This window comes from Variovorax sp. Root473, assembly GCF_001426505.1.
Lineage (GTDB): Bacteria > Pseudomonadota > Gammaproteobacteria > Burkholderiales > Burkholderiaceae_C > Variovorax.
On record NZ_LMEV01000017.1, the window covers coordinates 1,897,703 to 1,955,373 of the forward strand.

42 protein-coding genes and 1 tRNA gene (2 of these 43 running past the window's edge) are annotated in these 57,671 nt (G+C 68.8%); 6 read left to right on the forward strand and 37 right to left on the reverse strand.

Annotated elements, in window-relative coordinates:
• Window positions 1-151, forward strand: partial view of a transporter substrate-binding domain-containing protein gene (locus ASD34_RS22270; protein ID WP_056582171.1) — the final stretch only. The gene continues 584 nt to the left of window position 1, outside the view; only the last 151 of its 735 coding nucleotides appear in the window; its start codon lies off the left edge, out of view; it ends in the stop codon at window positions 149-151.
• A 63-nt stretch (window positions 152-214) separates the two neighbouring features.
• On the opposite strand, the gene ASD34_RS22275 is transcribed toward ASD34_RS22270, so the two are convergent.
• From ASD34_RS22275 to alaS, 21 genes are all read right to left on the reverse strand, one after another.
• The gene (locus ASD34_RS22275; RefSeq protein ID WP_056582172.1) at window positions 215-622 is read right to left on the reverse strand and encodes a hypothetical protein; all 408 of its coding nucleotides are present in this window, start codon (window positions 620-622) and stop codon (window positions 215-217) included.
• An 81-nt stretch (window positions 623-703) separates the two neighbouring features.
• A complete protein-coding gene (locus ASD34_RS22280) occupies window positions 704-2,935 on the reverse strand; it encodes a M1 family metallopeptidase (RefSeq protein WP_056582174.1) in 2,232 nt (743 codons plus the stop codon).
• Between the two features lie 653 nt (window positions 2,936-3,588).
• Complete coding sequence (locus tag ASD34_RS22285) at window positions 3,589-4,905, reverse strand: MFS transporter (RefSeq protein ID WP_056582176.1); 1,317 nt, start codon at window positions 4,903-4,905, stop codon at window positions 3,589-3,591.
• A 46-nt stretch (window positions 4,906-4,951) separates the two neighbouring features.
• Complete coding sequence (locus ASD34_RS22290; RefSeq protein WP_056582177.1) at window positions 4,952-6,058, reverse strand: porin; 1,107 nt, start codon at window positions 6,056-6,058, stop codon at window positions 4,952-4,954.
• 56 nt (window positions 6,059-6,114) lie between these two features.
• The gene (locus ASD34_RS22295; RefSeq protein ID WP_056582179.1) at window positions 6,115-7,083 is read right to left on the reverse strand and encodes a PDR/VanB family oxidoreductase; all 969 of its coding nucleotides are present in this window, start codon (window positions 7,081-7,083) and stop codon (window positions 6,115-6,117) included.
• Between the two features lie 23 nt (window positions 7,084-7,106).
• Complete coding sequence (locus tag ASD34_RS22300) at window positions 7,107-8,150, reverse strand: aromatic ring-hydroxylating oxygenase subunit alpha (RefSeq protein WP_056582181.1); 1,044 nt, start codon at window positions 8,148-8,150, stop codon at window positions 7,107-7,109.
• A gap of 11 nt (window positions 8,151-8,161) precedes the next feature.
• A complete protein-coding gene (locus tag ASD34_RS22305; protein ID WP_056582183.1) occupies window positions 8,162-8,383 on the reverse strand; it encodes a recombinase-like helix-turn-helix domain-containing protein in 222 nt (73 codons plus the stop codon).
• Window positions 8,384-8,413: 30 nt separating this feature from the next.
• Window positions 8,414-9,601: an FAD-dependent monooxygenase gene (locus ASD34_RS22310; protein ID WP_056582184.1), complete on the reverse strand. Its 1,188-nt coding sequence runs from the start codon at window positions 9,599-9,601 to the stop codon at window positions 8,414-8,416.
• A 32-nt stretch (window positions 9,602-9,633) separates the two neighbouring features.
• Window positions 9,634-10,620 (reverse strand): Bug family tripartite tricarboxylate transporter substrate binding protein, encoded by a 987-nt coding sequence (locus tag ASD34_RS22315; protein WP_056582639.1) that lies wholly within the window; start codon window positions 10,618-10,620, stop codon window positions 9,634-9,636.
• Window positions 10,621-10,634: 14 nt separating this feature from the next.
• Entirely contained in the window at window positions 10,635-11,606 is a 972-nt protein-coding gene (locus ASD34_RS22320; RefSeq protein ID WP_056582186.1) for a VOC family protein, read from the reverse strand.
• Between the two features lie 13 nt (window positions 11,607-11,619).
• On the reverse strand, window positions 11,620-13,095 hold the full coding sequence (locus ASD34_RS22325) for an aldehyde dehydrogenase (protein ID WP_056582188.1): 1,476 nt from the start codon (window positions 13,093-13,095) through the stop codon (window positions 11,620-11,622).
• Between the two features lie 8 nt (window positions 13,096-13,103).
• On the reverse strand, window positions 13,104-13,904 hold the full coding sequence (locus ASD34_RS22330) for an aspartate dehydrogenase (RefSeq protein ID WP_056582191.1): 801 nt from the start codon (window positions 13,902-13,904) through the stop codon (window positions 13,104-13,106).
• A gap of 20 nt (window positions 13,905-13,924) precedes the next feature.
• Window positions 13,925-15,622 carry a thiamine pyrophosphate-binding protein gene (locus tag ASD34_RS22335; protein ID WP_056582192.1) on the reverse strand — a complete coding sequence of 566 codons (1,698 nt, stop codon included), beginning with the start codon at window positions 15,620-15,622 and terminating at the stop codon, window positions 13,925-13,927.
• A complete protein-coding gene (locus ASD34_RS22340) occupies window positions 15,615-16,454 on the reverse strand; it encodes an SDR family oxidoreductase (RefSeq protein WP_056582194.1) in 840 nt (279 codons plus the stop codon). The genes ASD34_RS22335 and ASD34_RS22340 overlap by 8 nt, the downstream gene beginning before the upstream one ends.
• A 16-nt stretch (window positions 16,455-16,470) precedes the next feature.
• Window positions 16,471-17,310 carry an IclR family transcriptional regulator gene (locus ASD34_RS22345; RefSeq protein ID WP_056582196.1) on the reverse strand — a complete coding sequence of 280 codons (840 nt, stop codon included), beginning with the start codon at window positions 17,308-17,310 and terminating at the stop codon, window positions 16,471-16,473.
• 35 nt (window positions 17,311-17,345) lie between these two features.
• Window positions 17,346-18,215 carry an alpha/beta fold hydrolase gene (locus tag ASD34_RS22350; protein WP_056582198.1) on the reverse strand — a complete coding sequence of 290 codons (870 nt, stop codon included), beginning with the start codon at window positions 18,213-18,215 and terminating at the stop codon, window positions 17,346-17,348.
• A 15-nt stretch (window positions 18,216-18,230) separates the two neighbouring features.
• On the reverse strand, window positions 18,231-18,788 hold the full coding sequence (locus tag ASD34_RS22355; protein WP_056582199.1) for a cupin domain-containing protein: 558 nt from the start codon (window positions 18,786-18,788) through the stop codon (window positions 18,231-18,233).
• Between the two features lie 43 nt (window positions 18,789-18,831).
• Window positions 18,832-19,647: an SDR family oxidoreductase gene (locus ASD34_RS22360; protein WP_056582200.1), complete on the reverse strand. Its 816-nt coding sequence runs from the start codon at window positions 19,645-19,647 to the stop codon at window positions 18,832-18,834.
• 20 nt (window positions 19,648-19,667) lie between these two features.
• Window positions 19,668-20,651 carry a Bug family tripartite tricarboxylate transporter substrate binding protein gene (locus ASD34_RS22365; protein ID WP_056582201.1) on the reverse strand — a complete coding sequence of 328 codons (984 nt, stop codon included), beginning with the start codon at window positions 20,649-20,651 and terminating at the stop codon, window positions 19,668-19,670.
• 221 nt (window positions 20,652-20,872) lie between these two features.
• A complete protein-coding gene (locus ASD34_RS22370) occupies window positions 20,873-21,889 on the reverse strand; it encodes a 2-dehydropantoate 2-reductase (protein WP_056582202.1) in 1,017 nt (338 codons plus the stop codon).
• A 32-nt stretch (window positions 21,890-21,921) separates the two neighbouring features.
• Window positions 21,922-24,546 (reverse strand): alanine--tRNA ligase, encoded by a 2,625-nt coding sequence (alaS, locus tag ASD34_RS22375; RefSeq protein WP_056582204.1) that lies wholly within the window; start codon window positions 24,544-24,546, stop codon window positions 21,922-21,924.
• A 261-nt stretch (window positions 24,547-24,807) separates the two neighbouring features.
• Here alaS and ASD34_RS22380 point away from each other — a divergent pair, with 261 nt between their 5' ends.
• A complete protein-coding gene (locus tag ASD34_RS22380; RefSeq protein WP_056582207.1) occupies window positions 24,808-25,629 on the forward strand; it encodes a ferritin-like domain-containing protein in 822 nt (273 codons plus the stop codon).
• 719 nt (window positions 25,630-26,348) lie between these two features.
• On the opposite strand, the gene ASD34_RS22385 is transcribed toward ASD34_RS22380, so the two are convergent.
• The 12 genes from ASD34_RS22385 to ASD34_RS22440 form a co-directional block, all read right to left on the reverse strand.
• On the reverse strand, window positions 26,349-29,750 hold the full coding sequence (locus ASD34_RS22385) for an efflux transporter outer membrane subunit (RefSeq protein ID WP_056582209.1): 3,402 nt from the start codon (window positions 29,748-29,750) through the stop codon (window positions 26,349-26,351).
• Entirely contained in the window at window positions 29,738-31,063 is a 1,326-nt protein-coding gene (locus ASD34_RS22390) for a hypothetical protein (RefSeq protein ID WP_056582211.1), read from the reverse strand. Before ASD34_RS22390 ends, ASD34_RS22385 begins: the two co-directional genes overlap by 13 nt.
• Window positions 31,064-31,085: 22 nt before the next feature.
• The gene (locus ASD34_RS22395; protein ID WP_056582213.1) at window positions 31,086-32,375 is read right to left on the reverse strand and encodes an HlyD family efflux transporter periplasmic adaptor subunit; all 1,290 of its coding nucleotides are present in this window, start codon (window positions 32,373-32,375) and stop codon (window positions 31,086-31,088) included.
• 486 nt (window positions 32,376-32,861) lie between these two features.
• Entirely contained in the window at window positions 32,862-37,997 is a 5,136-nt protein-coding gene (locus ASD34_RS22400) for a malto-oligosyltrehalose synthase (protein ID WP_056582216.1), read from the reverse strand.
• Window positions 37,987-39,807: a malto-oligosyltrehalose trehalohydrolase gene (gene treZ / locus ASD34_RS22405; RefSeq protein ID WP_056582218.1), complete on the reverse strand. Its 1,821-nt coding sequence runs from the start codon at window positions 39,805-39,807 to the stop codon at window positions 37,987-37,989. The genes ASD34_RS22400 and treZ overlap by 11 nt, the downstream gene beginning before the upstream one ends.
• The gene (gene glgX / locus ASD34_RS22410; RefSeq protein ID WP_056582220.1) at window positions 39,804-41,966 is read right to left on the reverse strand and encodes a glycogen debranching protein GlgX; all 2,163 of its coding nucleotides are present in this window, start codon (window positions 41,964-41,966) and stop codon (window positions 39,804-39,806) included. Before glgX ends, treZ begins: the two co-directional genes overlap by 4 nt.
• A gap of 32 nt (window positions 41,967-41,998) precedes the next feature.
• Entirely contained in the window at window positions 41,999-42,748 is a 750-nt protein-coding gene (locus tag ASD34_RS22415; protein ID WP_056582222.1) for a mechanosensitive ion channel family protein, read from the reverse strand.
• A gap of 37 nt (window positions 42,749-42,785) precedes the next feature.
• A complete protein-coding gene (treS, locus tag ASD34_RS22420; protein WP_056582224.1) occupies window positions 42,786-46,121 on the reverse strand; it encodes a maltose alpha-D-glucosyltransferase in 3,336 nt (1,111 codons plus the stop codon).
• Between the two features lie 21 nt (window positions 46,122-46,142).
• On the reverse strand, window positions 46,143-48,200 hold the full coding sequence (locus ASD34_RS22425; RefSeq protein ID WP_056582227.1) for an alpha-1,4-glucan--maltose-1-phosphate maltosyltransferase: 2,058 nt from the start codon (window positions 48,198-48,200) through the stop codon (window positions 46,143-46,145).
• The gene (gene glgB, locus ASD34_RS22430) at window positions 48,197-50,104 is read right to left on the reverse strand and encodes a 1,4-alpha-glucan branching protein GlgB (protein WP_056582229.1); all 1,908 of its coding nucleotides are present in this window, start codon (window positions 50,102-50,104) and stop codon (window positions 48,197-48,199) included. The genes ASD34_RS22425 and glgB overlap by 4 nt, the downstream gene beginning before the upstream one ends.
• Before the next feature lie 72 nt (window positions 50,105-50,176).
• Window positions 50,177-50,584 carry a hypothetical protein gene (locus tag ASD34_RS27925; protein WP_200937610.1) on the reverse strand — a complete coding sequence of 136 codons (408 nt, stop codon included), beginning with the start codon at window positions 50,582-50,584 and terminating at the stop codon, window positions 50,177-50,179.
• A 108-nt stretch (window positions 50,585-50,692) separates the two neighbouring features.
• The gene (locus ASD34_RS22440; RefSeq protein WP_235510160.1) at window positions 50,693-51,205 is read right to left on the reverse strand and encodes a PA2169 family four-helix-bundle protein; all 513 of its coding nucleotides are present in this window, start codon (window positions 51,203-51,205) and stop codon (window positions 50,693-50,695) included.
• 169 nt (window positions 51,206-51,374) lie between these two features.
• On the opposite strand from ASD34_RS22440, the gene ASD34_RS22445 reads away from it, so the two are divergent.
• Complete coding sequence (locus ASD34_RS22445) at window positions 51,375-52,550, forward strand: amylo-alpha-1,6-glucosidase (protein WP_056582232.1); 1,176 nt, start codon at window positions 51,375-51,377, stop codon at window positions 52,548-52,550.
• Between the two features lie 3 nt (window positions 52,551-52,553).
• On the opposite strand, the gene ASD34_RS22450 is transcribed toward ASD34_RS22445, so the two are convergent.
• Window positions 52,554-52,856, reverse strand: a complete 303-nt coding sequence (locus ASD34_RS22450) for a hypothetical protein (protein WP_235510162.1) — start codon at window positions 52,854-52,856, stop codon at window positions 52,554-52,556.
• A gap of 157 nt (window positions 52,857-53,013) precedes the next feature.
• Here ASD34_RS22450 and paoA point away from each other — a divergent pair, with 157 nt between their 5' ends.
• The 3 genes from paoA to paoC are packed head-to-tail and all read left to right on the forward strand — an operon-like array spanning window position 53,014 to window position 56,818.
• Window positions 53,014-53,658, forward strand: a complete 645-nt coding sequence (gene paoA / locus ASD34_RS22455) for an aldehyde dehydrogenase iron-sulfur subunit PaoA (protein ID WP_056582237.1) — start codon at window positions 53,014-53,016, stop codon at window positions 53,656-53,658.
• Window positions 53,655-54,605, forward strand: a complete 951-nt coding sequence (locus ASD34_RS22460) for an FAD binding domain-containing protein (protein ID WP_056582239.1) — start codon at window positions 53,655-53,657, stop codon at window positions 54,603-54,605. The genes paoA and ASD34_RS22460 overlap by 4 nt, the downstream gene beginning before the upstream one ends.
• A 2-nt stretch (window positions 54,606-54,607) precedes the next feature.
• A complete protein-coding gene (gene paoC / locus ASD34_RS22465) occupies window positions 54,608-56,818 on the forward strand; it encodes an aldehyde oxidoreductase molybdenum-binding subunit PaoC (RefSeq protein WP_056582242.1) in 2,211 nt (736 codons plus the stop codon).
• 32 nt (window positions 56,819-56,850) lie between these two features.
• Here the strand turns inward: paoC and ASD34_RS22470 are convergent, their stop codons facing one another.
• The 3 genes from ASD34_RS22470 to ASD34_RS22480 all read right to left on the reverse strand — a co-directional run.
• Entirely contained in the window at window positions 56,851-57,132 is a 282-nt protein-coding gene (locus ASD34_RS22470; RefSeq protein WP_056582244.1) for a hypothetical protein, read from the reverse strand.
• A 246-nt stretch (window positions 57,133-57,378) separates the two neighbouring features.
• A tRNA-Gly gene (locus ASD34_RS22475) sits at window positions 57,379-57,452 on the reverse strand.
• Window positions 57,453-57,503: 51 nt separating this feature from the next.
• Window positions 57,504-57,671 carry the 3' portion of a hypothetical protein gene (locus tag ASD34_RS22480; protein WP_235510163.1) on the reverse strand. It continues 51 nt past the right edge of the window, so the window shows 168 of its 219 coding nt (coding positions 52-219); the start codon falls outside the window, past its right edge — the gene reads right to left on this strand; it ends in the stop codon at window positions 57,504-57,506.

Here is a 57,671-nt window from a genome sequence, read left to right on the forward strand (position 1 = left end):
GGTGATCCAGCAGGCGATGGGGACGCCGGCCAGCCGGGGGGCCGAGGCGCAGGCGCTGCTCTCTTCCTTTGTCGAAGAGATGAAGGCTTCGGGCTTTGTGGCCGATGCGTTGAAGCGCCATCGCATCGAAGGCGCGATCGTCGCGCCGTAACTGGGCGCTCCTGTTCAGGGCACGTGCACAGGCCACTGGGCGCCGTCGTGGGCTGGTGGCCGATCAGAGCTTGTGCGCTTCCACCGGTCCCTGCGAATAGAACAGGAAGTAGCCCGTCTGCGTCTTGAAGCCGTTCTTCTGCCACCCGGGCGGCACCTTGAAGATGCCGAGCTGGTCGCTCGAGATGCCGACGAAGGACGTGCTCTCCGTGTCCGTGGTGATGCGGCTCCAGCGTTCGCGAGTGACTGGCTTCATCTGCATCTTGGGTTCGCTCCATTCGGGCGTGCGCACCTTGTCGCGCATGACGTAGCGGTCGCCGTCGCGCTCGATCTTGACGACCTCCTTGAGCACGCCGTTGCGTTCGACGGCGTAGACGCCGACCAGTTCGGTCTCGGGCCCGCCGCGTGCACCGCAGGCCGAGAGCAGTGACGCGCAGGCCACTGCCAGCAACGAATTCAGAAGAATTTTCATGAGGTTCGGATGAAGTGGTGACGCATGCGCCGCCCGGCGGCGCATGCGGGGTTCACGAAAGAAGGCTCAGGTCCGTCCGACTCAGCGCTTCTGGTTCTCGCGCAGCGTCAGGTTGCCCTGGAAGCGCAGTGCGTGCGGATACTCTTCCTTGCCGCCCGCCTCCACCGCCGCCATCTTCTGCTGGCTCTGCTGCGTCTTGGCAAGCAGCGGTGCCGGCAGGTTGATCACGCCCTTGATCTGGTCGTACTGCGCCTGCGTGATGCGGCCCACTTCCTTCAGGCGGAAGGCATCGCGCTCGATGTTCAGCAGCAGCGGCTTGTTGCCTGCGAAGTTCTGCACCTTGGCCAGCAGGTTGCTCCACGACGGCGCGCTGTAGTTGCTCACGTAGTAGTCCTGCCCCGTCGGCCCGGCCAGCACCGCGGTGCAGCCCGGCAGTTCGACCTGCGTGGCGTTGTTCGACATCACGAAGGTCTCGCGCTTCTCCATCGCATCGCCGTACGCCAGCGTGACGGGAAGGGTCCACGTCGAGGCCGGGAACTGGTTCTGGTTGGGAAACGACTCCTGCGTGATGTTGACGTAGGTGCGGTCGCCGGCGCACTGCGCATCGACCGTGAGCAGCGGCACGCCCGTCTGCCGGATGAGGCTGTCGCCGATGTCGCTGACCTTCTTGTTGGTGGCCTTTTCCAGCGAGGTCCACAAGCGCGTGGGCGTGACGTTGCCGTACGCATAGTCCTTCAGGTAGATCTGCAGGCCCTTCTGCATCGCCTCTTCGCCGATGTAGTTCTGGATCGTCTCCAGCACGTGGCTGCCCTTGTTGTAGACGAAGATCGACGGGCTGATGAAGCCGAACGAGCCCGCGTCGTTCAGGTTGCGCTGCACCGGCACGGCCGAAGGCTTCAGGTCGGCCACGATCACGTTGTGCTTGTCGAGCACGTAGTCGGAGAAGCTGTAGTACTCGGGGTGGAACTTGATCGTGGTGCGCCGTTCGAACCAGCGCGCAAACGACTCGTTGAGCCACACGTTGTCCCACCAGTCGAGCGTGACCAGGTCGCCGAACCACTGGTGCGCCACCTCGTGCGTGACCACGGTCACCGAGTACAGCGTGGGCTTGTCACCGGGCTTGGTGAGCACTGCATCGGCGAACTCGAAGATCGAACCCCAGTTCTCCATGCCGCCGAAGCCGGTGTTGGGCTTGTTGTCATAGCTGTCGTTGGCGGCCACGGTGTCGAACTTCTTGAAGGGCAGCGGAATGCCGGTGTACTTGTAGTAGTAGTCCATCGACACCTTGGTCCACTCCATGGCGAACTTGGCCCAGTCGGAGCGGCCCGGCGGCGTGAACCAGCGCAGCGCCATGTCGCTGCCGTCGAGCGGGTTCTTGAAGGTGTCGGCCAGGATGTCGAACTTGCCGCCGCCGAAGAAGGCCAGGTACATCGGCATCGAGGGCGTCTTCTCGAAGGCTACGCGCTGGTAGCCGTCGGGCAGCTTCACGGCCTCGGTCTGCGCGCCGTTCGACACGGTCTTCCAGTCACCCGGCACTTCGGCCGAGATCTCGAAGGTGTGGCGGAAGGCCGGCTCGTCCCAGCCCGGGAACCACTGGCGTGCGAAGTTGGTTTCGCCCTGCGTCACGATCGCGTCGCTGCTCACGCCCTCGGGCGTGGAAAGGCCTACCTTGAAGATGCCCGACGCGGCCGAGCACAGCGGGTTCTTCGCCAGCACTTCCGGCGTGCAGTACTCGGCATCGGAGAACTGGATCTTGCCGTCCCACTCCATGTGCAGCAGGTATTTGCCCTTGGCGATCTGGCCGTCGTTCAGGCGCAGCTGCACGAAGTCTCCGCGCGTCTGCAGCGTGGGAATCAGCGGGATCGCCTCGCCCGGCTTCGACACCTTGCGCAGCGTGGTGCGCCCGCGCGCAAAGTTGAGGTCGTGCGCGGCGACGACGATGGCATCGACCGGCTGGAGCACGTCGATCTCCACGTCGGCGCGGCCCACGAACGTCTTGAGCGCCGCATCGGGACGAAACCACAGCTTGTAGTTGACGGGCCAGACCGTGTCGGGCAGCTCCATCGGCCGCGCCGAACGATCGACCGCGGCCACCGCCGAATCGGACGCAGCGGGCACGCCGTCGTCGGGTGTTTTCTTGGTGGCATCGCCGCCGTCGGCTGCGGGCGCCGTGGCCGACGGCGCGTTCAGCCCGGTGCCGCCGAACGACGCGCCACCGCCGCTGTCTCCGCCGCCGCCGCAGGCCGTCAGCGCGGCAAGGGTCACGGCCGTGAGGGCCAGGCAATGAACGACAGGTGTATTCAGTGTTTTCATGATCGCCTCTGGGTACGCTTGGTAAGGAACATGCGCCGCACCGCAGGCGCCGGCGGATAGCCGGTGATGCACGTGACGCGCGCGGAATGAGTGGAACGACAGATCAACAAAAAGCGGGCGACACAACGCCCTCCCGGCGAACCACCAGTTCGTCAGGAACGCACGCTCAGGCCGGACCGCACCACATGTGCAGCGGTGGTCCCAGAATGCGCGGGGCGAGCGGCGCCATTCCCGTCAGGACGCGGGGTGTGGGGGGAGCGTGTGAACGCGGTGGGGTGTCGCGGGCCGGGCTCAGTGCCCGTGCATCGACACGATGCGTTCACCCGTCGGGTGAACGGCCGGGGCCATGGCAAAAGCGATGCCGACGGCAAGACTGGCTGCGGCTCTTGTGGTTGATTTCACGCGCATTCCCTCGTCCGTTGAAGTGCTCGCAGTTGTAGCTGATCGATGCAATGAGCTCAACGAGCCGCGGAACTTTTCTCTCTCAAATTGTTCGCGCGCGATAGGTCGAACGGCATCATGGCCGGCTGTGCATGCCGTGCAATACGAAGATGGTTCTGTGCCCGAAACACCTGCTCACGCAGATGACAAAAACACGGTCCATGCACTGTGACGAAGCGGCCACAGTACGAAGGTTCAAGCCACGTCGAACACTACGAAAGCTGTGAACCAGAGACTGCAGGGGTGCGCTGCGCACGCTCGCGCCACCACAGCAGAAAGCCGCATGCGAACACGATCACTTGCGTGCCGATGAGCAGTGCAAAACCCGCGAAAAAACCCGCCGCCGACGAGGCCGCGGTGACCGTGGTGTGCGCTGCACCGCCGCTGTGCGACACCGCGCTGATCACGCCGCCCATCAGCGCCGGCATGAAGCCCGCCACGAGGCTGCCCACGCCGTTGGTCACGCCGAAGGCACTGGCCGTGTGCTCGGGCCGCGAGCAGTGCTGCACGGTGCTCGGAATGGCGGGGCTTTGCAGGCCCCAGAAGAAGTTGGCGGCCACGAGGCAGGTCGCCGCCATGTACGGGTCGCGCGCATTGATGGCGAGCAGCACCGACAGCGCCACGCCGGCGCTGGCGCCCATGAAGATGAAGGGCACGCGCTCGCGCTCCAGCTTGTCGATGAGCACGCCGCCCGTGAACACGGCAAGCACCGTCGCGTACTGCGGCAGCGAGGCGATCCAGCCCATCTCGCGCAGCGAGAAGCCGCGCGCTTCACGCAGGTAGGTCGGCAGCCAGTTGCTGCTGCCCCAGAGGTAGGCCAGCGCCGCCGAGGTCAGCAGCGTGATGAGGAACAAGTGCCGCGTGTGCAGCGCGCCCTTCACGATGCCGGCCACGCGCGACAGCGCATCGCCAAGCGACGAAGGCTTGATGCCGTCTCCATGTCCCGGCGGCATGCGCACGAAGGCCAGCACCAACGGAATGCCCAGCACCATGTTGAGCACGCCGAGCAGATGGAACGAGCTGTCCCAATCGAACTGCGTGAGCAGATAGCCCACCAGCGGATAACCCACCGCCAGCCCCAGGCCCGTGCCCATGTTCACCAGCGCATTGGGCTTGCCGTTCTCGTCGCTCTTGAAGTGCGCCTTGATGTACGACGAGGCCAGCGAGAACAGCGGCCCTTCCGACACGCCCAGCAGCACGCGCGAGGCCAGCAGCAGGCCGTAGCTGTGGAACATCGGCGAGGCCCAGGTCACCACGCCCCACAGGATGAGGCCGTAGACCAGGCTGCGCCGCACACCGAACAGCGCCGAGCAGAACGGCGTGAGCACGAAGGCCGAAATGCCGTAGCCCAGCATGAAGGCCGTGGCCAGCAGGCCCTGGCTCACGCGGTCGGAGGGGTCGAGCCCGACGTGCTTCAGAAAGTCCGCATCGGTGATCAGCACCGCGATGTTGATGCGGTCGACGTAGGAGATCGCCACGATCACGAACAGCGTGATGACGCCGTACCAACGGAAGTTCTTGCTCTGCATGACCGGGGCTCTCTCTGCGTGGATGGGGCGCGCTGTCTTGCCGCGCCTAGAACATGTGGCGCATGCCGAACTCGACGCCGCTGGAGGCGCGGTTGGGCCGCGTGATGGCGCCGGCCAAAGCCTGCGCCGCGCCGTTCTTGTTGCTGATGCGGGCAATGGTTCCGTACACCGCCGTGCGCCTGGACAGGTTGTGCACGTAGCCGATGGCCAGCTTCGACGTCGTGGGCTCGCGCACCGCGTTGAGCGGCTCCAGCTTGTAGCGCGCGTACGAGGCCTTGATCTCGCCCGGCCCGATGGGCAGCTGGAAGCCGACCAGCACGCCCTTGGCGTCGGTGCTGCCCTTCGACTCCTTGTACAGCTCGCTCGTGAGCTTGAGGTTCATGAGCGCCGCATCGAAGGTGTAGGACGCGCCCAGGTTGGTCACGCGCAGGTCGCCGGCGACGTAGCGCGTGCGGCCGGTGGCAATGGCCACGTTGAGGCCGCCACTCTGGTAGCCGAAGCGCGCGCCCGTGTGCTGGCCGTCGCGCTTGTTCGACACCTGCGTGCCGGGCAGCACCGAGGTCGAGTCGTTCTCGCCCATCGCGTACATCACCTGGCCGTAGAAGCCGCCCAGGCTGGCCGGCAGGAAGTAGCCGACGCTGTTCGAGGCGCGCGTTCCCGTGGGTGCCACGAGGCCGCCCAGGCCCGAGAAGTAGATCTGGTTGGCGCCGATGCCGCCGCCTGTGCCGAAGGGATCGAAGATCGCGGTGTTCCAGAAGGCGGGCACATAGTCGCGGCCCAGGCGCACCTCACCGAAGGGGCCGGCCAGGCTCACGGTCGAGCGGCGATTGAAGCTCATCACGCCAGGCGTGCCGTTGCCGGAGGCCTGGTTGTTCGAGTTCGACGGAAAGCCCGTGCCGCTGTCGTTCTGCAGCCCCATCTCGAGCCAAAAGCTGGCCGAGAGCCCACCACCGAGGTCTTCGGTGCCGCGGAAGCCGAGGCGGCTGAACATGTTGCCGCTGTTGCCCAGCTGCGTCTTGTGGGCCGATCCGTCACCGCTGCCGCGCGTGTAGACCACGGAGGCATCGACCACGCCGAAGAGCGTGACGGAAGATTGGGCCAGTGCTCCGCCAGCCGCGGTGGCCGCAGCCATCGCGATCAAGTACTTTTTCATTGAATGTCTCGGTTGGTTTTTCTCTCGGCCGTCTTGTGGGGTGTGGCCTCAGCGTCTCAAATGTCCAGCACCAGCCGCTCGCCCTTGCAGCGAGAGACACAGATCATCATGGTCTTGTTGGACGCACGTTCGATCTTGGTGAGGATGCCGTCGTGGTGATCGACTTCGCCCTCGATCACCGCCGTTTCGCAGGCGCCGCAGACGCCTTCCTTGCAGCTGTGGTCGGGGTTGAGGCCAGCGTCGATCAGGCTGTCGAGAATCGACTTGCCCGGAGGCACCTCGACGCTCTTGCCGCTCCTGGCGCACTGCACCACGCAGGTCTGTGTGGCGCTCGGCGCCTCCACGTGCACGGCGGCGAAGCGCTCGATGTGTGCGTTGGCGTAGCCCAGTTGCTCGCAGCTCTTTTCGAAGGCGTCGAGCATCGGCGTGGGGCCGCAGCAGTAGTAGTGGCTGGCGGCGCCCTTGCCGGCCAGCAGCGATGCGAGGTCGGGCGGCGCGCCCTTCTCGTCGTCGAAGTGCCAGGTGAGCTGCACCGACTTCTCGGCGGCCAGCGCCTCGATGGCGTCGCAGAAGGCGGCCTCTTTGCGGGTGCGCGCGCAGTAGACGATTTCGACCGGCTTGCCGATCGCAACGAGCCGCTGCAGCATGCACCAGATGGGCGTCACGCCAATGCCACCGGCCACGAGCACGGAGCGTTCGGCGCCCTCTTCCAGCCTGAAGTTGTTGCGCGGTGCCGAGATCGGCAGTGTCATGCCCACGCGCAGCTGCTGGTGCACGTAGCGCGAGCCGCCGCGGCTCTTGCGGTCGTTGAGCACGCCCACCACGTAGCGCTGGCGGTCGCTGGAAGGGTTGCACAGCGAGTAGCTGCGCACCAACCCATTGGGCAGGTGCAGGTCGATGTGGGAGCCGGCCTCGAAGGCGGGAAAGTCCACCGCCGGCGTGGCGGGCCGGAACTCGACGCTGACGATGCCGTCGGCCTCGTAGCGCATGGTGTGCACGAGGGCGTTCAGCGTGGGAGAAGACATGGTGATGCTCGCTTGCTTGCAGTTCAGGCCGTGGCGGCCTCGGCTTGCGCCAGCTGCGCTTGCGCGAGGTTGCGCATGTGGCGGCGCAGGCGAACGATGCCCAGGTCGTGCTGGTAGAGGTTCTCGTGCTGGTTGGCGTCGGCTTCCATTTCTTCGAGCATCACGCGGTCCTGCTCCAGCACGTGCCAGTGGCGCGCTTCGAGGCGGTTCTTGTAGAGGAAGCGCCAGGTGTCGCGCTCCCAGCCTGGCGACAGCTTGCGTGCGCGCCAGAAGAAGGTGGCCGTCATGCCGTTGGCCATCGGCGAGAACGCGCCGATGATGATGAAGTTGCCGCCGGGGCCGCCGGTCTTCGGGTACGGAATCTCCAGGCGCATCCAGTGGATGCCGGTGTCGGCCCACTCGGTCCAGTCGAAGTTGACGTTGCGCTGGCCTTCCTTCTCGAACACGAAGCCGATGTCGGTCGGGCGCACGCCGAACTTGGCGCTGGAGTCGCCCTCGGCCATCGAGTGCGACTGCTTGTGCAGGTACGTGCCGTGCATTGGGTCCATCACGTTGTCCAGCACGTAGCGGTAGTCGCCCTTCCACTCCGTGTAGCACAGGAAGTTGGAATACTCGGCCTCGTCGGTCAGCTGCTCGGGCAGCACCAGCGGCGGCGGCACGTCGACCGGCTCTTTCGAGTTGTAGAGAAACACCGCGCCCGCGCGCTCCTGCACGTGGAAGTGGCGCGTGGCGCGCGAGCCTTCGAGCTTGCAGCCCGGGCTGCCGGGCACGCGCGTGACCACGCCGTCGTGGCGCACTTCGACGCCGTGGTACGGGCACGAGAGCCGGTCGCCCAGGATCACGCCCTGCGACAGTGGCGCGCCGCGGTGCGGGCAGCGGTCTTCCAGCGCGTGCAGCACGCCTTCGCCGTCGCGCCACAGCGCGATCTTGCGGCCGAGGCGGCGCAGGGAGATCGGGTTCTCCTTGATGAAGTGCGAGGGGCAGATCGGGTACCAGAGGTCTTTCAGGCCGATCTCCAGCAGGTGGTCGACCGGATCGGCGGGAACGGGGGTGATGGCGATGGTCATGGTGGTTCTCCTCAGGCGGCCAGCGCGGCCATTTCCTTGCGGTACAGCGCCTCGGTCCATGCGAGGCCGCCCGGCGTGGCCAGGCCGCTGTCGTTCAGGCGTTGCACCAGGCCCGGCAGGTCATGGATGCCGTCGACGTAGGCGCGTTCGATCACGTCGCCCAGCAGGTCTTCGTAGGTGGTCGCGGGGCGCTGGCGCGCCTGGTGCGGTTGGAGAAAGCGGTCTTGTTGCATCGTGAGCCTCCGTGAACGAGGGGGAAAATTTCAGGCAGTGGCAGTGGCAGCAGCGACGGCGCCCTGCGCCGGTTCGCCCAACGGGACGGCCCAGGCGTCGTAGGCGTACACCCAGTCGGCGTTGCCGCCTTCGCGCAGCCAGTTGTTGCCGCGTGAGCCGAGCTGCACCTGGCTGGCGCGTTGGATGCGCGCGGTCTGGTAGGCCTGCAGCGCGGCGGAAATGTCGGCGATGTTCGACATTCCCACGCCGTCGAGGTGGCGCGACAGCACCACGGCGTCTTCGATGGCCATGCCGGCGCCCTGTGCCATGAAGGGCAGCATCGGGTGCGCGGCATCGCCCAACAACGCCATGCGGCCCTGCGCCCACGCGGGCATGGGGTCGCGCTCGTACAGCGCGGTCTTCAGCACCGTGTCGCAGGCGTCGAGCAGCGCGCGCGCCTCGGGGTGGTAGGCGACGTACTGCTCGCGCAGTTCGTCGACGCTGCCCGGCGCGGTCCACGACTCCAGGTGCCAGGTGTCCTGCGGCGTGGTCGCAAAGATGAAGATGTCCTTGCCGCGGTTCAGCGGGAACGTGACGATCTGGCTCTGCGGGTTCGGGCCCCACCACTTGGTGAAGGCGCCCAGGTTGGGCACGCCGGCCACGCGCTCGGCGGGCACCACGGCGCGGTAGGCGACGATGCCCGTGAAGCGCGGGCTCTCGGCGCCGAACATCGCGGTGCGCACACCCGAGTGGATGCCGTCGGCGCCGATGAGCGCCCCCACGCGGGCGCTGGTGCCGTCGCTGAACGACAGGGTCACGCCGTTGTCGTCGGCCGCGATGGTCTCGGCGCGCTTGCCCAGCGCCACGCGCTCGGCCGGGAACATGTCGGCCAGCGCGGCCAGCAGGTCGGCGCGGTGGATGGTGAGCTGCGGCGCGCCGTAGCGCTGTTCGGCCGAGTCGGCCATTTCGAGGCGCGAGGTTTCCTCGCCGCTGTCGTAGGTGCGGCTGATGCGGTGCGACGGGCGGGCCGCCGTCACGCGGGCGGCGTCGCCCACGCCCAGTCCGTCGAGCGCGCGAACGGCGTTCGGCGTGAGGTTGATGTCGGCGCCGACGCGGGCGAACTGCTTGGCCTGCTCGAACACGACCACGTCGTGCCCCGCGCGGCGCAGTGCGATGGCGGCGACCAGGCCGCCGATGCCGGCTCCGACGATGCCGATGGTGGATTCGCTGGTGTTCATGGTGTCCGTCTCTGCTTGTTGTTGTAGGCGGCTCACTCGGCCACGATGTTGCGGGCCTTGATGATCCTGGCCCACACCGCCGTCTCGTCGCGGATGTAGGTGGCGAACTCGGCGGGCTTCATGGCCGCGTCAGTCATGCCTTGGGCCTTCAGGCGCTCGCGCACATCGGGCTGGGCCAGCATGTCGGCGGCGTCTTTCGCGAGCTGCTCGACCACGGCGGGCGGCGTGCCCTTGGGGGCCAGCAGGCCATACCACGAGGTCACGGCCACGCCCTGGATGCCCTGCTCCGCCAGCGTGGGGATGTCGGGTGCGGCGGGGCTGCGCCTGGCTTCGGTCACGCCCAGCGCGACGAGCTTGCCGTTCTTGATGAAGGGCATGGTCGCGGGCAGGTTGCTGAACATCAGCGGCACCGAGCCGCCGAGCACGTCGTTCAGCGCGGGCGCCGTGCCCTTGTACGGCACGTGCAGCAGGTCGATGCCGGCTTGCTGCTTGAACAGCTCGCCCGCCAGGTGCAGGCCGCTGCCTACGCCCGGCGAGGCGTACGACAGCGTGTTGGGCTTGGCCTTGGCCATGGCCACCAGCTCCTTCGCGCTCTTGATGCCCGAGGCCGGCGCGGCCACCAGCACGTTGGGCGCCTTGGCGAGCATGGTCACGGGCACGAAGTCTTTTTCGATGTTGAACGGAAAGTTCGGCATCAGCGTCGGGTTGATCGTGAGGTTGCCCGCCGGCACCACGAGCAGCGTGTGGCCGTCGCCCTTGGCGCGCTTGACCTTGTCGATGCCGATGTTGCCGGCCGCGCCCACCAGGTTCTCGACCACGGCCGCCTGGCCGTAGCGCTTGGCCAGGCCGTCGGACAGCACACGGGCCAACGTGTCGACCGGGCCGCCGGGCGGGAACGGCGAGACGATGGTGAAGCGGTCGCTCGACAGCTGCTTGTGCGCGTCGCTCTGTGCGTGCGCGGGCAAGGCAATGGCCAGCGCGGCGGCAGCCATCAGGGAGAAGGAAAGACGTCGTTGCATGAGGTTCACCGGGTTCACTTTTTCTCGGTCAGGAAAGCACCTTTCGGGCCTTCCGCGTTCTTCTGGCGACGGGTGTTGCCGTCGAGGCCACCGTCGACCGCCCATTCGGCGAACACGGTCGGGCCGGGTTCGAACTCGCGCGGCTGCCAGTCGGCCGTGAGCTGGTCTTCGTCGGCGTAGTACTCGATGAGGCCGCCGGCCGGGTTCTTGAAGTACCAGAAATACGCGGACGACACCGGGTGACGGCCCGGGCCCAGCTGGGTTTCCCAGCCGCAGCGCGAGAAATGCAGGCCGCCGCCGAACACCTCGTGGATGTCGCGCACGGTGAAGGCCACGTGGTTCAGCCCGCGCTTGCCCGACGGAATCTGCAGCAGGAACAGGTCGTGGTGGCCGCCCTCGGGCGCGCAGCGCATGAAGGCGCCGCGGTTCGGATAACCGTCGGACGAAACGAAGCCGAAGCGCTGCGCGTAGAACGCGCTCGTGCCCTTCACATCACTCACGAAGAACACGACGTGGCCGACCTCGATCGGCGTGGCACGTTCGTAGATCGGCGCGGGCTGGTTCACGCGCGGCTTGGCGTTCCAGGTGTTCATGGCGCCGCAGTCGACTTCGACCGCGCGCTTGCGGCTGACCTGCAGCCGCACGGCCAGGCCGTTGGGGTCGGTGCAGCCGATGCGGCGCGCGCCGTCGACCGTGGTGTCGGTGAAGGCCGGGTCTTGCGCGATGGCGGCGGCGTAGCGCTCCAGGTCGGCGTCGCTTTGCACGCCCCACACCACTTCGCGCAGCGTCGGGCCCTCTTCCATCGCGGGCGGCAGGCCGGGCTTGTCCCACGCCGCAACGACCACCTTGCAGCCGTTGAGGCACTCGAAGACGAGCTCGTCGGCGGCCTCCGACTTCAGTGCGAGGCCCCAGTCCTGGAAGAACTGGCGGCAGGCGGGCAGGTCGTCCGCGCCGTAGGTGATCTGGTCGATGCCAAGTACGCTCATGGTGTGCTCCTGTTCAGTTCGCCCACGGGAGCGGTTGGTCGTTCGTGCCCCAGTACATGCTCTTTTGCTCCATGTACTGGAAGATGCCTTCGCGGCCCTTCTCGCGGCCCAGCCCGCTGTCGCGCCAGCCGCCGAACGGCGTCGACACCGAGAACTGCTTGTAGGTGTTGACCCAGACCGTGCCGGCCTGCACCGCGCGGCCCAGCTTCCAGGCACGCTTGAAGTCGCGGCTCCACACACCGGCCGCCAGCGCGTAGATGCTGTCGTTGGCCTGCGCGATCAGCTCTTCCTCGTTGTCGAAGGGCATCGCGACCAGCACCGGGCCGAAGATTTCTTCCTGGCTGATGCGGGCATTGTTGGTCAGGCCTTCGAGGATCGTCGGCTGGTAGAAGTAGCCCTTGTCGTAGCCGGCGCCGTGCGGGCGCACGCCGCCCGTGCGGATGCGGCCGCCTTCCGACACGCCCAGGTCCACATAACGCTCGATGCCCTCGCGGTGCTTGGCCGTGATGAGCGGCCCCATCTGCGTGCGCTCCGAGGCCGGGTCGCCCACGCGCAGGGCATTGGCACCTTCGGCCAGGCGCGTGAGGAACTCGTCGTAGATGCCGCGCGCCACGAACAGGCGCGAGCCCGCGATGCACGACTCGCCCGACGAACTGAAGATGCCGTACAGCACGCCGTTCACCGCATGGTCGAGGTCGGCGTCGTCGAGCACCATGGTGGGCGACTTGCCACCGAGTTCGAGCGACACCGGCATCATCTTGTCGGCCGCGATGTGGGCGATGTGTTTGCCGGTGGTGGTGCCGCCCGTGAACGACACGCGCTTGACCAGCGGATGCTTGGTGATCGCGTCGCCAATGACCGAGCCCTTGCCCGGCAGCACGCTGACGATGCCCTTGGGCACGCCGGCCTGCTCGCAGATGCGGGCCAGCTCCAGCGCCATGAGCGGCGTGACTTCGGCGGGCTTCACGACCACCGCGTTGCCGGCGGCCAACGCGGGCGCCAGCTTCTGGGCTTCGCTCGCGATCGGCGAGTTCCACGGCGTGATGGCCGCAACCACACCCATGGGCTCGTGCACGCTCATCGTGACGAAGGCACCACGCGAGGGGGTGATGGTTTCTTCGAGCGTTTCGAGCGCGGCGGCAAAGAACTGGAAGGTGCCCGCGGCGCTGGCCACGAGGTTGCGGGTTTCGCTGATCGGCTTGCCGTTGTCCAGGCGCTGCTTCTGCGCGAGCGACTCGCCCTCTTCGCGGATCAGCTGTGCCACGCGGTGCAGCACGGCCGCGCGCTCGTGCGGCAGGCGCTGGGCCCAGCCGCTGGTGCGAAAGGCGTGGTCGGCGCGGGTGATGGCCTCTTCGACGTCGGCCAGGCTCGCAGCCTTCAGGCGCGCGATGGGCTCGCCGGTGGCCGGGTACAGGCTTTCGTAGACGTCACCGCCGCCCAGGCGCCATTCGCCGGCGATGCAGATCGGAAGGAGTTCGGTGGAGATCATGGAGTGGCTCAGATGGCGAGGGCCGCGACGCGGTTGCGCAGCGCGCGCACGGCGCTGTACACGGTCAAGGCCGAGGTCTTGGGGTTGGCCGCGAGCGGCTTGTTGCGCATGGTCAGCGCGAAGCTGCCGAAGGCGCCTTCGGCTTCGACGGTGTGCACGTTCTCGGTGGTGGCCGGGTCGGCAATGAGGCGCACCAGCGTCTGGTCCAGGCCCAGGCCTGCAAGCGAGACGGTGGCCGCCACGTTGGCGTTCTTCGGGTAGAGCAAGGCCGCTTCGCGCGCGCTGCCTTCGAAGATGACGGTTTCGTGGGCCAGCGTGTCCAGGTTGCGGCCCTGCTCGGCCGGCGTGCCCTTCCAGGCCTGCGGCGGTTTGCGGCCCGTGTAGCGCACGCTGCTCAGGCCGCCGATGCGGGCCGCGGCGAGCGCGTCGATGCCGCCGATGGCGCCGGGAATCAACTGCACCTGCGTGTGGCCGGCGACGGCGGCAGCTTCGAGCTTCTCGGCAAAGCCCGCAGCCGACAACGCGCCGACCGACGCGACCACGCAGGGCGTGCCGCGTGCCAGCGCGGGCAGCACGTGCTGCTCGATGGCGGCATGGCCGGCGGTCTCGACCACGAGGTCGATGCCGTCGGCGGGCACGGCGCTGCCGACCTGCGCGTCGGGCGCGACCTTCTGCGCGGCGGCAATACCTTCCGCCGGCACGACGATGGCCACCACCTTCAGGGCGGGATCGCCGCGCAGCAGTTCGAGCACCGAGGTGCCGATGGCTCCGCAGCCGACGAGTGCAATGCGCGTGATGGCAGTGGTCATGCGTGGGGCTCCGCGTTCGCTCACTGGGCCGCGCCGAGCGCGGGAATCTGCGTGACCGTGTTGGTCGGCGGGCCGGCGAAGGAGGTCTTGAAACCGCCGATCGACAGCATGTCGATTTCCAGCAGGAACGGGCCGTCGGCGGCGAGCGCCTTGTCCAGGTGTGCCGGCAGGTCGGCCAGGTCTTTCACGCGGGCATGCGGCAGCGCGAGCGACTTGCACAGCAGGTCGTAGTCGGGCGTGTGCAGCTCGGCGTAGCACTGGCGGCCACCGTACTGCGCGTCCTGGATGTTCTTGATGACGCCGTAGCTCTTGTCGTTCATGAGCACGATGACCATGGGCGCCTTCTCCTGCACCATGCAGGCCAGCTCGCCCAGGTTCAGGATGAAGCCGCCGTCGCCGGCCAGGCAGAAGGTCTTGCGGCCCGAGCCCGTCACCGCCGCGCCGATGGCCGCGCCGATGGCCATGGGCATGCCCTGGCCGATGCCACCGCCCGTGGCGTGCACGCCGGCGCTGGGTTCGAACACGCGCAGCTCGCGGTTGCCCCAGGTGCTGTTGGACACCGTGACGTCGCGCACCCAGTTGAACTGGCGGCCGGCCACCGACTGCAGCTGACGCACGAGCTCGGCGTACGGGCCGAGGCCGTCGCGCAACGTGGCCACGGCCTGGTCGTGCGCGGCGCGCAGGTCGACCAGCAGCTGCGGGTCGGCCTGGTACTTCGCGGCTTCGAGGCGGTCGGCCAGGCCGTCGAGGGCCAGCGCGGAATCGCCGCAGACAAAGGCCTCGGAAGCGTAGCAACGGCCTTCGGCAGCGGCATCGGCGTCGATGCGGTACAGCGGGCGCGGCAGCTTCAGTTCGTACTTGAGCGTCTCGTTGCCGCGCAGGCGCGAACCGACCACGAGCATCGCGTCGCAGGTTTGGTAGAAGGCCTCGACGGGCTTCTGGATGTTGTAGGCGCCGAGCGAGCCGGCGTCGTCCTCGGGCACCGTGCCGCGGCCCTGCGTGGTCGTGACCACGCCGAAGCCCAGCTTCTGCAGGCGCTGGATGGCGGCGCGGGCATGGCGGGCACCGCCGCCCACCCACAGCAGCGGGCGCTTGGCGGCTGCCAGGCGCGACGCCAGTGCATCGAGACCGGCGGCCGACGGCACGGGGCGCTCGATGGGCAGCGGCGACAGGTCGGCCGGCATGGTCGTCAGCGCCGACTGGATGTCGATCGGAATCTCCACGCTCACGGGGCCGGTCGGCGCCGTCATCGCGAGCTGCACCGCGCGCTTGAGCGTGCCGAGCACCGTCTCCACGCTGCGCACGCGCAGCGCGGCCTTCGACACGGCCTTGAGCATGGTGAGCTGGTCGGGCGCCTCGTGGATGTACGACATGCCCTTGTCCAGGTACGGCGTCTCGATCTGGCCCGTGATGTGCAGCAGCGGCGCGCCGGCGGTCAGCGCCTCGACCATGCTGCCGGCGATGTTGCCCGCGGCCGGGCCGGTGCTGGTGATGCACACGCCCAGGCTGGCGGTGGAGCGTGCATAGGCGTCGGCCATGTTGCCCGCGCCGGCCTCGCCGCGCGCCGAGATGAAGCGCACCGTGCCGCGCTGCGCGAAGGCATCGAGGATCGGCATGTTGTGGATCGAGATCACGCCGAAGGCTGCCTTGACGCCGCACTGTTCGAGGAAGGCGGCGACGACGGCGCCGACCGTGACGGTGTTGTTGGGGTTATGCATGGCGTGAATGGCCTCCGGAAATATCGATGTGGCTGCCCGTCGTATAGGAAGCGAGCGGTGAAGCAAGGAAAAGGATCGCGCGCGCGGCTTCGGTCGGAAGCCCCAGGCGACCCAGCGGGATGTGTTTGGTGGTGGCGAGCTGGCCGCTCCAGGCGGCCCAGTCCTGCGCCTTGTCTTCGCGCGCCTCGAAGCGGCGGCGCCACTGGCCCGATTCGACGAGGCCGATCAGGATGCCGTTGACGCGCACGCCCTGCGGCGCGAACTCGGTGGCCATGGAACGCACGAGGTTCAGCAGGCCGGCGCGCGCGGCCGAGGTGGCGACCATGTGCGGCTCGGGCTGGCGCGCCAGCAGCGAGTTGGCGCAGACGATGGCCGCATCGCCGAGCACGGCGCGCTGCGCCGTGAGCTGGGGCAGGAAGGCGCGCGTCGGGTGGATGACGGAGAAGAACTTCAGGTTCAGCTCTTGCATCCAGGCTGCGTCGTCGGTGTCGGCGAAGGTGGAGACACGCCCCTGCCCTGCGTTGTTGACCAGCATCGAGGCCGGGCCGAGCGCGGCCTCGCTGGCGGCGGCGAAGGCGCGCACCGAGGCGGCGTCGAGCACGTCGCAGGTCTGCGCGAACAGCTTGGCGTCCGGGTACGTCGCGCGCAGGCCGGCCACGGCGGCATCGAGCCGTTCGGCGTTGCGCCCGCACAGCGCCACGGCGGCGCCGCAGCCCAGCAGCAGCGCGACCGTGGCCAGGCCGATGCCCGACGACCCGCCCGTGACCACGGCCACGCGGCCGGCCAGTGCGTCGGCGGCGAAGAAAGAGGAGGAAAAGGCGGAGGTCGTCATGATCGAAAAAAACGAGTCAGGCGCTGCGCAGCGGAACCACCTTGGCGGCGCTGTTGCGTGCTGGCGAGTAATTGAGCAGGCCCGAGATCTCGTCGGCGGTGCCGCGCACGCGCTGCACCATCTCGTCCATGCGGTTCTCGTCGATGTGGCCCGAGGTGATGGTGGCGCCCAGTGCCGCCACGATGTGGCCGCTGTGGTCGCGCACCGGCGCGGCGATGGTCGAGATGTTCGACTCGAAAAAGCCCTCGCCGAGCACATAGCCGCGCTGGCGGTCGGCCTGCACCATGTCGAAGAGTTCGTTCACGGTCTTGGGCGTGCTCGGCGAGAAGGTCTCGAGCTTGTCTTCGGGGTACAGCGCGCGCAGCTGCGGCAGCGTGAGGTCTTCCAGCAGGATGCGGCCCAGCACCGTGGCGTGGGCCGGCAGGCGCGTACCCACCGTGACCGAGCTGGCAAACGGCGTGGCCGGTGCCACCTTGGCGACGTAGACGATCGAGCGGCCGTCGCGCACCACGAGGTTGCAGGGCGTGCGCAGCTCGTCGCACAGGCGGTTGAGCAGCGGCGTGCCCAGTTGCGTGAGTTCCAGCGAAGCCAGGTATTCGAAGCCCAGGCGCAGCACGGCCAGGCCCAGGCGGTAGTCGCGCCCGCCCTCGGCGCGCTCGAGGAAACCCATGTTCTCCAGCGTGGTGAGCAGGCGGAAGACGGTCGAGCGCGGCAGGTCGAAACGGCGCGCCAGCTCGGGCGCGGAGAGCGTGCGGCTCTCGCGGCTGAACTCGCACAGCACGCGCAGGCCGCGCTCCAGCGCGGGCACGTTGTAGCGGTCCGCGCCCTCTTCCATCACTTGGTTGTCGGTGGCCATGTCGGGTTCCTCTCGGTTCTCTTGTTCGTGCCGGGTCAGCCGGCGAGCGATTCGCGCAGCAAGGCGGCAATGGCCTGCGGTTGTTCCACATAGCCGGCGTGACCCGCATCGTCCACCAATTCGAGGGGCACGCCGCAGCGGCGCGCGACTTCCTCGCAGGCGGCCGGCGGCGTGACGACGTCGAGCGCGCCGCAGGCCACGCGCACGGACATCGGCGGCGGCAGGTCAGCCAGCAGGTCGGCGTTGCACAGCAGCTCGACAGCCTGGCGGTAGCCGTGGTCGTTCAGGCGGGCCATGTTCCAGCGCACCCACTGGCGGGCGTGCTCGCTGGCACCGTCGGACACGAGCCGGCCCGCGCGCTTCGCGGCCATGCCGGCAATGCCGAGGTCGTCGAGCGTGGCCAGGCGTTCGGCGCGCACCCTGGCGCGGGCATCGATGCGCTCGGGTGCGCCGTAGCCGATGGCCGGACTCACGAGCACGAGGCGGCGGATGCGCGCACTGGCGCTCGCGTCTTCGCGCGCGGCAGATGCGGCGACGATGGCGCCCAGCGAATGGCCGACGAGCACGCAGGAGCGGATCGCGAGCGCATCGAGCATTTCTTCCAGGCGCGCGGCGTAGTCGGCGGCAGTCGGCGCGGCCGCGGCCAGCGGCGTCGAGCGGCCGTAGCCCGGCGCGTCCCAGGCGATGACGCAGGCCTGCGGCGCCAGCAGCGCCGCGGTGTCGAGCCACGAGGCCGCGCCCGAGCCGATGCCGTGCAGGCACACGATCACCGGGCCCTGTCCGCACTCGCGCACCGACACCACCGCGCCGTTGCCGACCGCGACGTCGCGGGCCGGAAATCGCGCGTCGAGGCGCGCCAGCTCGGAAGCCGGCAGGGTCTGCGCGGGAATGTCGATGGTGCCCATGGCCTGTTCGCTCGCTCAGCGCTTGATCTTGGCCAGCGGGTGATCGGCCGGATACGTCGGCTTGATCGGCTTTTGCGCGCCGAGCATCACGCACATCAGCGCGTCTTCGTCGCCGATGTTGATCTCTTCGCGGTACACGCCGGGCGGCACCGAGATCAGGTCGCGGTCGGTCATGATGGTTTCGAAGCGCTCGCCGTCTTTCTCGATCACGACCTTGAGCTTGCCGCGGATCAGGAAGAACACTTCTTCCACGTCGGTGTGCAGGTGCGGCGGGCCTTCGTGGCCGGCCGGGATCACCATGGTCGAGAAGGTGAAGTGCTCCGAAGGCACGGTGTTGGCGTCGGCCGCGACACCGGTGCCGCCGGTGCCCACGTAGCGCATCTGCGCGCGGCGGAACTTGGGGTCGAAGTCGGCCTGGAACTTCAGCGCATCCCAGTCGTACGTACGGGTTTCGTAGCGCGCGATGCGGGTGTTCATCCACTCGGCCAGGCTGCTGCCTTCGGGCTGCACCAGCGTGCTGCCGACGGCTGCGGCGGTGTTGTTGATCTTCTGCTGTTCGGACAAATCGCTCATGGGTGTACTCCTTGGTCGGGAAATTCGGTCGGTGGTGACAGGTTCAGTGCATCGCGAAGCCGCCGTTGACGGCGAGCAGCTGCCCGGTGACGAAGCGCGCCAGGCCGGACAGCAGGAACACGGTGGCGCCGCAGACGTCGGCCGCCTGCTGCTCGCGCGGGATGGCGCGGCCTTCGAGGTACTTCTGGTGGCGCGCCATCGGCACGTACTCGGTGGCCTCGACCAGCGTGAGGCCGGGCGCCACGGCGTTCACCGTGATGTTGTCGCCGCCCCATTCGCGCGCCAGCGAGCGCGTCATGGAAATGACCGCGCCCTTGCTCGATGCATAGGCCAGCAGGTTGGGCGCGCCCCACAGCGCCGTGTCCGACGCGAGGTTGACGATGGCGCCACGGCCGCTGGCCGCCAGCGCGGGGCGGCAGGCGCGGCCCATGAGCCAGCTGCCGCGCACGTTGACGTTCATCACGCGGTCCCACATGTCGATCTCGAGCTGGTGCGCGTCGCGCCCGCCCGAGTTGGTGATGGCGGCGTTGTTGACGAGGCCGTCCAGGCCGCCCAGCAGGTGCACCGCCTCGGCGGCGCCCGCCTCGATGGAGGCCGGGTCCGACAGGTCGATCGCCAGCGCGTGCGCCGTGCGGCCCGCATCGCGCAGGGCCTTCGCTTCGGTTTCGGCCAGCTCGCCGAGGATGTCGGCCAGCACCACGCTCGCACCCGCCGCGGCCACGCACTGCGCGAACGCCAGGCCCAGGCCGCGCGCACCGCCCGTGACGAGCACGCGGCGGCCGGCCAGCAGGTTGGCGGGCATCTCGGCCAGCAGCGACTGCAGGCTGGAGGGATCGGCGATGGCTTTGAGGTCGGTCATGGCGGGCGTCTTTGTGAGGTTCAGTCGGCCTGGATGCCGAGTTCCTTGATGACCTTGCCGAAGCGCGCGAAGTCGGCCGCGTTGGTCTTGGCGAGCACGTCGGCGTCGCCGCCCACGGGCGTAGTGCCCAGCACGGCCATGCGCGCGACGATGTCGGGCATCTTCAGGATCTCGTTGAAGTGGCCGTTGAGCGTCTTGACGATTTCGGGCGGCAGGTTGCGCGGGCCCCACAGGCCGTTCCACGCGGTCAGCTCGACGTCCTTGTAGCCCAGCTCGGCGAAGGTCGGCACCTTGGGCGCGAGCGGCGAGCGCTCGCGCGAGGCCACGGCCAGCGGAACCATCTTGCCGTTGGGCATGTACGGCGCCACCGGGCCCAGCGTGATGAAGGTCACCGGCACGTGGCCGCCGAGCACGTCGTTGACGGCGGGCGCGACGCCCTTGTACGGCACGTGCGCCAGGCTGGTGCCCGAGGCGCGGGCGAACATCTCGCCCAGGATGTGCATCGGCGAACCGCTGCCCGGGCTGGCGTAGCTCAGCGACTTGCCGCCCTTGGCCGCGGCCACCGCGTCTTTCAGGCCCGTGTAGCCCTTGGCGCCGCTGGCCACGAGGAAGAGCGGCAGGTTGCCCGTCTGAACGATCGGTGTGAAGCCATTGAGCACGTCATAGCCCGAGCCGCTGCCGGTCTTGAGCACCAGCTGCGCGATCGAGAAGGTGCTGGGCGCCAGCAGCAGCGTGTAGCCGTCGGGCGCGGCCTTCGAGACATAGGCGCTGCCGATGATGCCGCTGGCACCGGGACGGTTGTCGACCACCACGGGCTGGCCGACGCGGGCCGAGAGCTTCTCGGCGTACAGCCGCGCCAGGGCGTCGGTGTCGCCACCCGCCGGATAGGCAACGACCAGCGTGATCGGCTTGCTGGGGTAGGTGTCTGCCCAGGCAAATCCGGAAGCGCAAGCGGCGGCCAGGGAGACGGCAGCGGCGATGGCGAGGCGGCGAGTGTGTGTCATCGGGGGGTCCGTGGAATCGGTGGTTTGTTTCACTAAAGAAACAACGATTTATTAATGGAACACCGCGAGGATACCGAGGAAGACAACTTCATGAGTAGGTAGAAACCCTATCAAGCTACAACGAGCGGTGCGTGCGCCAAGAAAAAGGGCGGCCTTTTCGGGCCGCCCTTCGGGGGAGAAATGCGCGGTGCGGGGTCGCGCGGGCCTGGTGGGCCTGGTGGCTAGAGGCCGAGCGCGTCCTGCAGCTGGCGCGCCGTCCAGCGCTTCGGGCTTTGCGGCCAGGCCTGGAGCAGCGCGACCATGCGCGCATTGCGCGGTGCGCTCAGGCCGAGCTCCTGCGCAAGCCGCACCACCTCGCCGCTGAGCGCGTCGATCTCGGTACGGCGGCCCAGCGCCAGGTCATCGGCCATGCTGGAGCGGGCCTTGGCGTCGATGCGCAGCATGCGCGCCGCGACGATGCGAAACAGCCAGTCGGGCAAGCGCAGCAGGCCGGGCAAACGACGCGCGGGCACGGCCGCCACCTGCGCGGGCACGATGCCACCGGCGCGCAGCACGCCCAGCGTTTCGTCGATGAGCGCCGCGAAGCAACGGCGGTAGCCGCGCTGCATGAGCTCGTCGCGCAGCGGCAGGCCCGACAGCGCGTTGACCGGGTTGTTGAGGTTGAGCAGCAGCTTGCCCCACTGCACCGGCAGCAGGTTCTCATGCAGGTCGAGCGGCACGCCGGCGCGCTCGAACACGGGCAGCCAGTCGCGCAGCATGGAGTCGTCTTCCGCGGCCAGCCGGCCGGGCGTGCCGCGATGGAAAGCCCCATCGTCGATTTCCGCGACGTTATACGGGACCATGCCAGCGCGGATGTTGAGCGAGGGGCCTGCCTGCCCGGCGGCGGCGCAGTTCGAGATGCCGTTCTGCAGCGAGACCACGGTGGTACCGGCAGGCAGCGCAAAGGCCAGCTCGCGCGCCGCCTCGGCGGTGGCACCGCTCTTCACGCACAGCAGCACCAGCGCGGGCCGCGCACCCACCGGCACCTGCTCGCACAGTCGCAGCGTGGGCGCCGCCAGCTTGTGCCGGGCGCCGTCGAGGTCGGTGAGCGTGAGGCCGTGGCGCGCGAGCTTGTCGAGCACGCGCGGACGGCCGACGAAGGTGACGGGCACGCCCGCCGCCGCCAGGCTGCCGCCGATGAAGCAACCGATGGTGCCCGCCCCCATCACGAGCACTTCACCGGGGATCGCGTCGGACATGAAGTGCTGTGTGGAAAGTGAGCGAGATGAACTCAGACGCGTTGAGCGACCCAGGCCTGCACCGATTGCAGCGCGGCCGGCAGGCCCGCGGCATCGGTGCCGCCGGCCATGGCCATGTCGGGCTTGCCGCCGCCCTTGCCGCCGACCTGCTGGGCCACGAAGTTGACCAGCTCGCCGGCCTTGACCTTGCCGATGCTGTCGGCCGTGACACCGGCCGCGATCTGCACCTTGTCGCCGTCGACGGCGGCCAGCACGATGGCGGCGGTCTTTAGCTTGTCCTTGAGCTTGTCCATGGTGTCGCGCAGCGTCTTGGCGTCGGCGCCGTCGAGCTTGGCCGCGAGCACCTTGATGCCGTTGACGTCCACCGCCTGCGCGATGAGCTCGTCGCCCTTGGACGATGCGAGCTTGCCCTTGAGCGCGCCCACTTCGCGTTCGAGCGTCTTGACCTGCTCGAGCACCTGCGAGAGGCGGCCCTGCAGCTCGGCGGCCGGCGACTTGAGCGTGGCGGCCACGCTGTGCACGGTCGATTCGAGGTCTTGCAGGTACGACAGCGCGTTGGCGCCCGTGACGGCTTCGATGCGGCGCACGCCGGCGGCCACGCCGCCTTCGCTGACGATCTTGAACAGGCCGATGTCGCCCGTGCGGCCCACGTGGGTGCCGCCGCACAGTTCGCGGCTGGTGCCGATGTCGAGCACGCGCACGGTCTCGCCGTACTTCTCGCCGAACAGCATCATGGCGCCGGTCTTCTGGGCCGAGTCGAGGTCCATCACGCGGGCCTGCGTGGGCGCGTTGTCCAGGATCTCGGCGTTGACGCGCTTTTCGATCTCGAGGATCTGGTCGCGCGTGACGGGCGCGTTGTGCGCGAAGTCGAAGCGGGTCTTGTCGGCGTCGACCAGCGAGCCCTTCTGCTGCACGTGGTCGCCCAGCACTTCGCGCAAGGCCTTGTGCATCAGGTGGGTGACCGAGTGGTTGCGCATGGTGGCGGCGCGGCGCGCGGTGTCCACCGCGGCCTTGACCGCGTCGCCCACCTTCAGCGTGCCTTGCGTCTGCGTGCCGTGGTGGCCGAACACGTCGGCCTTGATCTTCTGCGTGTCGTCGACGCCGAACTGCACGCCTTCGGCCACGAGCACGCCCTGGTCGCCGACCTGGCCGCCGCTCTCCGAATAGAAGGGCGTGGTGTCGAGCACCACGATGCCGCTCTGGCCTTCCTTCAGCTCGTTGACGGCCACGCCCTCGAGGTACAGCGCGACGACCTTGGCGTTTTCTTCGAGGTGCTCGTAGCCGGTGAAGGTGTTGCCCGCGCCGGCGTATTCGACGTTGCGGTCCATCTTGAACTTGCCGGCGGCACGGCCCGCGGCCTTCTGCTTTTCCATGGCGGCGTGGAAGCCCGCTTCATCGACGCTCAGGCCGCGCTCGCGGCACACGTCGGCCGACAGGTCGAGCGGGAAGCCGTAGGTGTCGTGCAGCTTGAAGGCGACGTCGCCCGGCAGCACCTTGGCATCGCCGGCCAGCGCCGCGTCGAGGATTTCCATGCCGTTGGCCAGCGTTTCGAAGAAGCGTTCTTCTTCGGCCTTCAGCGTGTCGATGATGCGTTTCTCGTCGGCCACCAGCTTGGGGTAGGCGTCGCCCATGAGCTTCACGAGGTCGGGCACCAGCTTGTGGAAGAAGGGCTTCTTCTGGCCCAGCTTGTAGCCGTGGCGAATGGCGCGGCGCACGATGCGCCGCTGCACGTAGCCGCGGCCTTCGTTCGACGGAATGACGCCGTCGGCCACCAGGAACGAGGTGGCGCGGATGTGGTCGGCGATCACGCGCAGCGAGTTGTTCGACAGGTCTTGCGTGCCCGTTTCGCGGCCGGCGGCCTTGATGAGCGCGTCGAAGATGTCGATTTCGTAGTTGCTGTGCACGTGCTGCAGGATGGCCGCTAGGCGCTCCAGGCCCATGCCGGTGTCGACGCAGGGTGCGGGCAGTTTCTTGACCGAGCCGTCGGGCTGCATGTCGAACTGCATGAACACGTTGTTCCAGATCTCGATGTAGCGGTCGCCGTCCTCATCGGGCGAGCCGGGCGGGCCGCCGGCGATCTCGGGACCGTGGTCGTAGAAGATCTCGGAGCACGGGCCGCAGGGGCCCGTGTCGGCCATCATCCAGAAGTTGTCGGACATGTAGCGCCCGCCCTTGTTGTCGCCGATGCGCACGACACGCTCGGGCGGCAGGCCGATCTCTTTCGTCCAGATGTCGTAGGCCTCGTCGTCCTCGATGTAGACGGTGGCCCAGAGCTTTTCGGCCGGCAGCTTGTAGACCTGGGTCAGCAGCTCGAAGGCCCACTTCAGCGAGTCGCGCTTGAAGTAGTCGCCGAAGCTCCAGTTGCCCAGCATCTCGAAGAAGGTGTGGTGGCGCGCGGTGTAGCCCACGTTCTCGAGGTCGTTGTGCTTGCCGCCGGCGCGCAGGCAGGCCTGGACCGAGGCGGCGCGCACATAGGGGCGCTTGTCTTCGCCCAGGAACACGTCCTTGAACTGGACCATGCCGGAGTTCGTGAACATGAGCGTCGGGTCGTTGCCCGGCACCAGCGAACTCGAAGGCACCACGGTGTGGCCCTTGGAGGCGAAGAAATCGAGAAAGGTCTTGCGGATGTCCGCGACCGTGAATGTGGGCTGGCTCATCTTTGGATTTCGTCTTCTGTCAGGGCGGCCTGGCGATGGCGACCCTGCGTCGAAACCACTGCGTTGAACCGGCCTAACTGCTTGATTTGCTTGAACAATCGATTATAGGTTTGCGCATGGTGCCCGGGCCCGCCGCGGGCCGTGCGCACGCGCGATCCGGGCGCCGGGGCTAATATGGACGGCTGAAGCGGTGCGCGCCCTCCCCGGCTGCAGCCTGTTTCTTCCCTGTTTTCATCGGCAACCATGAATCAAGGAGCACGCATGGCGGGTCAGGCGTCGGAACACTGGAAGATCGAAGACCTCGATTTCTCCCGCATCGCACGCGAGCAGGTGCGCACGGACGAGAACCTCTTCTACCTGGTGGCGTCGGCCTCCTTCATCGAGAGCGGCTCCGACCTGTACACGCAGAACCTGGTCGATTTCTTCCGGGGCGACGACGAGGTCACCGAGTGGCTGTCGAACCACTGGGAGCAGGAAGAGCTGCAGCACGGCCGGGCCCTGCGCGCCTATGTGCGCCACGTGTGGCCCGAGTTCGACTGGGACACCGCCTACCATGGCTTTCTGGCGGAGTACGCCACCTACTGCAAGGTCGAGCTGCTGGCCCCGACCCGCGCCCTGGAAATGACCGCCCGCTGCGTGGTCGAGACCGGCACCGCCACCTACTACCGCGCCATGGCCCGCAGCACCACCGAGCCGGTGCTGCGCGATCTGGCCACGCGCATCGCGACCGACGAGGTCAACCACTACAAGCACTTCTACCGGTTCTTCCGCCGCTACCGCGCGCAAGAGCGGCTGAACCGCTTGCGCGTGATGGGCACCATCGGCCGGCGCACCCTGGAACTGAAAAGCGAGGACGCGGACTGCGCCGTCCGCCATGTGGTGAAGGCCCGCGCCCCGCACCGGGCGGGCGATGCAGCCTATGTGCAGCAGCTCAGCGCGCGCATGAACAGCACCATCCGCAACAATCTGAGCCCCGGCGCCACGCTCAAGATGCTGATGCGCCCGCTGGAACTGCCGGCCCGCGTGCAGACGGTGATCCAGTACCCGATCCGGCAGTTCATGGAACACGTCTTCCTGCGCTGAACGGCAAAAAAGGGCAAAAAAAACCCAGCTCGGATGCTGGGTTGAATCTCTGGATTGCTGTCACGCACAGAGAACCCGCACTTGAAGCGAGTCCGCAAAATTTAGGGCTGCGCCCGCCGTGGGGTTGTCAGACAACACCGACAGTTCTGCCTGCTCGGGCGAGTGGACGAACGCCTAGAGCTCCGAAAACTGCCAAATTTTTCACACTTTTTAACTTGTCCTACGGTTACGACATTTTTCAGCTGACATGTTCCACGGCCGCCGTCGCCGACGATGCACTTGCTGTCACGCAACAGGGCCGCAGAAGAAGAGCTCTCTGTTTGCCTTAGAGCGCGCCCCTTCAATCGGGCTCCTCGAGATACCCGCTTCGGCGGGTATTTTTTTGTCCGCTGCAGGCCTGCGGCCGTCCTAGCACATCCACTTGACGGGTTTTCCCACCCCGATGGGGACAATGTTGTGGAAAACCGTGTGTGCAGCGCGCGAAACCGTTGACTGGCGTGGCCTCCAACGCGGTGCCCGCGAAAGAGGCAGCGAAGGGAAAAAACCCGGGGAAATATTTTTCTCGGCGTTTTCGCCACACCGAATGGGTCGTTTCATCGACGCACACTGCCGCTCGAACTCGCAGCGAACCTCGCCAACCACCCCCGCCGGCCCCCTGAAAACTGCGCACAGCCTCCTCCGGCACCGGGCTGCGTCGCGGACGCGGGTCTCCCGCGCGGCTACGCGCGGCCCCAGCCGCCGCCAAGCGCCTTGTACAGATTCACCGAATTCACCGCCGCCTTCAGCTGCAGTTCGATGAGCTGCTGCTGCCCGGTGTAGAGCTCGCGCTGCGCATCCTGGCTCGAGAAGTAGTCTTCCATGCCGCTGCGAAAGCGCGTGCGCGAGATGCCGGCCACCTTTTCGAGCACCAGCACGCGCGCCTGTTGCGCCTCCAGCTGCGGCTGAAGGTGGTCGCCGGCGATCAGCGCATGGGCCACCTCGCGAAACGCCACCTGCGCCGCGGATTCGTACGAGGCCATCGCCGCAGCCAGCCGCTCTTCGCTGGCGCTCACGTTCGCGGAGCGGCGTCCCCAGTCGAAGATCGGCAGCGACACGCCCAGCACGCCGGCCCAGCTGCTGTTGCCACTGTCGAGCAGGGTCGACAGCTCCTTGCTGACACCGCCGGCCAGTGCCGTGAGCGAGATGGTCGGCAGCATCGCAGCCTTGGCCGCGCCCACGCCCGAGTTCGCGGCCTCGACGCGCGCATAGGCCGCGAGCAGGTCGGGCCGGCGCTGCAGCAGGCTCGACGGCAACCCGGCCGCGACCTGCGCCGTGGAGCGCTCGGGCCAGGGCCGCGCGCTGCCCGTCTCGGGCGGCACGGGGCGGCCGACCAGCACGTTGAGCCACTGCAGGTCCTGCGCGACGCGCATGCGGTATTCCTCCTGCCGCACGCGGGCGTTCTGCAGCAGCGACTGCACGCGGTACACGTCCAGCTGCGCCGCGCCGCCGACCGCGCGGGCGCGCCCGATCATGTCGGCGTTGGCATTCAGCGTGGCCTCGTTGGCCATGGCCAGCGCGAGCAAGGCGCGGTCGGCGCGCAGCGTGAGGTAGGCGTTCGACACCTCGCCCACCAGGTTCATGCGCGCGGCCGCGTGGTCCTTGTCGCCGGCTTCGGCGAGGGCGCCGCTTTGTTGCGCGGCGCTTTGCTGGCGGCCGAAGAAGTCCAGCTCGTACGACATCACGCCGGCCTGGATGTCGAAGCTGTTCGACACGCGCCCGTCCGACGGCAGGTTGCCGACCGGACTGAGCGAGCCCTGCGGCGTGGTCTGCGCCCGCTGGCCATGCGCCGACAGGCCCACCTGCGGGAACAGCGACGCGCGGCTGCCCGCATAGGTGGCGCGCCCTTCGCGCGCTTTCGCCGCATAGGCGCGCAGGTCGCGGTTGTTGTCCAGCGCCGTGGCGATCAGGCCGCGCAGTTCCTCGTCCTGCACGAAGTTGCGCCAGTCCATGGGCTGCGCGTCTGGCGCCGTGGTGCCGGCCGGCCATTGCGTGGGCACCGCAAGGTCGGGTTCCTTGAGCGGCGGCGTGAGGTTGCAGCCCGTCGTCACCAGCACGATGCAGACGGCCAGCACCGCCAGCAGCAGGCGCAGCGACAGGCGCGCGAAGCCCGCGCCCGGTGCGCGAATGCCCGCACTCGCCATGAGTGCCGAAGCCGCCTGCCAGGGTCGCACCTGCACCGCCACGTGGCTCGGCGGCACGTTGAAGACGTGGCGCACGAGGTGCTCGCGCTGCGCTTCTGTGGCGTCGAAGCTCAGCTCGGCCCCTGCCCTGCCGCGCGCGGCGAGCCGGGCCGGCAGCCAGCCGACCGGCCCGACATGCACCTCCAGCGGTTGCCCCACGCGCAGGCGCTTCAGCGGACCGCGGCCCTCGAGCAGCGCACCGTCGGCCGCGATGTTGACGAAGCGGGATTCGCCCTCGCCCGCGGCCGTGCGCACCCGTGCCCGCGCGCGCCAGGGAAAGCGCTCTTCCTGCTGTGGACGCGGCAGGTCGACGCAGGCCATGAGCGCGCCCAGGCACAGCACCAGCGCGATGCCGGTCCACACCAGATTGAGCTGGTCGCCCGGCGTCAGCGCTGCACCGCTCAGGGCCGCCATGGCGGCCGCGCCCTGCAGTGCCACGAGCAGCCCGCCGAAGACGCCCACCAGCTTCCAGTGCACCACCGTGCGCGAGCGGTCGAGCCCCTTGGCCGTCACCTTGAACGGATGGCCGAAAGGCTTGAGCATCGCGCGCGCCAGCGTGCCGCTCACGGCCATCGCCGCCACCAGCTGGCTCACCTCGCTGAACACCGGCAGGCAGCGCCGCTGGCTGATCCAGTAGCTGTAGGCCCAGAACATCATGAGCGACGGCAGGCCGTAGGCGGCAAAGGCCTGCGGTGTCGCATGGAAGGCCGACACGCCCGCATACCAGTACAGCGCGGGCGCCAGCAGGATCAGCACCATGAAAGGCTTGCCCAGCCAGTGCAGCAGCCCGTGCACGAAGTGCAGCCGCGCCGGCAGGCTGTAGCCCCTGCCGAGCAAGGGCCCGTCGGGCAGCAGCGCGAGCTGCACCGTGCCCAGGCACCAGCGGCTGCGCTGGTTGATGTAGTCGACGATGCTCTCGGCCGACAACCCATTCGACAGCCGCTCGCCGAGCCAGCGCGTGATGCGGCCCTGGCGCAGCAGCAGGTAGGTGGTGTGGATGTCCTCGCACACGCTGCCGACCGGAAACCCGCCCGCCTCGGTGATCGCGTCGCGCCGCACGATGAACGAGGTGCCCACGCAAAACGCCGAATCGACCGCGTCCTTGGCGGGCTGCAGCACGTCGAAGAACACGCGCTGCTCGTCGACCCAGCTGTCGGTGGCGCGCAGGTTGTGCTGGATAGGGTCGGCGTTGTAATAGAACTGCGGCGTCTGCACCAGCCCCACGCGGCGGTCCTCGAACAGGCCGAGCATGCGGTAGACGATCTGGCGTTGCGGGGCGAAGTCGGCATCGAGCACGAGGATGAACGGCGCATCGGTCACGCCTGCCGACAGGCGCAGGCCGTTGTTGAGGTTGCCGGCCTTGGCGTGCGTGTTGTCGGGCCGCCGCGCGTAGTGCACGCCGCGGCGCTCGCAGTAGTCGCGCAGCCAGTCGCGACGCGTGTCGTCGAGCACCCAGACGTTCAGCCGCGGGTAGTCGATGGCCTGCGCGGCGATGATGGTTTTCTCCAGCACGGCCAGCTCTTCGTTGTAGGTGCAGATGAAGACGTCGACCGCCGGCACGTCGTCACCGCGAGCCCGCAGTGCGGCCTCGCCCCGGTCAGCCTGCGCGCGGTTGTCGCGGCGCCGCATGAGCATGTGGATCGACATCAGCGTGTAAACGATGGCCATCAGCTCGAAGCACAGGAACACCCACGCGAACAGCGTTTCGAAACCCAGGTCCGACGGCGGCATCGTGGCCACGATGCGCCAGACGGCGTAGCGCAGCAGCAGCAGCGCGGTCAGCGCGCCGAACAGCACCCGGTGCGTGATGCGTTCGACGCGGGCCCAGGTCATGAGGAGCAAGGCGAGCCCTGCGACCAGTGCGTTGAGCTGGAACTCCGGTGTGGCGATCAGGCTGGACATGATGGAACGGCTCCCGTGGCAATGGTCTTGCCGGTGAAGGGGTTGAAACCCGTGGCGGCCAGGGCGATCCAGGCGGTCGCGCCCAGGTGCGGCCAGTGGTAGTAGAAGAAATCGGCACCGGTCGAATCCGGACCGATGGCCAGGCCGGTCGAGATGCGCGTGCCCGGCGTGGCGTAGTACAGGCCGTTGCTGGCGCGCTGTGCCGCGAGCAACTGCCACAGCGCCTCGGGCGCCGCACCCTTGCGGGCCACCAGCGTGGCGGCGGCCTGCGCGCTGCCTTCGGTCCAGATGCCGTCGGGCTCGCGCGAGAAACCATAGCCCGCGCCGGAGCGGTGGTGCTTCTCGACCCAATCGAGGCTGCGCACCCAGGCGCACGAGCCTTCGGGCGCCGCGAGCAACGGCCACAGCTGCGCATCGAGGCCGGAGCCTTCGGTGGAGACGGTGGCGCCATCCTCCCTGGTGCCGATGTGGAAGCGCTGCTCCGACGGGTTCCACATGCGGCCCACGAAATCGAGCGCGGTGCGCGCCTGCCTTTGCTCCGCCGCATCGGGCTGGCCCTCGGCACGCACCGCCCGTGCGGTCCACGCCGCCGCCATGGCGATGTCCAGGTTGTGCTCGGTCGACTTCCAGGTCTGCGCGCGCTGCGCGTTGTCCCAGCCGTGGCGCCCGCCGTTGTAGCCGTCGGGGCCGTTCCTGGCGCGCGTGTTCTGCTCGGTCCAGGCCAGCAGCCGGCGCGCGGTCGCCAGGTAGGCGGGCGTCGGTTCGGCCTGGTGCAGGTTCAGCAACAGCAGCGCGGCCCAGGCCACGTTGCCGGTGGCGGTGCTGACCTGGTACGCATCGGCGATCCACTGCTTGCGCCCGGCGTCCCAGCGGCCGGGCAGCGCGGGCTTTTCCTCGGTGACCGGCCCGGCGCGGTAGGCATTGCGCACGCGGCCATCGGGCGTGGTCTGGTCGTGCGCCACGGCACGCACCACGGCATCGCCGATGCGCCGGGCGGCAGCGCGGTCGCCGCACGCGAGCAGCGCGATGCCGGCCAGCGCGTTGTCGTAGGTGAAGGCTGCACCGGCCAGCGCAGGTTCGAACGGCGGTTCGCCGGACGCATTCGTGGTGCGGTAGCTGGTCAGGAACAGCGGCCCCGCGGCCGCGCCGCCCTGGTCGTGCGCGACGGCGCGCCGCAACCCGTCGCAGCTGTCGCGCGCAAGGGCCTGCTGCGTGGCACCGGGCGAAGGCGCAGCGACAGCCGCAGCGCCCACCAGCGCGATCGATGCAGCGACGCAGCGCGCCCTTGCGGCGAGCGACACAGGAATCGGCATGGCGTTCTCACCTGCTGTGCGCTCAGGCCTTGGCCAGGCTGGCCGACACCACCTTGCCCGGCACGCACAAGGTCTGGCGGCTTCCGTCCTCGGACTTCGGCGGCTCGGCCGACTCGATGCGCGCCACTGCGTAGATGGAGCCCTGCTCGGCATAGGGGAACGGCACGCTGTAGGTGCTCTGCAGCGCATCCGAGGCCACGGGCAGCAGCTGCTCCACGCGCGCCGGCACCGCGACGTTCTCCGCCACCTTCACGTCGAGCTTCGAGCCCACGCTCAGGCGCTTGGCCAGCCGCGCGGGGAAGACGGCGATGACGCCGATGCGGCTGCAGTCGGTCACGCGCACCAGCGAAGAGCCCGCCGTCACGTACGCGCCCTCGGGCGCCAGCACCGTGTGCACCATGCCGGGCTGGGTCGCCTTGACCTCGTAGGCGGCGAGCTTCTCGACGCGGCGTCGCTCTTCTTCCTCGAGCTGCGAGATCTGCCTGAGCTGCTTGTAGATCGCGGTGCCGTCCTGGCGTGCGCGGTCGGTGCTGTTGCGCAGCGCTTCACGCCGGCTCGCGAGCGTCTGGAACAGGCTGTTGCCGCCGGTGCCGACGAAGGCGCCCTGCCCCGCGCTCACCACGGTCTGCGCCTGCCCCGCAAAGGCTTGCTCGGCCACCGCGGCAGCGGCGCGTGCCGTGCTCAACTGGGCTTCGGCCGCGTTCATCACCTGTTCGCTGATGGCGCCTTCCTTCAGCAACGCTTCGTTGGTGCGCACCTTGTTCTCCTGCTCGGCGACCATGCTGTGCGCCACGTCGCGCTGGCGCTGCGCGATCTCCCAGGCGTCCCAGGTCTGCGCGAGCGAAGCCTGCCGGGTCACCTGCGCCTGCTGGCCGATGGCGCGCATCTCCTGGTTGTCGGACTTGTACTGGTTGCCCAGTTGCGCGAGCTGGCTCTGCAAGCCCAGGCGCTGCGTGGTCAGCGTGGTGAGGATCTCCTGGCTGACGGTGGGGTTGCGCACGGTGGCCACCAGCGTGCCGGGCAGCACCGCGTGGCCCGAGCGCACCGCCATCTGCGTCACCACGCCATTGATCGGCGAGGTGACGATGCCGACCGGCGCCTGCAGCACGGCGCGCGTGGCCTGCGAGGACAACAGCGGCTCGACCAGCGTGGCCACCATCAGCCACAGCACGAAGGCCAGCAGCGCATAGCCTGCGACCTTGGGAACGACGGCGCCTCGCTGCTGGCGCTGCCCCCGGGCCCGCGCGGCACGCGCATGCGGCCGGGTGCGGCCCGGTTTCGACGGGGAAGGAATGGGTCTGAGCACTCGCATAGCCACCTCTTGAAAACGTCGATGGCCTGCCCTTTGCGGCAGGCCTTCGGATGAAGAAAGAGACCTGGCGCGACCCTCCCGGATCGCCCTCCGCGTCTTCGATTTCTCGTGCTGCGGTGCAATAAAGGTACGCCCAAAGCGTCGGCCGCCGTGCTTCCGGGCGCAACAAGATGTGCAAACTTCACATCTACTTTGGGGCCCTGAACTGGGCACAGTCCTACATTGGTTTCGATGGCCCGGGGGTTGACACGCACGGGGCGCATCGACACGCCGGAATGCCGCGCGATCGCGCTTGTCTCGAAGCCCGCAAGCGCCGCCGACGGTGCCCGCGCGCGACGCCATCAGCCCGCCGCGCGACGCCGACCCGGCGGCGTGCGCACCGCGCTCAACAGGCCGTAACGATATTGGCGCGAATGGTCACAGCCGCCGCGAGGCCCTGTGGCGGGCACGCATCAGCGCGCGCCATGGCGCGACGAGGGTGCAGTCTCAGCGGGGTGCGCGGGCAGCCTGGAAAGCCGCCCACGGCATGCGTCGAAGCGCATCGCCCAGGTCGATGCGGCCGTCCGCGGCGGTCAGGGACTCGCCCGTCAGCAAGTCCTCGAGTGTCACCCGCTGCAGGCCGTCGGGCAGGCGCACCGTCGTGCCCTGCCATGCCGGCGCATCGGGGAGCGCCGGCGCGGCGTGATCGCCTGCGCTGCGATGCGACAGCACGGCGAACAGGCGCCCCGTGATGACCACGAGCATCCGCCCTTCGTGGCGGCGCGCGAACGCCACGACATGCCGCGCCAGTGGGCCCTCGACCTGCAGCGGCTCGTAGCTGCCCTCGCGAAACAGCAAGGGCTGCGCGCGCCGCAACGACAGCAGCCGCCAGATGAACCACAGCTTCGCGCGGCCGTCGTGCGGTGCATCGACCATCGCGCGCACCTGCGCCGCGAGATCGCCTTGCCCTTCCATCGCCTGCAAAGCCGCCAGCCGTTCTTCGCGCAGGGCGTAGTCCACCGGCCGCCGGTTGTCCGGATCGACCAGGCTCAGCTCGATGAGTTCGCTGCCCTGGTAGAGATCGGGCACGCCGGGCGAGCTGTATTTCAGCAAGGTGAGCGTGAGGCCGTTCCAGGCGCCGAACCACGCGAGCGTGTCGGCCAGCCGCTGGATGTCCGCAAGGCAGCCGTTCGTGGCCGGATCGGCCAGCAGAGCGCGCACGAAACCTTCGAGGCCGGCCTCGTAGTCGGCATCGGGCTGCGACCAGCGCGTGCGCAGCTTGGCTTCGCGCGCGGCCTTCTGCATGTATTGCCACATGCGGTCGCTGAAGCCCGGCGCGGTGTCGGCGTCCAGGCCGCCCACGGGCAGCGTGCCCAGCAGCGTCTGGTAGAGCAGGTACTCGTCGGTGCGCGATGGCGCTTCGCCGCTGGCCAGCCGGGGTCGCGCACTGCGGCACAGGCCGTGCCAGCGCGCGAGCGCCTGCATCCATTCCTCGGGCATCTCGGACAGCACGTCGATGCGATGGCGCACGTCTTCCGAGCGCTTGTTGTCGTGCGTCGAAGTCGCGAGCATCGTGTGCGGCCAGCGCCGCGCGCGGTCGGCACTCGCCGCATGGAAGGCCTCGACCTCGATGCCGAAGCGGTCGGGTTCGCCACCCACCTCGTTGAGCGCACTGAGTGGAAAGTAGCGGTAGAACGCCGTGTCCTCCACGCCCTTGGCCGCCACCGGTGCGCTGAACTGCTGGAAGCGCACCGCGAAGCGCCGCACCTGTTCGCCGAGCGCGGCCGGGGCTGATGCGACGGCCTCGCCGCGCAACGCGCTGCGCACGAAGTCGAACACCGAGCGGTCGGCATCGCCGCTGTGCTGCGTCGCCTGGTTCACGGCCTGGTTCACGGCCTCGTCGATGAAGCGCGCGTCCTGTGCGGACGGCCCCTCGACGATGTAGGTCCGGTAGACCGGCATGCACGCGCCGACCTCGGCCAGCGCGCGGCGCAGTGCATTGAGCGTGTAGTCGCGCGTGCGGCGGTCGGCCCGCGCGATGCGCAGCAGCTCGGTGGAGAGCACGTTCAGTTCCGACGAAAGCGCATTGCGCATCACCTCGCGCCGTCCCGCGCGGCACACCGCGGCGAAGTCGTCCGTCTCGCCGGTGAAGCGCTGCCAGGCATGCAGCACGGCGGACTCGGCCGTGGAGTCGACGAGCACGCCGTTGGCCACGTTCGCAAAGCGGTAGCCGGTGGTGCCGTGCACGTGCCAGCTGTCGGGCACGTCTTCGTGCGCACCGGCGATCTTCTCGGCCACCACGTACAGCGGGCGTGCCGGACGGCCGTCAGCCTCGTGCGGCGGCAGCACCAGGCCGGCGCGGCGCGCATAGCCTTCCTGCAGCTTGCGGAAGTAGTCCGCGGGGTCGTACAGGCCGTCGGGGTGGTCGATGCGCAGGCCGTCGACCACCCCAGCGGCCGCGAGGTCGAGCGCGAACGACTGCGTGGCCTCGAACACCTCGTCGCGCTCCATGCGCACGGCCGCCAGGTCGTTGATGTCGAAGAAGCGGCGGTAGTTGATTTCGTCCGCCGCCACGCGCCAGTGTGCGAGCCGGTAGGCCTGCGCCTCGATGAGCCGGTGCAGCGCATCGCGCGCGTCGGGCTGGGCCAGGTTCAGCTCGGCCACCGACGCCGCGAGCGCTTGCGCGACCGCCGGATGTCGCTGCGCCAGCCGCGCGAGCCGGGCCTTGAGAAGTTCCTTGTCGCGCACGCGCTCGGCCCGCGCCTGCGCTGCGTCCGTGTCGCGCGGCGGCAGGTGCCCGAACGCGGTCGACAGGCTCGCGAGCCGGGCGCACGCCGGCGCATCGCCCAGCCGCGCAAGCGCACGTTCAAGCACGAAGGGATAGCTCTCGGGTGCCAGCGGAAAGCGATGCGCGTAGTAGCGGACGGCCAGGCTGCCGGTCTCGCCTTCGAAGCGCAGCACCAGCTCGCCGTTGTCCAGCGCCTCGCCGTAGTGCACGCCCAGCACGGGCAGCAGCACCTTGCCGGTCAGCTCGACGTTGAGCGGCTGCCAGTCGATGTCGAAGTACGGCGCGAACCGCGAGGCCGGGCCGTTTTCCAGCACGTCCATCCACCACGCGTTGTCGGCGCCGAACACGCCCATGTGGTTGGGCACCATGTCCAGCAGCTGGCCGAGGCCGTGGGCCTTCAGCGCCTCGACGAAGCGCGCAAAGCCTGCTTCACCGCCGAGCTCGGGGTTGACCTGCGCATGCGCGACCACGTCGTAGCCGTGCATGCTGCCTGCGCGGGCGCGCTGGATCGGCGAGCAGTACACATGGCTCACGCCGAGCTGCGCGAGGTAAGGCAGCACGCGGATCGCGTCGTCGAAGCCGAAGCCCTTGTGGAACTGCAGCCGGTATGTGGCGCGCGGCACGCGGGTCTGCAGGCCGGCCGATTCGCCACCGGCTTCGGCCTTGCGAGGACGCGCCGCCCGCAGGGCTTCTCCCAGTGCGCGCATGCGCTCGCCCCCCACGAGGGCCGCGACCGGCTCGGGCAGCTTGCGCCGCCAGTTCGGGTGCGTGTCGACGGTGCCGGGCAGGTTGGCCTGCGCGACCACGCCGGCCACGTCTTCGAGCTGCACCATCATCAGCGCCGACGGCGTGGCCGCGAGAAAGGCGTGCGCCGCTTCGACGAGTCGCGCCGACGGCAGCGCGCCGCCCGCCGCATGCGCCACCTCCTCGCGCGACAGCAGGCCCGCCTGCTGCAGCGCCTGCATCAATGCGATGCGCTCCTTCGCGCGGTCCATGAGCTGCTGGTCGAACACCGCGGGGTCGGGGAACAGGTCGAGCGCGAGACGTTCGCGCAGGTCGGCGGCAGTCCACCAGCCGGCGAAGGTCGCGAGGTCGTGCGTGCCGATCGCGACCAGCGCGGCGGCCGGGTAGGCCTCGGGCGGCTTGAAGCGGCCGCTGTCGTGCTGCGTCTCGAAATACAGCAGGCGGTACGAGAGCACGTCGGCCTGCGCGAGCGCCTCGCGCACCGCGTCCTCGACCGTGCCCAGGTCTTCGCCCACGACCATGCAGCGGTTGCGATGGCTTTCGATCGCCACGATGGCGAGCAACTCGTCCAGCGGATAGGACACGTACGCGCCCTCGCGCGCGCTCGCGCCGCGCGGAATCCAGAACAGCCGCATCAACCCCATCACGTGGTCGATGCGCAGCGCGCCCGCGCCACGCATGGCGGCGCGCAGCGTCTCGAGGAAGAAGCGATGGCCATCGGCGCGCAGGCGGTCGGGGCGCAGTGGCGGCAGGCCCCAGCCCTGGCCGGCGGGGTTGAATTCGTCGGGCGGTGCGCCCACGCTGGCGCCTTGTGCGAACACGGCTTGCGCGCCCCAGGCGTCGGAGCCGGCGCGGTCCACCGACACCGCCAGGTCCATGTACAGGCCGATGCCCATGCCGAGCGCATCGCAACGCGCCGCCACGCGCGCCAGCTGCCGCGCCGCCACCCACTGCAGGTACTGGTGGAACTGCACGCGCGGTGCATGCGCCACGGCGAACGCGGTCACCTCGGCCGAGCCGGGGTCGCGGTAAGCGGCGGGCCAGTCGTGCCAGTCCCACGCGCCGCCTTCGCTCGCGAGGAAGTGCGCCTGCAGCGTTTCGAACAGCGCGTGCTGGCGCAGCGCTTCGCCGCCCTGCGCAACGAAGGCGAGGAACGCGCGGCCGGTCTCGCTCGGGGCGCCGTCCTCGGGAAGGTGCCGCGCGCAGAAATGCGTGAAGAGCAGCGCAAGCACCTCGAACTTCGCGGCCGCCACGCCGGCGTGGTCGACCAGCGGGCTGGCACGCAACGCGGCGAGCCACGCCTGGAAGTCGGGCGACTGCACACGCTCGCGCGCCGCATCGCAGGTCCCGAAGCCTTCCACTGCTTCCACATCGATGCACAGCACGTTGAGCTGCTGGCGCGACGACGGGCTGTACGGGCTCGTGTGCAGCGGCGTGCTCGCGAACAGCGCATGCAGCGGGTTGAGTCCGATCACGTCGACTCCCTGCGCCGCCATGCGCACGGCCAGGTCTTCCAGGTCGCCGAAGTCGCCGATGCCCCAGTTGCTCGGCGAGCGCAGGCTGTACAGCTGCACGGCGGGCCCCCAGACGCGCCGGCCGTTGCGCACTGCGGGCGGCCGGTAGCAGCGGCCCGGCGAGGCCAGCACGCGGGTCTCGCCGGGCAGCCCTTCGATGCGCAGGCAGTGGTAGCCGGCTTCGAGTGCCAGCGGCACCCGCAGCGTGCGCTGGCACCAGGCGACGCCGTCGATGTCGGTGCGGTCGGTTTCCGCGAAGGCGTGGGCATCGGCCTCGCCTTCCACCTCGCGGCCGTGCGCGTCCGCGAGCTGCCAGCGCAGCCGCGCCATCGACGCCGGCATCCGCAGCGGCACCGACCATGCGGCGCTGCCGGCCTGCACGACCTGCACCGGCGGCAGCGCCTGCGCCCAGCGCGCACGGTGGGCCGCGGCCAGCGCGGGGCCCGCATCGTCCGTGGTGTCGAGCCGCACGCCGAACTCGGCCAGCAGGGCGATCAGGCTGTCGGTGGAGGCCTCGCGCCGGACGCCGAAGGCGTCGAAGTAGCCGGTCGCGATGCCGAAGTGCGCGCACAGCTGGCGGAAGGCGTCATTCACCATGCGGCGCTTCCAGCGTCACATGCAGCGCGCCGCGGCCCAGGCTCAGCGTGCCTTCGCTGCGTGCCACGCCGTCGCTGTGGACCACCTCGCCCGGCAGGTCGGCGAGCAACTCCACGGGTTGCGTGCCGAAGTGGGCCAGCAGGTAAAGCCGCGCCGCGCCCAGGTCCCATTGCACCTGCAGCGTGCCGTTCTCGCACCGCCAGCTGCCCGCGCCCGCCATGCCCCCGAGCCGGGGCACGATGAGGCGATGGCGCAGCGCCAGCAGCTGCTGCACCTCGCACAGCCGCGCAAAGTGCGCGCGCGTGCCGCGTTCGCGCCAGCGCAGCTTCGACGCAGCGAAGGTCGCCTCGGCATTCGGATCGGGAATGCGGGCGCGCGCCTCTTCGTCCGCGAAGGCAGCAAAGCCGCCGAACTCCGCACGGCGGCCCTCGGACACCGCGCTGGCCAGGTCCGGCCCGAAATCGCAGAAGTACTGGAACGGCGTGGAGGCCGCGAACTCGTCGCCCATGAACAGCATCGGCACGTGCGGCGAGAGCAGCAGGCAGGCCATGGCCGCGCGCACCAGCACCGGGTCACCCAGCGTGTGGATGCGTTCGCCGAAGGCGCGGTTACCGACCTGGTCGTGCGTCTGCAGGAACGACACGAAGGCCGGCGACGGCAGCCGCGTGCTCGGCTCGCCGCGCGCCTGGCCATGGCGGAAGGCGGACGGCTGCCCCTGGTAGACGAAGCCCTCGGCCAGCGCCTGCGCGAACCGACGCACCGGGTCGTCGGCATAGTCGGCGTAGTAGCCATCGCCCTCGCCGGTGACCAGCACATGCACCGCGTGGTGCAGGTCGTCGTTCCATTGCGCCGTGCCGGCCACCGGATGCCCGCGGCTGTCGCGCAGCAGCATCGAGGCCTGGTTGGCGTCGTTTTCCAGCACCAGGTGCACGTGGCGCTCGCGGGCCGGTCCGTGGTTCAGCGCCTCGCGGATCTCATGCACGATGTGCGGGCGCGTCTCGTCGTGGATGGCGTGCACCGCGTCCATGCGCAGGCCGTCGAAGCGGAACTCTTCCACCCAGTAGAGCGCGTTGTGAATGAAGAAATCGCGCACCGTGCGCGAGCGCGGCCCGTCGAAGTTGATGGCCGCGCCCCAGGGCGTCTGCTTGCCGGCGTTGAAGAACTCGGGGCAGTAGGCGTGCAGGTAGTTGCCTTCGGGTCCGAAGTGGTTGTAGACCACGTCGAGCAGCACCATGAGGCCGAGCGCATGCGCGGCATCGACCAGCGCCTTCAGCTCGTCGGGCGTGCCGTACGCGGCGTCGGGCGCAAACGGCAGCACGCCGTCGTAGCCCCAGTTGCGGCGCCCCGGAAAGTCGGCGAGCGGCATCAGTTCGACCGCGGTGATGCCCAGTTCGGCCAGCGCGCCGAGCCGCGCCGTCGCCGCGCGCAGCGTGCCTTCCTCGGTGAAGGTGCCGACGTGCAGTTCGTAGACCACCGCCTCTTCCCACGGCCGGCCGCGCCAGGCGTCGTCGGTCCAGGCGAAGCGGCGCGGGTCGATCACCATGCTCGCGCCGTGCACGTCGTCGGGGTTGAAGCGCGAGGCCGGGTCGGGCACGCGCGTGCCGTCGGGCAGGCGGAAGCTGTAGCGGTCGCCGTGCACCGCATCGAGCACCGTCAGGCGGTGCCAGCCCTTGGCGTCGCGCGTCATCGGCTGCGACGCGGCGGCATGCTCGAGCACGATCGCTTCGGCCGATGGCGCCCACAGGGCGAACTCGACGCCCTTCTCCTGCACCGTGGCGCCGAAGGGCATGGGGTGGGCGTGGCGGTTCATGGCCGCACATCCGGCCGGCTCATCACGACGAGCGAGCGGCATTGCAGCGGATAGACAGGGTCGCCCCACGCTGGCGCGAGCGAGGCGGCGCCCTCGGTGGTCGGTGGCGGCGAATTGCTGGCGGTGTCCACGAGCAGCCGCCACGCGCCGTGCGTCATCGGCGGCAGCGTGAACGCGATCTCGTCGTGGTGCGCGTTCATCAGCACCAGGAAGTCGTCGTCGTGCTGCACCTCGCCACGCGGCCCGCGGTCGGCAATGCCGCCGCCGGGGATGTACATCGCAATGCAGCGCGCGTTGGTGTCGTTCCAGTCTTCGGGGCGCATCTCGGCGCCGTCAGGCTTGAGCCAGTGCACGTCGGTGAGCGTCTCGCCTTCGGCGGGTTTGCCCGCAAAGAAGCTGCGGCGCCGGAACGACGGGTGGGCGCGGCGCAGCGCCACCATGCGCTCGACGAAGGTCGTGAGCGCCAGCCGCTCGGGCGTGGGCGTCCAGTCGATCCAGCCGAGCTCGTTGTCCTGGCAATAGACGTTGTTGTTGCCCTGCTGCGTGTGGCCGCGCTCGTCGCCGGCCAGCAGCATCGGCACGCCCTGCGACAGCAGCAACGTGGCCAGCAGGTTGCGCTTCTGGCGCTCGCGCAGGGCCAGCACCTCGGGGTCGTCGGTCGGGCCTTCGACCCCGCAGTTCCACGACACGTTGTGGCTGTTGCCGTCGCGGTTGTCCTCGCCGTTGGCTTCGTTGTGCTTGTCGTTGTACGACACCAGGTCGTGCAGCGTGAAGCCGTCGTGCGCGGTGATGAAGTTGATGCTCGCGGTGGGTCGCTTGCCCGACCAGCCGTACAGGTCTTCCGAGCCGGTGACGCGCTTGGCCACCTCGCCGACGAGCCCGCCGTCGCCTTTCCAGAAGCCGCGCAGGCCGTCGCGGTACTGGTCGTTCCACTCGGCCCAGCCGAGCGGGAAGTTGCCGACCTGGTAGCCGCCGTGGCCCAGGTCCCACGGTTCGGCGATGAGCTTCACGCGGTTGAGCGTCGGGTCCTGCCGGATCGCATCGAAGAAGCCGCCGAGGTTCTCGACCTTGCCCGCCTCGCGCGCCAGCGCCGAGGCCAGGTCGAAGCGGAAGCCGTCGACGTGCATCTCTTCGGCCCAGTAGCGAAGCGAGTCCATCACGAGCTGCAGCGCATGCGGATGCTCGAGGTTGACGGTGTTGCCACAGCCGGTGAAGTCGTCGTAGTAGCGGCGGTTCTCGGCGTTGGCGATGTAGTAGCTGGCGTTGTCCACGCCGCGCATCGACAGCGTCGGTCCGAGCTGGTTGCCTTCGCAGGTGTGGTTGTAGACCACGTCGAGGATCACCTCGATGCCCGCGGAGTGCAGCGTCTTGACCATGGTCTTGAACTCCTTCACCTTGCCCGAGGCGCTGTAGCGCATCTCGGGGGCGAAGAAGGCCAGCGTGTTGTAGCCCCAGTAGTTCTGCAGCCCCTTCTCGGCCAGGTGCCGGTCATTGAGGAAACTGTGCACGGGCAGCAGCTCGACGGTGGTCACGCCCAGGCGCTTGAGGTGGTCGACCACGGGCGCGCAGCCCAGCGCGGCGTAGGTGCCGCGCAATGCGGGCGGCACGTCGGGGTGCGTCATGGTGAAGCCGCGCACGTGCATCTCGCAGATCACCATGTCCTGCCACGGCACCGAGGGGCGGCGGTCGTCGCCCCAGGTGAAGGCGGTTTCGAGCACGCGGCCCTTGGGCATGAGCGGCGCGCTGTCGCGGCGGTCGAAGGACAGGTCTTCGCGCTTGCTCCCCACCGTGTAGCCGTAGAGCGCATCGCCCCAGCGCAGCTCGCCCACGAGGTCTTTGGCGTACGGGTCCACGAGCAGCTTGTGCGGGTTGAAACGGTGGCCTTCCTCGGGCTTGTAGGGACCATGCACGCGGTAGCCGTAGGCCTGCCCGGGGCGTGCCTCGGGCAGGTAGCAGTGCCACACGCCGTCGGTGCGCTCGCGCAGCGCAATGCGCTGCAGCTCATGGCGGCCGCGCTCGTCGAACAGGCAGAGCTCGACCCTGTCGGCGTGCTGCGAAAAGAGGGCGAAGTTGACGCCCTCCCCGTCCCAGGTGGCGCCGCGCGGGTAAGGGCGGCCGGGCCAGACGGCCGTGATTGTCGGATGGGTCTTGGATGTCATTCAGGGGCCGATGGGCAGTAGACGATGGAAATTCAACGGGGGGGACGGTCGGTGGTGTCGAAGCGCGGTGGCGTGCCCACCGGCGTGACGGCGGGCGGGGCTGTCTTGCTGTCGCCGACCTGCCGAGGCCACCAGCGTTCGATCTGCGACTTCGCCCAGTCCTTGCCCGCCAGGCCGAAGGCCAGCGCCAATGCAAAGACCACGCCGGCCAGGATCACGAGGAAGCTCTCGCGCACGATGTCGCCGCCCACCTTCACCTGGTCGAGCGCGATGAGGATCACGAAGGCCATCACCGCGTACTGCGCCACTTTGCCGAAGAGCACGGCGTCCTGCATCTTCACGCTGCGGAAATAGCTGCCCACGGCCTCGCCCACGAAGCGTGCAAAGTACGAGCCGAAGGCCAGCACCAGCAGCGCGACGAACACGTTGGGCACGAACCAGACGATGCGCCCCAGCAGGTCGGCGATGTAGCTCAGCCCCATGCCGTTGAAGGCGATGAGCAGCGAGGCCAGGATCACCAGCCAGTAGGTCAGCACGCCGAACAGGCTGCTGGTGTCGCCCTGCAGCCCGCCCTGGCGCAGGAAGTTGTCCAGCCCTGCGCGCTCGGTGAGCACGTTGAAGTTGACGGCGCGCAGCGCCTTGGTCACGGCGAAGCGGGCCGCCTTGGCGACCAGCCAGCCGACGAGCACCACCACCAGCCCGATCAGCAGGCGCGGAATGAAGGCGCCGACCTGGTAGAGGATGGCGCGCAGCGGCTCCAGGTGAATGCCGAAGTTTTCCATGGTGAGTCTTCCGTTGAGTGGCTTGGAGATGGCGGGGTCAGGCACGCGGCGCGTTGATCAGCGCGAGCACGCCGTGCAGCGGCACCTGGGCCCATTCGATGCGGTTGTCGAGCTCGTAACGCAGCTCGTACAGGGCCTTGTCGAGTTCGAACAGCGCGAGCAGTTCGGCGTCGATCGGCGCGCCGTCGGGCGGCGCCATCGCCGCCGCGTAGCCGCCCAGGAAGGCGTCGCGCGTGGCGCGCTCCCACGCAATGGCCGGCGCGGCCAGCCGCTGGGCTTCTTCGGGGCTTTGCGCCACGCGGCGCAGCGCCGACCAGCGCGCGTAGTTGAACGAGCGCAGCATGCCCGCCACATCGCGCAGCGGCGAGCTCTTGGTGCGGCGCTCCTCGAAGCTGCGCGCGGGCTCGCCCTCGAAGTCGATGATGACGAAGTCGTTGTCCTTCACCAGCACCTGGCCCAGGTGGAAATCGCCGTGGTAGCGGCTCTTGATGCCACCGCCTTCCGCCGGGTGGCGCAAATCGATGCTGGCCTGCAGCGCGTCGGCCGCGTCCAGCAAGGTGCGTGCGTCGGCCTGCGCGGCGCCCGGCACGAGATCGAGGCGTTCGCGCAGCAGCGCGAGCGTGGCCGTGGCGTCGCTGGCGGCCAGCGACTTGAAGCTGGCGAAGTCGGATGCGGCGAGCGGTTCCGGGTCGAAGGCGGCTGCGCCGGTACGCGCGGCGAGCGCCTGGTGCAGCTCGGCGGTGCGCCGCCCCAGCGTGCCCATGAGCGCAAGGAAGCCGCCGTGCACCGCGGCCACCTCGGCGCTGTCGGGCGTGTCGGCTTCGGTGGTGGCCACGTCGCGCAGGAAGCGCTCGAGATAGCCGAGCGTGTAGTCCCAGCCGTCGCCCTGGTTGGCCACGTAGCTCTGCACCATCGCCAGCGTCATGGTGCGGCCGTCGGTCGTCAGGTATTCCAGCGCGCCGAGCACGGGCACGCAGTGCGGGTAACGCGCATCCTCGGTGAGGAAGCGGCCCATCTCCAGCTCGGGGTTGATGCCTTCGCGCACCTGGCGGTAGCCCTTGAGAAACAGCGTCTCGTTCAGTGCGATGACGGTATTGCTGCTCACGCCGCTCGGGCGTCCCACGGCCAGCGCGTCGATGTCGACCTGCACGTCCGCGAACGCCGCGGTCGGCCGGAACACCAGCTTTCCGTGGGCGGTGGGCAGCTCGGCGCAGCTGGCGATGGTGCGCAGCAGCGCACGGCAGAAGGCCTCGTCGTAGAAGGCGTCGCCCATGAGGCCGACCTGCGCCTGCTGGCGCACCTTGGCGAGCGCCGCCTGTGCCACGCCGGCCATGCGCTCCTCGTCGCGCTCTTCCCACGCCAGTGCCAGCGGCATGAAATAGGTGGCGCCGCCGGCCGGGCCTTCGAGGTCGAGCAGCGCCAGCATCCAGCTCAGGCCGTCCACGTCCCACACGGCGTGGTCGGCCACGCGCGCACGGCGGATGGCCGTGCCCTTGGAGGCGTACCAGCGCTGGATCTCGATGTGGCGCGGCAGCGTCTCCAGCTCGAACTGGGCTCGCATGCGCTCCGACATGCCGATGCGCCACGGCATCACGCGCTCGCGGAAGAAACTGGTCCAGCCGTCGAACAGCACCAGCGTGGGCCACTCCTGCAGCGCCACGCCTTCCTGGTGCCAGCTCGGCGCGTCGGCCTCGGCCGTGAGCCTGAACCAGTAGAAACCGTACGACGACATCGTGAGCAGGTACGGCAGCTCGCCGATGGGCGGGAACGGCGCGCGGCCCAGCATCTCGATGGGCACGAAACCCTTGAACTCCGACAGGTCGAGTTCCACCGGCTGCGCCGCGCGCGAGAGGTTGAACACCGTGAGGATCACGTCGCCGTCGTACTCGCTCAGGTACGCCAGGATCTTGCGGTTGCCCGGCTTGAGAAAGCGCCGCCGCCCGCGCCCGAAGGCGTAGCTGGTCTTGCGCACGGCGAGCATCCGCTTGGTCCAGTTGAGCAGCGAGCTGGCGTCGCGCGCCTGCGCTTCCACGTTCAGCGCCTCGTAGCCGAACATCGGGTCCATGATGGGCTGCAGGTACAGGCGCTGCGGGTCGGTGCGCGAGAAGCCGGCGTTGCGGTCGGGGCTCCACTGCATGGGCGTGCGCACGCCGTTGCGGTCACCCACGAACACGTTGTCGCCCATGCCGATTTCGTCGCCGTAATAGATGATGGGCGAACCCGGCATCGACAGCAGCATGCCGTTCATGAGCTTCACGCGGTCCAGGTCGTTTTCCATGAGCGGCGCCAGGCGCCGGCGGATGCCCAGGTTGATGCGCGCGCGCATGTCGGCCGCGTACATGGTGTACATGTAGTCGCGCTCCTTGCTGGTCACCATCTCGAGCGTGAGCTCGTCGTGGTTGCGCAGGAAGATGGCCCACTGGCAGCCGTCGGGAATGTCGGGCGTCTGGGCCATGATCTCGACGATGGGGTGCCGGTCTTCCTGCGCGATGGCCATGTACATGCGCGGCATGAGCGGGAAGTGGTACGCCATGTGGCACTCGTCGCCGTCGCCGAAGTACTCGCGCACGTCCTCGGGCCACATGTTGGCCTCGGCCAGCAGGAAGCGGTTCTTGTACTGCGCATCGATGGCGGCACGCAGCTTCTTGATCACCGCATGCGTCTCGGGCAGGTTCTCGTTGCTCGTGCCGTCGCGCTCCACGAGGTAGGGAATGGCGTCGAGCCGGAAGCCGTCCACGCCCATGTCGAGCCAGAAGCGCATCGTCTTGAAGATGGCCTCCAGCACCGCCGGGTTGTCGAAGTTCAGGTCGGGCTGGTGGCTGAAGAAGCGGTGCCAGTAGTACTGCTTGGCCACCGGGTCCCAGGTCCAGTTCGAGGTTTCGGTGTCGGTGAAGATGATCCGCGTGCCCTGGTAGATCTGGTCGGTGTCGCTCCACACGTAGAAGTTGCGCTCGGGCGAACCGGGCGGTGCGAGGCGCGCGGCCTTGAACCACGGGTGCTCGTTCGAGGTGTGGTTGATGACCAGCTCGGTGATCACGCGCAGGCCGCGCTTGTGTGCTTCGGCCAGCATCTCGCGGAAGTCGTCGAGCGTGCCGTACTGCGGGTGCACGTCTTCGTACTCGGAGATGTCGTAGCCGTCGTCGCGCAGGGGCGAGGGGTAGAACGGCATCAGCCAGATGGTGTTGACGCCCAGCTCCTTCACGTAGTCGAGCTTGGCGGTCACGCCCCGGAAGTCGCCCATGCCGTCGTTGTTGGAGTCGAAGAAGGCCTTGACGTTGAGCTGGTAGATCACCGCGTCGCGGTACCACAGCGGATCGTCGCTGGTGTCGATCTCGACGGTTTCGAGCGCGATGTGGGAGACGGGTGCGTTCATGGGCGATTCGCCTTCTTGGTCTTAGAGGAAGTAGTCGAAGTCGCGCTCGTCGCCGTGGCGGCGACGCACCACGAAGATGTGCGCGGGCACGCTGCGGGGATCGAGCCGGATGTAGTGCCAGTCGCCCTGCCAGGTGAAGCGCTGGTTGCTCAGCAGGTCGTGCATCTGGAACGCCTGCCCGTCCTTCACACCCACGCTCGCGGGCTCCAGCCCGACCCAGCCGGTCTGCACGTGATGCGGGTCGAGGTTGACCACGGTGACGATCACGTTCTCGCCATCGGGCGAGGCCTTGGCATAGGCCAGCAGCTGGTCGTTGTCGATGTGCAGGAACCGCAGGCCCCGGTCGCGCTGCAGCGCCGGGTTCTCGCGGCGGATGCGGTTCACCTGCGCGATGAAGGGCTCAAGGCTGTCCGGGTCGTCGGCAGGCCGGTGGCGCAGCTGGTACTTCTCGGAGTCGAGGTATTCCTCGCTGCCGGCGCTGCGCGGCAGGTGCTCGCGCCGTTCGTAGGCCGGCCCGTAGATGCCGTAGTTGGCCGCCAGCGTGGCGGCCAGCACCAGGCGCGACATGTACACGGCAGGCTCGCCGGTCTGCAGCTGCTCGTGCAGGATGTCGGGCGTGTTGGGCCAGGCGTTGGGACGGAAGTAGTCGATGCCGGGTTCGGTCGAGAGCTCGGTGAAGTACGCCTGCAGCTCTTCCTTGGTGTTGCGCCAGGTGAAGTAGGTGTAGCTCTGCGAGAAGCCCAGCTTGGCGAGCCGGTGCATCACCTTCGGCCGCGTGAAGGCCTCGGCCAGGAAGATCACGTCGGGGTGCGCGCGCTTCACCTCGCCGATGACCCACTCCCAGAACGGGAAGGCCTTGGTGTGCGGGTTGTCGACGCGGAAGATGCGCACGCCCTCCCCGATCCAGTGGTCGATCACGCGCTTGAGCTCGGCCCACAGGCCGCGCCAGTCTTCGCACTCGAAGTTGAACGGATAGATGTCCTGGTACTTCTTGGGCGGGTTCTCGGCGTACTGCACGGTGCCGTCGGGGCGCCAGCGGAACCAGCCGGGATGCGCCTTCACATACGGGTGGTCGGGCGCGCACTGGAAGGCGATGTCGAGCGCAATCTCCAGGCCGTGCTCGGTGGCGCGCGCCACCAGGTGGCGAAAGTCTTCGGGCGTGCCGAGCGCCGGCAGGATCGCCGTGTGCCCGCCCTCGGCCGCGCCGATGGCCCAGGGGCTCCCGACGTCGTCGGGGCCGGCCTGCAGCGCGTTGTTGGGGCCCTTGCGCTGTTCGCGGCCGATGGGGTGGATCGGCGGAAAGTACAGCACGTCGAAGCCCATGGCGGCGATGGCCGGCAGGCGCGCCTCCACGTCCTTGAACGTGCCATGCACGCCCGGCGCGGGACCCGTCGAGCGCGGAAAGAGTTCGTACCAGGTGCTGAAGCGCGCGCGCTCGCGGTCGGCGACCAGCGGCAGCTCGACCGGGTGGCGCACCGCATGCTGGCGGTCGGGGTGGCGCCGCGCGAGTTCGGCGTATTCGTCGTCCAGCGCCAGCGCCTTCAGCGACACCATGTCGGACCCGGGGCTGGCCGCCACGGCATCGAGCTCGGTGGCCCAGCGCTGCAACGCGACGCGGTCGGCACCCTCGGCGCGCGCCGCGGCGGCCGCGATTTCGAGCGCGCCGATCTGCGCGGCAATGCGCACGTCGTCGGGATCGACGCGCCGCGTCATCTCGCTGCGCCACGACTCGAAGGGGTCGACCCACGCGACGACGGTGTAGACATAGCGCCCCGGCGACGGCGGCGAGAACGCAGCCTCCCAGACGTCGTTGCCCAGTGCCCTCATCGGCACCTCGCGGAAGTCCTTCTGCTCATTTGCGCGCCAGCACAGCTGCACGCGCACCACGTCGTGGCCGTCGGTGAAGCAATGGGCCCGCACCGGCACGCGCTCGCCAGCCACGCACTTCACGGGGAAGCGGCCGTGGTCGACGTTCGGCAGCACGGCATCGATGACGGCACGGACCGCGCCGTCGGGCACGCCGATGTCGATTCCACCGTTCGCCACGGCGGCGGGCTTGTTCGAAAAAATGTTCTTCATCGGGCAGCGTGCTCCAGGATCAGCGTGGACAAAGGCGGCAAGGTGAGCGACACCGATTGCCTGCGGCCGTGGGAGCGCACGGGCGCCGCGTCGACGCCGCCGAAATTGCCCCAGCCCGAGCCGCCGAATTCCGTGGCGTCGGTGTTGATTACCTCCTGCCAGTGGCCGCCGAGCGGCACGCCCAGCAGGTAGTTGGTGCGCGGCACCGGCGTCATGTTGCTCACCACGAGCAGCGGCGGACTGCCGTCGCTGGCCTTGCGCAGGAAGGCGAACACGCTGGTGTCGGCGTCGTCGGCCGCCACCCACTCGAAGCCCGCCGACGAGAAATCGACCTGGTGCAGCGCGGGCGTGCCGCGGTACACGCGGTTGAGCTGCGCCACCAGGCGCTGCAGGCCCCCGTGCGCTTCCTGTTCGCAGACCCACCATTCGAGTTCGCCGTCATGCGTCCATTCGCGACGCTGGCCGAACTCGCCGCCCATGAAGAGCAGCTTCTTGCCCGGGTGCGCCCACATGAAGCCGTACAGCGCGCGAAGGTTGGCGAATTGCTGCCACGTATCGCCGGGCATCTTGTTGAGCAGAGAGCCCTTGCCGTGCACCACCTCGTCGTGAGACAGCGGCAGCACGAAGTTTTCGTGGAAGGCATACACCAGCGAGAAGGTCAGCTTGTGGTGGTGGTACTTGCGATGCACCGGCTCTTCCTTCATGTAGGCGAGCGCATCGTGCATCCATCCCATGTTCCATTTCTCGCCGAAGCCCAGGCCGTCCATGTCGGTGGGGCGCGACACGCGTGGCCACGCGGTCGATTCCTCGGCAATGGTGACGGTGTCGGGGTGCGCGCGGTACACGGCGCGGTTCAGCGTCTGCAGGAAGTCGATGGCTTCCAGGTTCTCGCGCCCGCCGTGGCGGTTGGGCACCCACTCGCCGTGGTTGCGCGCGTAGTCCAGGTAGAGCATCGACGCCACGGCGTCCACGCGCAGCCCGTCGAGGTGGTACCTGTCGAGCCAGAACAGCCCGGACGACACGAGGAAGCTGCGCACCTCGGGCCGGCCGTAATTGAAGATGCTGGAGTTCCACTCCGGATGAAAGCCCTGGCGCGGGTCGGCGTGCTCGTACAGGTGTGTGCCGTCGAAGTACCCGAGCCCGTGCTCGTCGGTCGGAAAGTGCGAAGGCACCCAGTCGAGCAGCACGCCGATGCCCTGCTGGTGCAGGTGGTCGACGAGGTACATGAAGTCCTGCGGCGAGCCAAAGCGTGCGGTCGGTGCGAAGTAGCCGGTGGTCTGGTAGCCCCACGAGCCGTAGAACGGATGCTCGGTCACGGGCATGAGCTCCACATGCGTGAAGCCCATCTGGTTCACGTAGGCAGCCAGCCGGTGCGCGAGTTCGCGGTAGCCGAGAAACTGGCCGTCCTGGCGCTGCCAGGAGCCCAGGTGCACCTCGTAGATCGACTGCGGCGCATCGAGCGCGTTGCGCTGCCCGCGCGTGGCCATCCAGTCTTCGTCGCCCCAGGTGTAGGTCAGGTCGCAGACGCGCGACGCGGTGGCGGGTGGCGGCTCCGCGCAGAACGCCACGGGATCGGCCTTGTCGACCGTGTAGTTGCCGTGGTGCGAGCGGATGCGGTACTTGTAGGCCTGGCCCGCTGCGGCACCGGGCGCATGTCCGTGCCAGATGCCCGAGCCGTCCGGGCTCGGCGCCAGCGCATCGGCATCGCCCGACCAGCCATTCCAGTCGCCGACCACCGAGACCGAGGCGGCATTCGGCGCCCACACTGCGAAGCGCGCGCCGCCGCCCTCTTCTTCGTTGTCGAGGTGGCAGCCGAGCAGGTCGTACAGCCGCGCGTGGGTTCCCTCACGAATAAGGTAGACGTCCTGCTCGCCTTGGGGTGGATGGTTCGTTGTCGTTGGCACCGGCGCTCCCGTTGAAGGCCGGTGGAACGGTTGTTCGAGGACCGACTTCGGTTCGCCTCCAGCCAACCCAGGTTATGCAAGTGCGCGGCACGCGACCGGTAAGGTCTTGGTCGCCTCGGCTTGTCGGAGAACAGCCCGCGCCCCGCCCACAGGTACGGCTCCAGGCGTGCAGCCCGGCGCCCGAGGCTTGCGTTGCACGGTGGGTGGCGCGAAGAACAGGTGATGCCCGAAGTCGTCGGACATCAGCATGACGGGCTGTCGGGGATGGGCCTTGTGGCGCGCGATGGTGGCCGCCGCGATCGCGTCGAAGTGGACCTTGCACGCCTGGATCAGTTCCTCGCCGATCTCGCGCGAACCGAACGCATCGTGCAGCGTGTCTTCCGAGATCTGCGCAACGATGCGCGCACCCCCAGGTCCGTCGGGATACACCGCAAGCCGCACCGAAGCGATGTCGAAACAATAGATGCCTTCGAAGTCCATGTCGCCTGTCTCCTCGGTCCCGCGCCAGGGGCGGGTGCGCTCTGCATTCAGCGCGCACGCCCGTACAGGCGGCGCTGGATTTTTTCTCGTGTGGATGCCGGAAACCGCCTACAGCTGCGACTGCAGGCGAGCCCGCAGCGTGTGGCGCAGGTTGCGCACCTGCTCCAGGCCACATTGCGCGTCGTGGGCCTGCATCTGCAGGATCTGCCGCACGCCCAGCGGAAGCCGCAGCGCCAGCGCCTCGCGGTAGCGCGCCACGGCCGCCACGTCGGCGCGCTCGCAGGCCTGAAGCACCGACGAATCGCGGGTCGCGCCCACGGCGGCCTTCACGTGCGCCCAGCCGCGGTGAACCGCGCCCAGCGCCGTGCCGCCGCCCACCGGCTGGCCGCCGCAGGTGATGACGAGCTCCACCAGCTGGCTGGCCGCTGCCTGGCATTGCGCGGCGCGCGAGGCAAACACCTCCTTGAGACGGCGCGATTTCACTTCGTCCACATAGACACGGAAAGCATGCGCGCCGTCGCGGGTGCCCTCGAGCAGGTGGTTGAGCACGTGCACCACGTTCTCGTTCGTCAGCGTCTCGCCCACGAGGGCGTCGAACGCCAGATCGTCTGTGTGAAACAAGTTCTGGTCCTTCGCCATGTCGGACTCCTTTTTCCAAAGTTGCAGGGACTGGCGTCATCCTCGCGCGCGTCGCGGGTGCCATCGTCGGGTCGGGACGCGGCTGCGTGTAGGTCTTGCCCGGCGTGGACCGCCAGAGGGCCGCGGGCGGCGGGTGATAAAAACAGGGCTCATGAAGGAACCTGATGCCCCGGCGCTCGCGCTGATCGACACCTGCGCGCGCGCATCGCTCGCGCTCCTGGAGCGCAACCTGACGCCGCACGGCATCCTGGCGGCCAGCCGCACGGAGGCAGCCGAGGCGCGGCGCTACACGCGCATCTTCGGACGCGACGCCGCCATCTGCGTGCTCGCGATGTGCGGCAGCGGCGTGCCCGCGCTCGAGCAAGGCGCGGTGGCCAGCCTCGACGCACTCGCGGCGCACCAGGCGGCCAACGGGCAGATCCCCAAGTACGTCGACCCCGAGGGCCGCGACGCCGACTTCTGGTACCTGGGCTGCATCGACGCCACGCTGTGGTGGCTGATTGCCGTGGACCACGTGCGCCGCCATGGCCAGGTCGGCGCATTGCACTGGGCCGGCGAGGTGGAACGCGCCATCGGCTGGCTGCTTGCGCAGGAGCACCAGCACTTCCGGCTGCTGCAGCAGAACGAGGCCAGCGACTGGGCCGACATCATGCCGCGCTCGGGCTACGTGCTGTACAGCAACGCGCTCTGGTACGAGGTCAAGCGGCGCTTCGCGCTGGACCATGCCGAGCCCACGAAGCACCATTTCAACCACCTGTTCAACCCGTTCCAGCGCGACCTGCCCGAGTACCACCGCGCGCGGCTGCTGCAGCACTACGCGCGCCGCGGCCGACGCGACCCGGGCCTGTACCTGAGCTTCGTCAACCTGGCCGTGGTCGGCGACGAAGGCGACGTGTTCGGCAACGTGCTGGCCATCGAGAGCGGGCTGGCCGATACCGAAATGGCGCAGCGCATCGTGCAGACCCTCACCGAGGCGCATGCCAGCGCGCCCTACCCCGTGCGTGTGGTGCTGCATCCGCTGTCGCGCCAGCACCCGCTGTGGCGGGCCTACATGGAGCGCCACCAGCAGAACATCGTGCACCAGTACCACAACGGCGGGCTGTGGCCCTTTGTGGGCGGCTTCTGGGTGCGGGCGCTGGCCCGCATGGGCGCGCGCGAACTGGCGTGGTCGGAGCTGGTGCGGCTGGCGCAGGTCAATGCGCTGGACGACTGGCGCTTCACCGAGTGGTTCCATGGCCGCACGCTCGCACCCATGGGCATGGCCGGGCAAAGCTGGAACGCCGCGACCTTCTTGCTGGCGCTGCGCGCGCTGCGGCAGCCGCCGTAAGCCTCAGGACGGCTTGTCGTGCATCCGCTTGAGCGCGGCGCGGCCCATCGGCGTGATGCGCACGACGACGCCCGAGAGTTCGGGCCCGTCCGACTCGGTCGGGAGGTTGGCCTCGACGAGGCCTGCAGCCACGAGCACGGCCGCGTTTTGGATGTCCACAGGATCGGTCACCGTCAGCGGAAAAGTCTGGTTTTCGATCCGCCCGAGGAAATCCATCGGCATGGGCTGCTCCTGGTTTTGAAGCGCGAAAGTGTAGGCCGAGCGGCCTCGCCGTGTGCCGGGCAAACCCTCAATGCCCTGGGTCATCGGCCCCGCTGAACGCTACTTTCTTACAGGCCCCGACATCCGGGTGCCCCGCAGGCGACAACACGCTCCGTTCTCCTACTGCGTGCGCCGACCCGGCGTGATACCCCGCACGGTCAACCCCACGCATCGAGAACTTCGACCCGAAGGAGCCGCCGACATGGACAGTCCCACGCCCCCCCTGATCTCCCGACGCGACGCCCTCATTGCCGGCGCCGCCACCGCCGCGGCGGTGTCCTCTGCCGTGCCCGGCACGGTGGCGGCGCAGCCCGCGCCGTTGCCCGCCGCGGGGCCCCGGATGAAGCTGTCGCTCACCGTCAACGGGCAGGCGCACGCGCTGCAGCTCGACACGCGAACCACCCTGCTCGACGCGCTGCGCGAGCACCTGAACCTCACCGGCACCAAGAAGGGCTGCGACCACGGCCAGTGCGGCGCCTGCACGGTCATCGCCGATGGCCGGCGTATCAATTCCTGCCTGACGCTCGCCGTGATGCACGACGGCGGCCAGGTCACCACCATCGAAGGGCTGGGCACGCCGCAGCACATGCACCCGCTGCAGGCCGCCTTCGTGAAGCACGACGGCTACCAGTGCGGCTACTGCACGCCGGGCCAGATCTGCTCGGCGGTCGCCGTGATCGACGAGGTCAAGCGCGGCATCCCGAGCCACGTGAGCGCCGACCTCAATGCCCGGCCGCTGCTGTCGGCCGACGAGCTGCGCGAGCGCATGAGCGGCAACATCTGCCGCTGCGGCGCGTACTCCAACATCGTCGACGCCATCACCGAAGTGGCCGGGAGCCGCGCATGAAGCCGTTCACCTACGAGCGTGCGCCATCGCCCGCGCAGGCCGCCGCCGCCGTTGCGCGCCATGCTGGTGCCAAGTTCATCGCCGGCGGCACCAACCTGCTGGACCTGATGAAGCTGCAGATCGAGGCGCCGACGCACCTCGTCGACGTGAACGGCCTGGCACTCGACACCATCGCGCCCACGGCCGAGGGCGGCCTGCGCATCGGCGCACTCGTGCGCAACACCGACCTGGCCGCCGACGCGCGAGTGAGGCGCGACTACGGCGTGCTGTCGCGCGCACTGCTGGCCGGCGCCTCGGGCCAGTTGCGCAACAAGGCCACGACCGCGGGCAACCTGCTGCAGCGCACGCGCTGCCCCTACTTCTACGACACCGACCAGCCCTGCAACAAGCGCCAGCCCGGCAGCGGCTGCAGCGCCATCGGCGGCATCACGCGCCAGCATGCGGTGATCGGCAGCAGCCCTGCGTGCATCGCGACGAACCCCGGAGACATGGCCGTGGCCCTGCGCGTGCTCGATGCATCGGTCGAAACCGTGCGCCCCGACGGCCAGGCCCGCGTGATCCCGATTGCCGACTTCCATCGCCTGCCCGGCGACACGCCGCACATCGAGACCGTGCTGCAGCGCGACGAGCTGATCACCGGCGTCACCCTGCCCCGGCCCATCGGCGGCACGCACGTCTACCGAAAGATCCGCGACCGCGCCTCGTACGCATTTGCGCTGGTGTCGGTCGCCGCGATCGTGCAGCGCGACGGCTCCGGCCGCGTGGCGCTGGGCGGGGTGGCGCACAAACCCTGGCGCGTCGAAGCCGCGGAGGCCGCACTTGCGCAGGGTGCCCGGGCGGTGACGGCGCAGCTGCTGGCCGGCGCGCAGCCGACCCACGACAACGCCTTCAAGGTGCCACTGGCCGAGCGCGCGCTGTCCGCGGCGCTGCTGCAAGCGAGGAGCTGAGCATGAAATTCGACACCCCTGCCACCACCAACCCCATCGACCAGCTGAAGGTCATCGGCAAGCCGACCGACCGCATCGACGGCCCGGCCAAGACCACGGGCTTTGCGCGTTACGCCTACGAACGCAACGCCGAGGTGCCCGATGCGCTCTACGGCGTCGTGGTCGGCGCCGGCATCGCCAAGGGCCGCATCGCTTCGATGGACCTGAACGCCGCGCGCGCGACACCGGGCGTGCGCGCCATCGTCACGGCGCGCAATGCCGGCACGCTCGGCAAGGGCGACTTCAACACGGCCAAGCTGCTGGGCGGCCCCGAGATCGACCACTACCACCAGGCCGTCGCGCTCGTGGTGGCCGACACCTTCGAGCAGGCGCGTGCGGCCGCGCAGCTGGTGCGCATCGGCTACACGCGCTCGCCCGGTCGCTTCGACCTCGCGGCGGAAATGGGTGCGGCGCAGCTCCCAGAGCCCACGCCCTTCGCCGGCCCGCCGGAAACGAAGACGGGCGATTTTTCAGGCGCTTTCGCCGCCGCGTCGGTGCAGCTCGACGCCACCTACACCACGCCCGACGAGTCGCACGCGATGATGGAACCGCACGCGTCCATCGCACAGTGGCAAGGCGACAAGCTCACGATCTGGACCTCGAACCAGATGATTGCCTGGGGCGTCGGCGACGTCGCCAAGACGCTGGGCATTCCAAAGGCGAACGTGCGCCTGGTCTCGCCCTTCGTGGGCGGCGGCTTCGGCGGCAAGCTGTTCGTGCGCGCGGACGCGCTGCTCGCTGCGCTCGGGGCGCGCGAGGCCCGGCGCCCCGTGAAGGTCGCGCTGCAACGACCGCTGATGATGAACAACACCACGCACCGGCCAGCGACCATCCAGCGCATCCGCATCGGGGCCACGCGCGACGGCAAGATCACCGCCATCGCACACGAAGGCTGGTCGGGCGACCTGCCCGGCGGCCAGGCCGAGACCGCCGTCAACCAGACCCGGCTGCTGTACGCCGGTGCGAACCGCCTGACCACCACGCGCCTCGCCGTGCTCGACCTGCCCGAAGGCAACGCCATGCGCGCGCCCGGCGAGGCGCCCGGCATGATGGCGCTGGAGATCGCCATGGACGAGATGGCGCACAAGCTCGGGCTCGACCCCGTCGAGTTCCGCGTGCGCAACGACACGCAGGTCGATCCCGAAAAGCCGGAACGACCCTACTCCCAGCGCCGCCTGATCGAATGCCTGCGCATCGGCGCCGAGCGCTTCGGCTGGAACCGGCGCAGCACCCCGCCGGCACAGCAGCGGGACGGACGCTGGCTCGTGGGCATGGGCATGGCCGCGGCCTTCCGCAACAACCTGCTGACGAAATCGGCCGCACGCGTGCGGCTGGACAGCCGCGGCATCGTCACCGTCGAAACCGACATGACAGACATCGGCACGGGCACCTACACCATCATTGCGCAGACTGCCGCCGAAACCATGGGCCTGCCGCTCGACAAGGTGCAGGTGCGCCTCGGCGATTCGGCCTATCCCGTGTCGGCCGGCTCCGGCGGGCAATGGGGCGCCAACAACTCGACGGCGGGGGTCTACGCGGCGTGCATGAAACTGCGCGAGGCCATTGCGGGCAAGCTCGGCGTGGCGGCAGCCGATGCGCAGTTCGTGAACGGCATGGTGCATGCCGGCGGACGCCCCGTGTCGCTGGCCGAAGTCGCGGGCGCGAGCGGGATGGTCGCGCAAGACGGCATCGAGTACGGCGACCTCGACAAGAAGTACCAGCAGTCCACCTTCGGTGCGCACTTCGTCGAAGTGGGCGTCGACGCCATCACCGGCGAGATCCGCGTGCGGCGCATGCTGGCCGTGTGCGCGGCCGGGCGCATCCTGAACCCCAAGTCGGCGCGCAGCCAGGTCATCGGCGCCATGACGATGGGCGTCGGCGGCGCGCTCATGGAAGAGCTGGCGCTCGACAAGCGGCATGGCTTCTTCGTCAACCACGACCTCGCGGGCTACGAGGTGCCGGTGCATGCCGACATTCCCCATCAGGACGTGATCTTCCTGGACGAGACCGACCCGATCTCGTCGCCGATGAAGGCCAAGGGCGTGGGCGAGCTCGGCATGTGCGGCGTCGCGGCCGCGGTGGCCAATGCGGTCTACAACGCGACCGGCGTCCGCGTGCGCGACTACCCCATCACCCTCGACAAGCTGCTGGAAGGCTTGCCGCCGGTGGCGTAAGCCGCGCCGAAGAAGCAGCCACCGCGCGATGGTCAGAACCGCGTTTCCACGCGAAGCCTGAACTCCTCGTCCGCGCTGCCTTCGTCGTCCGCGAAGGCGATTCGCAGCCGCGCCTGCTCGTGCCGCAGCGCCAACTGGCAACGCCGCTCGAGCGTAGCGGCATCGCCGGGTGTCATGTCGTCGAAGTCGATCAGGAACTGCGACTCTTCATGGGTCAGCCCATGAAGAACCTCCTGGCTGTGGGAATTGATGGCGAGCAGCCCATCTGCCAGAAGACGCGCGCGCCGGTCGTTCGCAATGCGAAGTGCCTGCATGAGGACTCCTTTCGGGGAAAGTCGTGTGCTGTCGCCCCACCATCGCGCTGCGGGGGGACGGTCATGTAGGCAGGCACCGCGTCTTGCGTGCGGTGAAAGCGAATGCGCAGATCGATGGATCTGCGCGGGAGCAGATAGCGCCGGCGGCAGTGACGTTGCGGGGGCGTGCTTCAGGAATTTCCTTCGCTGCAACCTCTTGCCTTCAAGAAGTTCCAGGGGTCGCGAGGGACGCCGGGAAATGGGGGCTGGAGCGGGTGAAGGGAATCGAACCCTCGTATGAAGCTTGGGAAGCTGCCGTTCTACCATTGAACTACACCCGCAGCAGGCGCGGATTCTAACGTCAGTTCCCTGCCCCTCTTGTCTGCGCGCGCTCAGGTCTGCAGCTCGCCCTTTCGCAGCCGCAGCGCCGCGCGCCCCTTCGATGTGATGAGCAGGATGACGGCCACGCGCCGGCCGGTGCCGCTGGCTGCCGGGGGCAGGACGGCTTCGATGAGATGGGCGGCGACCAGCATGATCGCGCAATGGATATCGGCTTCGTC

Excerpts from the sequence above, each read along its gene's own strand:
- ASD34_RS22275 (WP_056582172.1), bottom strand. The coding sequence starts at position 622 with ATGAAAATTCTTCTGAATTCGTTGCTGGCAGTGGCCTGCGCGTCACTG.
- ASD34_RS22280 (WP_056582174.1), bottom strand. The coding sequence starts at position 2,935 with ATGAAAACACTGAATACACCTGTCGTTCATTGCCTGGCCCTCACGGCC.
- ASD34_RS22285 (WP_056582176.1), bottom strand. The coding sequence starts at position 4,905 with ATGCAGAGCAAGAACTTCCGTTGGTACGGCGTCATCACGCTGTTCGTG.
- ASD34_RS22290 (WP_056582177.1), bottom strand. The coding sequence starts at position 6,058 with ATGAAAAAGTACTTGATCGCGATGGCTGCGGCCACCGCGGCTGGCGGA.
- ASD34_RS22295 (WP_056582179.1), bottom strand. The coding sequence starts at position 7,083 with ATGTCTTCTCCCACGCTGAACGCCCTCGTGCACACCATGCGCTACGAG.
- ASD34_RS22300 (WP_056582181.1), bottom strand. The coding sequence starts at position 8,150 with ATGACCATCGCCATCACCCCCGTTCCCGCCGATCCGGTCGACCACCTG.
- ASD34_RS22305 (WP_056582183.1), bottom strand. The coding sequence starts at position 8,383 with ATGCAACAAGACCGCTTTCTCCAACCGCACCAGGCGCGCCAGCGCCCC.
- ASD34_RS22310 (WP_056582184.1), bottom strand. The coding sequence starts at position 9,601 with ATGAACACCAGCGAATCCACCATCGGCATCGTCGGAGCCGGCATCGGC.
- ASD34_RS22315 (WP_056582639.1), bottom strand. The coding sequence starts at position 10,620 with ATGCAACGACGTCTTTCCTTCTCCCTGATGGCTGCCGCCGCGCTGGCC.
- ASD34_RS22320 (WP_056582186.1), bottom strand. The coding sequence starts at position 11,606 with ATGAGCGTACTTGGCATCGACCAGATCACCTACGGCGCGGACGACCTG.
- ASD34_RS22325 (WP_056582188.1), bottom strand. The coding sequence starts at position 13,095 with ATGATCTCCACCGAACTCCTTCCGATCTGCATCGCCGGCGAATGGCGC.
- ASD34_RS22330 (WP_056582191.1), bottom strand. The coding sequence starts at position 13,904 with ATGACCACTGCCATCACGCGCATTGCACTCGTCGGCTGCGGAGCCATC.
- ASD34_RS22335 (WP_056582192.1), bottom strand. The coding sequence starts at position 15,622 with ATGCATAACCCCAACAACACCGTCACGGTCGGCGCCGTCGTCGCCGCC.
- ASD34_RS22340 (WP_056582194.1), bottom strand. The coding sequence starts at position 16,454 with ATGACGACCTCCGCCTTTTCCTCCTCTTTCTTCGCCGCCGACGCACTG.
- ASD34_RS22345 (WP_056582196.1), bottom strand. The coding sequence starts at position 17,310 with ATGGCCACCGACAACCAAGTGATGGAAGAGGGCGCGGACCGCTACAAC.
- ASD34_RS22350 (WP_056582198.1), bottom strand. The coding sequence starts at position 18,215 with ATGGGCACCATCGACATTCCCGCGCAGACCCTGCCGGCTTCCGAGCTG.
- ASD34_RS22355 (WP_056582199.1), bottom strand. The coding sequence starts at position 18,788 with ATGAGCGATTTGTCCGAACAGCAGAAGATCAACAACACCGCCGCAGCC.
- ASD34_RS22360 (WP_056582200.1), bottom strand. The coding sequence starts at position 19,647 with ATGACCGACCTCAAAGCCATCGCCGATCCCTCCAGCCTGCAGTCGCTG.
- ASD34_RS22365 (WP_056582201.1), bottom strand. The coding sequence starts at position 20,651 with ATGACACACACTCGCCGCCTCGCCATCGCCGCTGCCGTCTCCCTGGCC.
- ASD34_RS22370 (WP_056582202.1), bottom strand. The coding sequence starts at position 21,889 with ATGTCCGACGCGATCCCCGGTGAAGTGCTCGTGATGGGGGCGGGCACC.
- alaS (WP_056582204.1), bottom strand. The coding sequence starts at position 24,546 with ATGAGCCAGCCCACATTCACGGTCGCGGACATCCGCAAGACCTTTCTC.
- ASD34_RS22380 (WP_056582207.1), top strand. The coding sequence starts at position 24,808 with ATGGCGGGTCAGGCGTCGGAACACTGGAAGATCGAAGACCTCGATTTC.
- ASD34_RS22385 (WP_056582209.1), bottom strand. The coding sequence starts at position 29,750 with ATGTCCAGCCTGATCGCCACACCGGAGTTCCAGCTCAACGCACTGGTC.
- ASD34_RS22390 (WP_056582211.1), bottom strand. The coding sequence starts at position 31,063 with ATGCCGATTCCTGTGTCGCTCGCCGCAAGGGCGCGCTGCGTCGCTGCA.
- ASD34_RS22395 (WP_056582213.1), bottom strand. The coding sequence starts at position 32,375 with ATGCGAGTGCTCAGACCCATTCCTTCCCCGTCGAAACCGGGCCGCACC.
- ASD34_RS22400 (WP_056582216.1), bottom strand. The coding sequence starts at position 37,997 with ATGGTGAATGACGCCTTCCGCCAGCTGTGCGCGCACTTCGGCATCGCG.
- treZ (WP_056582218.1), bottom strand. The coding sequence starts at position 39,807 with ATGAACCGCCACGCCCACCCCATGCCCTTCGGCGCCACGGTGCAGGAG.
- glgX (WP_056582220.1), bottom strand. The coding sequence starts at position 41,966 with ATGACATCCAAGACCCATCCGACAATCACGGCCGTCTGGCCCGGCCGC.
- ASD34_RS22415 (WP_056582222.1), bottom strand. The coding sequence starts at position 42,748 with ATGGAAAACTTCGGCATTCACCTGGAGCCGCTGCGCGCCATCCTCTAC.
- treS (WP_056582224.1), bottom strand. The coding sequence starts at position 46,121 with ATGAACGCACCCGTCTCCCACATCGCGCTCGAAACCGTCGAGATCGAC.
- ASD34_RS22425 (WP_056582227.1), bottom strand. The coding sequence starts at position 48,200 with ATGAAGAACATTTTTTCGAACAAGCCCGCCGCCGTGGCGAACGGTGGA.
- ASD34_RS27925 (WP_200937610.1), bottom strand. The coding sequence starts at position 50,584 with ATGGACTTCGAAGGCATCTATTGTTTCGACATCGCTTCGGTGCGGCTT.
- ASD34_RS22445 (WP_056582232.1), top strand. The coding sequence starts at position 51,375 with ATGAAGGAACCTGATGCCCCGGCGCTCGCGCTGATCGACACCTGCGCG.
- ASD34_RS22450 (WP_235510162.1), bottom strand. The coding sequence starts at position 52,856 with ATGACCCAGGGCATTGAGGGTTTGCCCGGCACACGGCGAGGCCGCTCG.
- paoA (WP_056582237.1), top strand. The coding sequence starts at position 53,014 with ATGGACAGTCCCACGCCCCCCCTGATCTCCCGACGCGACGCCCTCATT.
- ASD34_RS22460 (WP_056582239.1), top strand. The coding sequence starts at position 53,655 with ATGAAGCCGTTCACCTACGAGCGTGCGCCATCGCCCGCGCAGGCCGCC.
- paoC (WP_056582242.1), top strand. The coding sequence starts at position 54,608 with ATGAAATTCGACACCCCTGCCACCACCAACCCCATCGACCAGCTGAAG.
- ASD34_RS22470 (WP_056582244.1), bottom strand. The coding sequence starts at position 57,132 with ATGCAGGCACTTCGCATTGCGAACGACCGGCGCGCGCGTCTTCTGGCA.